The 57,671-nt window shown below is 71.1% G+C and carries 15 protein-coding genes (2 of these 15 only partly in view); 12 read left to right on the forward strand and 3 right to left on the reverse strand.

Annotated elements, in window-relative coordinates; all coding sequences use genetic code 11:
* Positions 1 to 631, forward strand: partial view of a non-ribosomal peptide synthetase gene (locus tag C1701_RS17155; protein ID WP_103056242.1) — the 3' end only. The gene continues 11,708 nt to the left of window position 1, outside the view; the window shows 631 of its 12,339 coding nt (coding positions 11,709-12,339); its start codon lies off the left edge, out of view; its stop codon occupies positions 629 to 631.
* Between the two features lie 19 nt (positions 632 to 650).
* Here the strand turns inward: C1701_RS17155 and C1701_RS17160 are convergent, their stop codons facing one another.
* On the reverse strand, positions 651 to 1,502 hold the full coding sequence (locus C1701_RS17160; RefSeq protein ID WP_103056243.1) for a DUF4097 family beta strand repeat-containing protein: 852 nt from the start codon (positions 1,500 to 1,502) through the stop codon (positions 651 to 653).
* Positions 1,503 to 2,023: 521 nt separating this feature from the next.
* Here C1701_RS17160 and C1701_RS17165 point away from each other — a divergent pair.
* The 4 genes from C1701_RS17165 to C1701_RS17180 all read left to right on the forward strand — a co-directional run bounded on the left by C1701_RS17165 (position 2,024) and on the right by C1701_RS17180 (position 7,141).
* On the forward strand, positions 2,024 to 3,010 hold the full coding sequence (locus C1701_RS17165) for a TauD/TfdA family dioxygenase (RefSeq protein ID WP_337661783.1): 987 nt from the start codon (positions 2,024 to 2,026) through the stop codon (positions 3,008 to 3,010).
* Between the two features lie 176 nt (positions 3,011 to 3,186).
* Positions 3,187 to 3,855: a LuxR C-terminal-related transcriptional regulator gene (locus C1701_RS17170; RefSeq protein ID WP_103056245.1), complete on the forward strand. Its 669-nt coding sequence runs from the start codon at positions 3,187 to 3,189 to the stop codon at positions 3,853 to 3,855.
* Positions 3,856 to 4,145: 290 nt separating this feature from the next.
* Positions 4,146 to 5,405 carry an MFS transporter gene (locus tag C1701_RS17175; protein ID WP_103056246.1) on the forward strand — a complete coding sequence of 420 codons (1,260 nt, stop codon included), beginning with the start codon at positions 4,146 to 4,148 and terminating at the stop codon, positions 5,403 to 5,405.
* Positions 5,406 to 6,466: 1,061 nt separating this feature from the next.
* Positions 6,467 to 7,141 carry an ATP-binding cassette domain-containing protein gene (locus tag C1701_RS17180; RefSeq protein WP_337661784.1) on the forward strand — a complete coding sequence of 225 codons (675 nt, stop codon included), beginning with the start codon at positions 6,467 to 6,469 and terminating at the stop codon, positions 7,139 to 7,141.
* A 43-nt stretch (positions 7,142 to 7,184) separates the two neighbouring features.
* On the opposite strand, the gene C1701_RS17185 is transcribed toward C1701_RS17180, so the two are convergent.
* Together C1701_RS17185 and C1701_RS17190 are read right to left on the reverse strand one after the other, a co-directional pair.
* The gene (locus C1701_RS17185; RefSeq protein WP_103056248.1) at positions 7,185 to 8,093 is read right to left on the reverse strand and encodes a winged helix-turn-helix domain-containing protein; all 909 of its coding nucleotides are present in this window, start codon (positions 8,091 to 8,093) and stop codon (positions 7,185 to 7,187) included.
* Between the two features lie 958 nt (positions 8,094 to 9,051).
* Positions 9,052 to 10,200, reverse strand: coding sequence for an aminotransferase-like domain-containing protein (locus C1701_RS17190; RefSeq protein ID WP_337661785.1), 1,149 nt, complete (start codon positions 10,198 to 10,200; stop codon positions 9,052 to 9,054).
* A 257-nt stretch (positions 10,201 to 10,457) separates the two neighbouring features.
* On the opposite strand from C1701_RS17190, the gene C1701_RS17195 reads away from it, so the two are divergent.
* The 7 genes from C1701_RS17195 to C1701_RS17225 form a co-directional block, all read left to right on the forward strand.
* Positions 10,458 to 10,676: an MbtH family protein gene (locus C1701_RS17195; protein WP_026417948.1), complete on the forward strand. Its 219-nt coding sequence runs from the start codon at positions 10,458 to 10,460 to the stop codon at positions 10,674 to 10,676.
* Positions 10,677 to 11,372: 696 nt separating this feature from the next.
* Positions 11,373 to 38,933 carry a non-ribosomal peptide synthetase gene (locus C1701_RS17200; protein ID WP_103056250.1) on the forward strand — a complete coding sequence of 9,187 codons (27,561 nt, stop codon included), beginning with the start codon at positions 11,373 to 11,375 and terminating at the stop codon, positions 38,931 to 38,933.
* Positions 38,930 to 54,673 (forward strand): non-ribosomal peptide synthetase, encoded by a 15,744-nt coding sequence (locus C1701_RS17205; RefSeq protein WP_103056251.1) that lies wholly within the window; start codon positions 38,930 to 38,932, stop codon positions 54,671 to 54,673. The genes C1701_RS17200 and C1701_RS17205 overlap by 4 nt, the downstream gene beginning before the upstream one ends.
* Positions 54,674 to 54,679: 6 nt before the next feature.
* Positions 54,680 to 55,099, forward strand: coding sequence for an aspartate 1-decarboxylase (panD, locus tag C1701_RS17210; protein ID WP_026417947.1), 420 nt, complete (start codon positions 54,680 to 54,682; stop codon positions 55,097 to 55,099).
* A complete protein-coding gene (locus C1701_RS17215) occupies positions 55,096 to 56,148 on the forward strand; it encodes a pyridoxal-phosphate dependent enzyme (protein ID WP_035275781.1) in 1,053 nt (350 codons plus the stop codon). Before panD ends, C1701_RS17215 begins: the two co-directional genes overlap by 4 nt.
* Positions 56,145 to 57,602, forward strand: coding sequence for an argininosuccinate lyase (locus C1701_RS17220; RefSeq protein WP_103056252.1), 1,458 nt, complete (start codon positions 56,145 to 56,147; stop codon positions 57,600 to 57,602). Before C1701_RS17215 ends, C1701_RS17220 begins: the two co-directional genes overlap by 4 nt.
* Positions 57,592 to 57,671, forward strand: partial view of an ATP-grasp domain-containing protein gene (locus tag C1701_RS17225; RefSeq protein ID WP_103056253.1) — the 5' end (the start) only. 1,150 nt of this gene lie beyond the right edge of the window; only the first 80 of its 1,230 coding nucleotides appear in the window; its start codon is at positions 57,592 to 57,594; its stop codon lies off the right edge, out of view. The genes C1701_RS17220 and C1701_RS17225 overlap by 11 nt, the downstream gene beginning before the upstream one ends.

The following is a 57,671-nucleotide window of genomic DNA, read 5'->3' on the forward strand; positions in this document are numbered from 1 at the left end:
CCTGCTGGACCGGGTACCGGCGGTGTGCCGGGCGACCGTCCGCGACGTCCTCCTCACCGCGGTGGGAGCCGCGCTCAGCCGGTGGTCCGGACAGGACCGCGTGCTGATCGACGTCGAGGGTCATGGCCGGGCAGACCTCTTCGAGGACGTGGACCTGACCCGGACCGTCGGATGGTTCAGCACCGTCCACCCCCTCGAGATCACCGTGGGGTCCGCTCCCGCGTCCTGGCCCCGTGCGGTCCGTGCTGTCCGGCGGAGCCGGGTGGGCGTGCCGGACGGTGGCATCGCCTACTGGGCACTGCGGTACCTGCGGGAGGACGCGGACTCCGACCCGACGTGGCGCACGGCGCCTCAGTCGGAGGTGGTCGTCAACTACCTGGGGCAGAACGAGGCCGGTGGTCGCGTAGGGCGGGGCGAGGGACTGGTCGTCGCCGTGCACGACACCATCGCTCCTGACCGGCACCCCGACGAACAGGGGACGCACGTCCTCGAGGTCGTCGCCGGGGTGGACGACGGTCGGCTGTGGGTGAGGTGGTACCACTCGACCTCACTCCACCGGCGATCCACTGTGGAGCGGCTGGCCGAGTCGCTCCGGGACATCCTGGCGGAGATCGTCGATGGCTGCCGGTGACGAGCGGGCGTGGGCTGGGTCACCCGGCCCATGTCAGTCGCACGTCCTTGCCGACCACCGAGATCAGCCGGTCGCTCGCGGGGTCGTGCTCGACCTCGGACTCCAGCCGGTGGGCCTCGGTGACGACCTGGTAGGTCTCCGGACCGGCCGGCAGGGTCACGCGGACGTTGCCGCTCCCCTCGGAGGTGGCCTCCACCCGCTGGGGCGGCTCGGCGAAGACCAACCTCGCATCACCGCTCCGAGTGCTGGTCGTGACCTCCGACGACCGGATGTCCTCCACGACGAGGTTGCCCGACTCGCTCCGCAGGGTCAGCGGTCCCCGAGCCTCTCGGATCTCCATGTGATTGGTGGTGATGCTCGCGGTGAGGGCGCCCGAGGTGTTGCCCGTCCTGATGTGCCCGGAGCGGGCGGTCAGGTCGAGGTCACCCGAGGTGTCGGAGACGTCGATCGTGCCGTTGTCGAGGCTGGCCGAGACGGGGCCGCTCAACCCGGCCACGGTAACGCTGCGACCCCGGCCCGTCACCTCGACGGCGGTGCCCGCCGGCACCGTGATGGCGTAGCGGCCCGAGCAGTCGGGGGTGAACCCGGTGCAGGTGGTCTCCAGCAGGAGAGTGTCCCCGTCCACCGTCCAGCTCGCGTTCCCGTCACTCGCGGCGCCGCCGAGGTACTGGTCGAAACTGACCGTGTCGATGTCGGACTCGCGCAGTTCGACCGTGCTGCCGTCCGTCGCGATGGTGAGGTGGTTGCCGGTCAGCGCGAACTCGTGGCTGTCGGTGAGGGTCTCCTCACCCGTCTCCAACGAACAGCTGACCGAGACGAGGGCCGCGGTGAGCGCGATGGCCGTCGAAGGCGGAGCCGCTCTCCGATTCATCACCCGTTTCCTTTCGTCGTCGACTTTTCCTCCCCCACCGGCCCGGGAGGGGAACAAGGAATTAGCCTAGCGGCGCGGGCATGGGCGCGGAATCCGGGAAAACCCCGAAACGCGGGTAGAGCCTGCTGTAGTCGCGGGTATCCCGCCTCCTCTACCGTCCCGTCCGGTCCCGTCCCCGGGCTCGGTCGAACCGGTCGCGAGCCTGAGGGGGGAGGGACCGAGATACTGGCAGGTCAGAAGGTGTTCTGTCGTCTCGGGGTCGTGCGTCCGGCATCGGCCCGCTTCGGGGGCACGGCCCGGTGGCATGCCTTCGCCGGGGGCCTTCGCGTGTCCAGCGCCCGGGGCGATGACGAGAACGAGGAGCGGTGCCCCCAAAGCCCACCGGCAGAAACGCGGTTCCTGGAACTGGCGCACCACACTCTTTCCCAGGCGCCGGCTCGTACCCGGGAAAACGACGGGAGCGCCCTTCTCCCGGGCGGGATGTCATCACCGTCGACTCGATCGAGAGGAAACGAAGTCAAGTGACAAACGTGACCGAGGCGTTCGAGACCAGCCAGAGCGAACGGGGTCTGCCGTTCATCGTCCGTCCGGCCGGCGGGCCCATGACCCTCGCCGACGCCCTCGAGCACCGCGCCGCCCTCACCCGCGCGTTGCATGAGCACGGCGTGTTGGTGCTCCGCGGCTTCGACGCCGCGGACGTCACCGCGTTCGAGGGCTTCGTCAGCGAGTTCTCCGGCCCGCCACTGGGCTACACCGAGCGGTCCTCCCCGCGCAGCGTCGTCAAGGACCGCGTGTACACCTCGACCGACTACCCGGCGAGCCGGAAGATCTACCTGCACAGCGAGCAGTCCTACAACCTGCGGTTCCCTGGCCGGTTGCACTTCTTCGCCGTGGACGCCGCGGACACCGGGGGCGCCACGACGGTCGCCGACGCCCGTGGCGTCCTGCGTCGGCTCGATCCCCGTCTCGTGGAGCGGTTCCGCCAGCGCGGGTACATGTACGTGCGGAACTTCTACCAGGACGTCGGCCTGACGTGGCAGGAGGGCTTCCAGACCGACGACCGTTCGGTCGTCGACGACTACTGCGCCCGCAACGGGATCGAGACCGACTGGACCACGGGCAGTGAACTGCGTACGCGACAGGTGCGGTCCACCGTCGCCGTGCACCCCGAGACCGGGGACGAGGTGTGGTTCAACCACGCGACCTTCTTCCACGTCTCGACCTTGCCGGGCGGCGCCGGTGAGTACCTGCTGGAGGAGTACGGCGAGCAGGGCCTCCCGAACAACACCTACTACGGCGACGGCAGTCCCATCGAGGCGTCCGTGCTGGACGAACTGCGGGGGGCCTACGAGGCCGAGGAGGTCAACGAGGCCTGGCGGGTCGGGGACCTCATGGTCGTGGACAACCTCCTCGCGTGCCACGGCCGGCAGGCCTACACCGGCACGAGGAAGATCGTCGTGAGCATGGCGCTGCCCCGCTCGTGGGACGAGGTCACCCCCCGGGGGTGACCCCCGGGCCGGCCCCGGGTGGGAGGCAACCGTCCCGCCCGGGGCCGGGACCGCCGCTGCGCGCACCACCGCCACCTCACCGGGACAGGTATCCGGCCCTGGGGTGAACGGGACTCAAGGGCATACTGTCCGTGATCACTCGTATCACCGTCACCCGCGTCCGCAGTGGAGCACCGATGTCCGAGCGTCCCGTCCGAATCGTCCTCGCCGAGGACTCCCTGCTGATTCGGGAGGGGCTGACGGGACTGCTGACCCGCCTCGGTCACGAGGTGGTGGCGGCGGTGGAGAACGTCGAGGGTCTGGTGTCCGCCGTGGCCGCGCATCGACCCGACCTCGTCGTCACCGATGTGCGGATGCCTCCCGGCTTCTCGGACGAGGGACTGCGGGCCGCGGTCAGCCTACGCCGTGACCACCCGGAGTTGGCCGTCCTGGTGCTCTCCCAGTACGTCGCCACCGCCTACACCGTCGAACTGTTCGGCAACGGGGGCACCAGCACCGCGGGCCTGGGTTACCTGCTCAAGGACCGCATTGGTGAAGTCGGGGAGTTCGGGGACGCGATCGGCCGCGTCGCGGGCGGCGGCATGGTGATCGATCCCGAGGTGGTCCGGCAGATGATGTCCGACCGCCGGAAGCAGGAGTCCCTCGGCGCGCTGACGGCTCGGGAACGGGAGGTCCTCGGGTTGATGGCACGCGGTAGCACCAACAGCATGGTCTCCCGGCAACTCCACATCAGCGAGGCCGGCGTGGCCAAGCACGTCGGCAACATCTTCCACAAGCTCGGGCTCTCCTCCGACGACGGCCACCGCAGGGTGCTGGCGGTGCTGACATACCTGCGGGACGCCTGACACGCCCAGTCGGACGACGGTCTCGCGGTGGCCGTCTTTCGCGCACGCTTAACGACCTGGTGCCCCCGGTGGTGGGACGGGATGCTGATCACCGCGTCGCACGGTGCCGCGTCCACCGGCTCCCGCCCGTACCGCGCCTCCTCTCGGGTGGCGTGCCGACACACCCACCGGCCTCGCCTCCACCGGGAGGGGAAGCCCACGGGTGTCTCGCGGCGACGAGCGCGCGGCCAGAGAGACCGCCGTCGCTCTCCGAACCGACGGCACCGGCCAGAGAGCGTGTGGTGCCCAGCGTGGAGACGACCTTTCCGCAGACCCCACTGTCGCGAAACCGGTCCTACACCCTGCTGTGGACCAGCAGGACCCTCTCCGAGCTGGGTTTCCACACCACGTTGATCGCCCTTCCGCTGCTCGCCCTGGCGGTGACCGGGTCGCCGGCCGTCGCCGGGCTGCTCCAGTCGATCAACGCGGTGGCACAACTCGTCACCGGGCTCCCCGCCGGCGCCCTGGTCGACCGGTGGCCCCGCAAGGCGATCATGCTCGTGTGCGAGGCGGCCCGCGCCGTCGTGCTCACCACACTCGTCGTCGCCCTGGTCACGGACACTGTCACGGTGTGGCACCTGTTCGTGGTCACGGCGGTCGTCGGTGCCTGCGCGGCGGTCTTCGACCCCGCGGAGGAAGCCACTCTCCCGGCGATCGTGCCCGCCGCCCAGTTGCCGACGGCCATCGCCCTCAACACGGCGAGAAGCCACGTCGGACAGCTCAGCGGTACCTCCTTGGGCGGCATCCTGTTCGGCGTCCGCAAGGTCTTCCCCTTCCTGCTCGACGCCCTCACGCACCTGGTCGCATTCCTCCTGCTCCTCTTCGTCCGCGTACCGCCGAGAGACCCCGCGCCACGTCCGAAGGGGGGGCTGCTCGCGGAGGTCCGGGAGGGCGTGGCCTGGGTCCTGCGGCAGCGGTTCATCCGGACGATTTCGCTGTATGTGATCGGGTTGAACTTCCTGTTCCAGGTGCTGTACATCACGGCGATCGTCAGCCTCGGCCTGGTGGGAACCTCGTCCACCCAGATCGGGTTCATGGCGGCGATGTTCGGCGCCGGTGGTTTGCTCGGGGCGATGTGCGCCCCCTGGCTGTACCGGAAGCTGAACCACACGGTGGCCATCGCGGGAGTCTTCTGGGCGCTGGCGGCCCTCACCCCGTTCATGGCGTTTCAGGACAACGGCTACCTGATGGGAGGCCTGCTGGCGGGGATGGCCTTCCTCGCGCCGACCGCGAACACCATCGTGGGCACCTATCAGCTCCTCCTGACCCCGGACGAGTTCCGCGGTCGGATGAGCAGCGTGATGAACCTGTGCGGCGGGCTGTCGGTCGCCGGCGGCGCCGGTCTCGCCGGCCTGCTGCTCGAGTGGGTGCCCTCGGCCTGGGTCTTCACCGGATGCGCCGTGGCGCTGGCGGCACTGGCCATCGCCGTCACGAGTAGCGGGATCCTGCGGCGGCTGCCAGGAGCGGGGAGCACGGGGGAGGCCGAGGGACAGCGGAAGGTGCCCTCCTGAGCGAGGGGGAGCGCCCCGGCGCCCACGTGGTCCGCCCGGTCGGCCGGGCTTCAACGGAATCCGAGGGCCTCCCCGCCACCGTGCCGCCGGACGTTCCCACGAGGACGACACCAGGTGGACGCGTTCGGGCGGCGGCACGCCCGCCGCCGGAGCATCGGGAGGACACCGCCGTTCCCTACGGCGAGTCCCGGTACCGGCCCGGCCGGCCCGCGTCAGTCCGGCGCGGGACCACCTTGCCGGCGGCGGACGGCACCACCAGGGGCCCGCACCAGCGCGCCGTTGCTCCAGCGGTCGTCATCGTCCCCGACCGGGTCATCGGTGGCAGGGGTGAGCCGGGGCGCCCTGGTCGACGGGTGGCGGTGGGAACGTCATCGCTGGGGAAACAGCTCCGCCGGGTCCAACCGCGGCGGCGCCCGGGAGCGACTGCCATCCCCAGGTCGGAGTTCGGCGGGAGATTCCGGTGCCGGGGGAATTCGGTTCCTTGGCCCTTCGCTCGTACCGCCGGGAGCACGCGACTGTGGCGAACAACGGTGGCTGACGGAAGGAACCAGCGAATCCCGGTGACGGCCCGGGAAATTCGGTGCCGGAGCGGCGCTGGAATAGTCCGTTCAGGTGGTCCCGGTCGGCCGTCGGGAGAAGTGCTGGGAACCCCCGCGACGACCGTTCGTACGTTCGTGTGAGAGCGCCGCCCCTGGGCCACGGTGTTCGCCCAGCGCTCGCCGGACGGCGGTGCCAGCGGGCCAGGGTTGGCCATTCACCCATCTGGCAGGCCATCCTGAACGGGACCCGGATGCGGTATCGGCTCGTCCCTCGAACCTGATGTTCCGCTCGTCGCTCGAGTCGGAATTCCGGTCAGCGGGGAAAGGAATGGGTATGCGCGCGCTGGTTCGCGTCACCGGAGGTAGAGTAAATGTTACCCAGTGTTGGGGATCTGGCACCGTGTTCGCCGGCGGCCACGCCGAATACCGTGGCGCAATAGGTGGCGGGCAATAGTCCAGTCGCGTCGTCGCAGGGGCGTCGCCAGGGGGGAATGGAGCGGGGTTGGCGAGGTGGGAGGGCGTGTGGCCAGTAAACTGAGCAACGGCGGAGATCTGCCGGGCTACGCACTGGAAATGGATGGTGTCACCAAGATCTACCCGGGCCCGGCTGGTGTGACCCGCGCTCTGGACGGGATCACTCTCGGCCTCGCCCGAAGCACCTTCAGCGCGCTGCTGGGTCCGAGGGGGGCCGGCAAGAGCAGTCTGTTGCGCTGTGCGTCCGGCATGGACCAGCCCACTCTCGGATCGGTCTGGAGGCCAGCCGGGTCCTCCTGCTCGGTCACCACCGCGCTGCCCGGTGCTCTCCCGGACACGGCGTTCACGTTGTCGGCCGGGGACGGAGCATCCGGAGTGCGGGCCTCCTGCTCCCGGCGGGACGCCGGCCTGGAGATCGTCCTGCCTCCCGCCCGACGGGGCTTCGGCGACTCGTCCACTAACGGGATGCGCTTCGAGGCCGTACCGGACCTCGTCCTCGCCGACGAACCCAACAGCTGGATGCCCGAGTCGGACGTGCCTCGGCTCCTCACCGGGTTGCGCCGTCTCGCGGACCTGCACGGCCGCACCGTCCTGGTGGCGACCTCCCGACCCGCTGTCGCCGCCCGGGCGGACCTGGCCTTCATGTTGAGTCGGGGGTGCCTGGTGGACGCGATGTTCGCGCCGACCCCGGAGGCGCTGGAGCGGTGGGTCAGCCACGCGTGATGTCGGGAGGTGCTCAGGCAGTGGTCGCCGGGGTGTGCCCGCCTCACCCGAGTTCGGTCCGCACGTCACACTGCTCGTTGATCCGGTACTCTCGCCCACTTCGCACGGCCAGACCGAGCGGGGTCAGGCTGTGCAGCGCGGTGTTCGTCTGGCGGTAGGTGGTGATCATCCCGGCCTCCCGCAGGATCGCGGTGTGTTGGCTGGCGGCCGCGGCCGAGATCCCGATCCGCCGGCTCAGCTCGCTGGTCGTCCGGCTCTCGGAGAGGGCGATCAGGATGGCTGCCCTGGTGCGGCCAACCAGCGCCGCCAATGATCGTTCTCCGCCCTCCATTGTCGGGGTCAGCGCGGAGGGAACCGCCCACTCCACTGGAGCGGGGTACGCGAGCACCAACGGCCCGCCGGGTTTCGTCGGCGGCACGAGCACCGTCGAACGGCCTGCGAGGAACACCGACGGCGCCAGGGTGATACCGCGTCCGCCCAGCATGATCTTCTCCTTCCTGATGCCGGGGATCTCCAACACGGGCGCCGTCCACCGCACATCCCGGTGCAACGTGCCCAACAGCCGTTCCACGCCCTCGTTGATCACCATGTGCGCGCGTGAGTTCGTTTCGGTCTCCGCCAGGGCGGCGACCCTCGGCCAGTACGGCGCCACCGCCGTCTCATGGAACTCGCGGAGGCCCTCCGAGAGCTGCTGGCGCCGGGAGGACGCCCCTCGGCTCCTGACCAGCACCAGTAGATCGGGCACCGGGCGCACTGATCGGGCGAGCGCGACAAGGGCGCTGCTCCGAGCACGCAGATTCCGGAGGGTCCGGTCGCGCCATCCGCCGAACGCCGCGTCCGGGCGGTGATCGGCCACGGCGGCGAGCGCGAACAGCGATTCCAGGAGCGGGTCCGGCCGAGCCAGTACCGTCACCCTGGTCAGATCAGTTCCGTCGAAGTGAATGCTCCGCATGGTCCCCCCTTGCCCCGAGTGGGCTCGCCGTCGTTTCCGTCGAATCGGGTTCGCCTGTCCTCGTGGTCGCCGTCGGTCCAGTCGGGTTTCGGTCTTCGTTGTCCAGGGCAGCCCGAGGTGAAGCGCGGCCCTGGCAAACCGTCAGGCCGACCGAGGGTGTGAAACGGAAAAGGTCCGCGGATGACCAACCCACGTCCGGCCGCGTGCAGCCTATACCCGGAGCTGAACATCAAAGGTGAGAACTAATGCTCGGGTTGGCCGGGGCGGGCGGGTGCTGAACCAGGACCCGTAGCCTGGAAGGCGGAGATGACGTTCAGCTTCTCCGCTGATCCGAGTACTGCTATTGGCACAGTCACGAGCGAGGGGAGTACCGGCGCGTGGTGAGGACGGACCAGCACGTCATGGCAAGTGCACTGCGACGCTTGCTCCTCGCGATTTAGGGTGGGCTTAAGGCCGTGTCCAGTCTGGTGTGGAGCACGATGTATCGACCAGGTCCGACGTTCACCCTCCGGGTTACGCCGCCGCGGAAACAGGGTGTTGTCGGGAGGTGCCCGAGCCACATTGATTCTACTGGAATAGGGGGGAGCCAATGGCATTGGCGTGGTCGCGTCGTTCGAATGGCGGCGACGATTCGACGGGGCCTCCTCGCGCGCCCGGTCCGTGGGCCGAATGACGCCGACTAGCTGACGAGCACGACGAGTGCCGCGCCCGCCGCCACGTAGGGGCCGGGCCGGCGGCGCGGCGGCGGTCCTCGGCGCCCGCTCCGGCGCGCGAGGCCAGCGGCCCGGACCCGCTCGGTCACCAGGCCGGGGGCTCCGCTGCGGGATCGACGGTTCGGTCATCCTCCGTGCTCGGCCAGCCCGTCAGGTGGGGGATCGGAGGAACTGGGTTCAGGTTGGCGTGGTCGCCGACGTCCCATCACGAGCGGGCTCACGGCCCGGATCCCGTGCCGGTGGTATCAGGATCGGCGCAGGACGTCGGCGAGCCTGGTCATGCCGGTCACGATTGCATCGGTGGTGTTGGCGGTGAAGGACAGCCGCATCGTCTCCGGCGCGGTGGCGGTCACGTGGAAGGGCTGGCCTGGTACGAATGCCACCTTCTCGGCGAGCGCGTCGGGGAGGAGTCGTCCGGCGTCCACGCCCTCGGGGAGGCGAGCCCAGATGAACATGCCGCCTTCGGGGCGCGTCCAGGCGCTGCCGTCGGGCAGGGTCGTGGGAAGTGCCCCCAGCATGGCGTCCCTGCGGTCGCGGAACGCGACGCGGAGCCGTGTGACCTGCGCGTCCAATGCGCCCGTGCTCAGGTAGTGCGCGGCGGCGGCCTGGTCCACCGTCGAGGTCTGGAGGTCCAGGGACTGTTTGACGACGACGAGTGACGGCAGCAGCGAGGCGGGAGCGCGCACCCATCCGATCCGCAGACCAGGGGCGCCGATCTTGGAGAAACTGCCGAGGTAGAGGGTGTGCTGCTCGGCGGCGGGGTGGGCCGCGAGTGGGTCGAGGTCGGAGCCCGCGTAGCGGAGCTCGGCGTACGGCTCATCCTCGACGATCCAGAACCCGTGCCTCCTGGCGATCTCGACTACCTCCCGGCGGCGTCTGGCGGGCAGCGTCCGTCCTGTGGGATTGGCGAAGGTCGGGACGAGGTACAGCATCGTCGGCCCCTCCCGGCCCGCGACGGCGGCGAGCGCATCAGGAAGGATGCCCTGCTCGTCACCAGGAACTGGGACGACCTTCGCTCCCGTGAGGTGGAAGCACTGGAGTGCGGCGAGATAGGTCGGTTCCTCGACGAGGACCACCGCCCGGGTGTCCAGCAGCGTCGTCGCGACCAGCGTCAACGCCTGTTGGGAGCCCGTCGTGATCAGCAGCGAACGCCCGGTGGTGGCCAGACCTCGACCGCTGAGGCGCTCCGCGACGAGCTCGCGCAGGGCCGCGTTCCCCTCCGTCGAGGAGTACTGGAGGTTTCGGCCGGCGTCATCGCCCGACAACGCGGTGTCGAAAGCCGCGCGAATACCCGGCACGTCCAGGAGTGCCGGGTCGGGAAATCCACCCGCGAACGAGATGACGTCGGGTCGGTCCGCGAGTTCGAGGAGATCCCGCACCGGTGAAGTGGCCATGGATGCCGCGTGGATGGGCGGGGGCGGCGCTTTCACTATTCGCTCCACGGCGGCGGGGGCCACCGCTCCCTTTCCGTTCCACATCGCTCGACACTAACAGACCCGACGCTCCGGTAAATCGGTTCACCGCATTGCTCACCTGCGGGTACATCCTCGTTTCAACACGATTTCAACCCCAGTCCATACCGTCGCATGTACGTTGCGTCGACACGTCGCACACGAGTCGCGCAACGCCGTGAATGGAGCACTGTTCACCGATGTCCAACCCTTTCGAGAACGACGACTGGTCCTACCTGGTTCTGGTGAACGAGGAGGAGCAGTACTCCCTGTGGCCGGAACCCATCGAGGTGCCGGCGGGCTGGACCGTGGTGCACGGCCCTGGCACCCGGGATGAGATGACCGAGTTCATCGAGCGTTCCTGGCAGGACATGAGGCCGAAAAGCCTGCGGGACGCCATGGCCGAGGGCGCCGGGTGAGGCAGACCGGGTGAGGGCGGTTCCTGGCCGCCGCGGCTTCCCGCGCGGTGGCCGCGACGATCCCGACCGGTGTCGCGCTCCGTGGCGGCGCCTGGTCGACGGGACGCGGCCGGGGCGGAACCGGAGGTGGTTCCGGAGGTGGTTCCGGAGGGAGGCGCGACGCGAGACCGACCAGGTCGTTCCTTTCCGCGGGTTCCGGTGACGAACCGCCCTGGATGACCGAACGCCGCGGCCGAATTCGAGGTGTTCGGACTCGTTTCCCGGTCCACCACTCGACTGGGCCGTGTTCCGCGCGACCACTGGTCGCACCGTTGTCCGGACATTTCACCCACACCACCCCTTTCGGTATTGCGGGGGCGGGTCCGTCACCAGGCTTGAATGCGGACTCCCGTTCACGGAAGTGGACTCCACCTCGGGACCGAACGCGCCCCCTGATCCTTCCGATGAACATGCCGGAGCACCACGGAAGTGCGTTGTTCCGACCCTGGATCCGCCCGAGACCCGGGTGCCACAGGCGCACCGGGCGCGACAGGTCGCCAGTGGCGATCGACGGTTTCGGTTGGCGCCTTGGCGGGCTGCCGACCGAGCGTCGACGAGGACCGGTGCCGTCACGTTCTCGCCGGCCCCACCCCGTGCTCCACGGCTTGGTGTCCTCGCGGCCGAGCCGACCCAGAAGTGACGTAGGAGGCAACGCAAGTGTCCGAGGTTCGGTACGTCAGGCAGCCCATCAGCGTTGGGCAGCGCGGGATCTGGCTGAGCCACCGGGTTGCCCCGTCGAACCCTCGCTTCGTGGTCGGCACGGTGGTGGACCTCGTCGGTCCGCTCGACGTCTCCGCGTTGGAGCGGAGCGTCGCCCGGGCCGTCGAGGACGCGGAGGCGGCCCGCTCGCGGTTCGACGTCGACGGTGACGAGGTGTGGCAGGTCATCACTCCTCGGGGGAAGGACGTCCTGCGGGTACGGGACTTCTCCCGAGCGGACGACCCTCGGGCGAGGGCGGACTCCTGGGTGCGGGCCAACATGCGGGAGCCGCGTGACCCCGCGGCCGACGGCCTGGTGACGCACACCCTGGTACGACTGTCCGACGACTCCCACCTGCTTCACCTGGCCGCCCACCACCTGGTGATGGATGACGCCGGGCTCGGGGCTCACCTGGCCCGGATCGCTCGCGTGTACGGCGCGTTCGTCGGCGGCGAGGAGCCACCGGCGGTGGACACGGTGCCCCTGGCGGAGATCAACGCCTCGGCGACCGCGTACCTGGCCTCTGCCGACTACCACAGGGACCGGGAGTACTGGCGCACATCCCTCGCTGGCCTCACAGGTCCGACGTCGCTGGCCGGGTTGGTGCCCGCGCCCGCCGCCCCGGAGCGGGGCGCCGCCCGACCGCTCGACGCCGACCAGGCGTGGCAGTTGCGCGCGCTGTCCGAAGCGGAGGGGATCTCCGTGCGGGCGCTGCTGGTGGCCGCCGTGGTCTCCTACGTCTACCGCCTGACGGGCAACCGGGACGTCGTGCTGTCGGTTCCGCTGCCGTGCAGGGAGGACCCCGCCGTCGCGCGCACCCCGGCCATGGTGGCCAACGAACTGCCGTTACGTGTCGTGGTGTCACCGGAGACCACGTTCACCGGGCTCGCCCGGAGGGTGGCGGCCGCGCTGGAGGAGGTCACACGACACGGGCGTTTCCCGTTGGAGCACCTGCACCAGGAAATGGGCCTGGGTGGGAGTGGGTCGTCGCTGACGGGCGTGGCGGTGAACCTCGTTCCCGCCGCGACACCGAGGTTCGCGGGCCTGACCGCGGTGGGGAGTCCGCTGTCGTCCGGGCCGGTGCGGGAGCTGGAGATCAGCATCGAGACAGCCGAGGTCAGCACCGGCGGTGAACCGGTCGTGGTGTTCTCCGGGAACCCCGACGTGCACGGCGCCGACGAGGTCGAGGAGCACCACGAGCGGTGGACCCAGGCCCTGGCCGTCCTGACGGCCGCGCCGTCCGCGCGGATCGACGCGCTCGCGTCGGTCCTGCGTTTCCGGCCGCCGGCGCGGCACGAGGACGGGATCGCCGGGGAGTGGGCTCATGACGCTGCGACCGTGCCAGACGTGTTCGCCTCGCTGGTGCGCCGCACTCCGACCGCCGGTGCGGTGACCTTCGAGGGCCGCACCCTCACGTACGCCGAGCTCGACGCGAGGGCCAACCGCCTCGCCCGGTTGCTGACGGAGCGCGGCTGCGGTGTGGGCGAGCCCGTGGCCGTCCTCCTCCCCCGTTCGCTGGACCTGATCGTCGCGGTGCTGGCCGTGGTGAAGGCTGGCGGCGCCTACCTCCCGCTCGAACCATCCCAGCCCACCGCGCGGATCCGACGTGTCCTGGCCAGCGCATCCCCCGCTCTTGTCATCACTGACAGGCCGGCCCCGGGGCTCCCGGTGGACGTGCTCGCCCTCGGCACACCGGAGACCGCGTCGGCGTTGGCCACGCGGGCCGACACCGAACCGAGTCCCGCCGGTCTCACCGACCGCCACCCCGTGTACGTGATCCACACCTCGGGATCGACGGGGGAACCGAAGGGGGTGGTGGTCGAGCACCGCAATCTCGTGGCGTTGTGCCGCGCGGTCCGGGACGGGCACGGTGTCCTCGAAGACGACGTCTGGTCCCTGTTCCACTCCCCCGCCTTCGACTTCTCCGTCTTCGAGATCTGGGGTGCCCTGTTGAGCGGGGGACGCCTGGTCGTGGTCCCGGATGAGGTGACCCAGTCGGCACCGCGGTTCCGGGACCTGCTGGTCGCCGAGGGCGTGACCGTGTTGGCGCAGACACCCTCGGCGTTGGACCGGCTCGTCAGGCAGGAGGAGCAGGCTTCGGTGCTGCGGGAAGCGTCCTCGTTGCGACAGGTGATCGCCTGCGGAGAAGCGCTCCCCGTCGAGTTGGCCGCGCGGTTCGCCGAGCAGGTGGACGCGCCGTTGTTCAACCTGTACGGACCGACGGAGACGACCGTCATGGTGACGGGCCGCCGCGCCGACGGCGAAGGCGGTGTCGGCGGCCTGGTACCGATCGGCACCGCCCTCGACGGGGTCCAGGTGTACGTGCTGGACGACCACCTGCGGCGGACGCCCACCGGTGTCGTGGGCGAGTTGTACGTGGCGGGCGCACACGTCGCTCGGGGATACATCCACCGTCCTGGGCTGACCGCGTCGCGGTTCATCGCCGACCCGTTCGACTCCGGGCGACGGATGTACCGGACCGGTGACCTCGCCCGGTGGAACACCGTCGGCGAGTTGGAGTTCGTCGGACGCGCGGACGAGCAGGTGAAGCTGCGCGGTCACCGCATCGAACCCGCGGAGGTCGAGGCCGCACTGCTCGCCCAGCCCTGGGTGCGCCAGGCCGTCGTCGTCGCGCGGGAGGACCGGCGTGGGGACCCGCGCCTGGTGGGGTACGTGGTACCGGCCCAGGACGTGGCGGGAGGCGTTTCCGAGGACGACACCGTCGACCGGTGGCGGCAGGCGTTCGACGCGCTTCCCGCTCGGTCGTCCTCGGCGGCCTTCGGCGAGGACTTCACCGGGTGGGACAGCACCTACACCCGGCGGGCCATCCCGCTGACCGAGATGCGCGAGTGGCGCGCCGCCGCGGTGGCCCGCGTTCGGGAGGGCGCGCCGCGCCGAGTCCTGGAGATCGGGGTGGGATCGGGCCTGCTGTTGTCCGAGCTGGCGGATACCTGTGAGGAGTACTGGGGAACCGACCTGTCCCAGGAGGTGATCGACCAGCTCGAGGAGCGGGTCGTCCGGGCCGGACTGGCGGGCCGGGTTCAGCTGCGGTGTCGTCCCGCCCATGATCTCGGCGGTCTGCCGACCGACCACTTCGACACGGTCGTCCTCAACTCGGTCGTGCAGTACTTCCCTGGTACGGGGTACCTGGACCGGGTGCTGGATTCGGTGCTGGACCTGGTGGTGCCGGGCGGCCGCATCGTGATCGGGGACGTGCGCAACGCGTCGACTCTCCACGCCCTCCACACCGCCGTCGAACGGGCCCAGGGGCGGGGCGGGCCGGGTCTGCCGGTCGGTGCCGCGCGGGCCGCGATGCTCGAGAAGGAACTCGTGCTCGCACCGGGCTGGTTCACGGCCTTCGCCGACCGTGACGGACGAATCGGTGCCGTCGACATCCGCCTGAAGCGGGGTGCGCACCACAACGAGCTGACCCGGCACCGCTACGAGGTGGTGCTGCACAAGGCTGGAGTGGAGGCGCTGCGGCTGGAGACGGCAACTCGTCTGGAGTGGGGGGTGGACCTGGCTGGTTGGGAGGACCTGCCCACCGCGCCGGAGGCCCCGGTTCGGGTGGCTGGAGTCCCGAACGCCCGGCTGCGTGGCGAGTCCGAGGATCCCGGCGACGACGCGATCGACCCGGAGGACGTGGCACGCTGGGCCGCCGAGCGCGGTCTTCGCGCGCTGCTGACGTGGTCGGAGTCGGATGCGTTCCACTTCGACGCGGTCCTGGTCCCCGACTCCGACGACCACCGCCCGGTGGCGGGCCTCTGCCTCGCGGGTGATGCCACCACGAGCGATCCCACCTGGGCGGAGGCCGTGCGTCGGCACGTGGACTCGACGAGGACCGCGCTGGCCGAGACGCTGCCGGCGTACATGGTGCCCGCCGTCATCGTGGCGGTCCCGGCCATTCCGTTGAACGCGAACGTGAAGGTGGACCGCGCCGCGCTGCCCGCGCCGGCGTTCGGCTCGAGCGGGGGGCAGGCTCCCCGCACGCCGCACGAACGGCTCCTGTGCGACCTCTTCGCGGAGGTGACCGGAGCACCTGACGTGGCCGTCGGCGACGACTTCTTCGCGCTGGGCGGGCATTCCCTGCTCGCGACACGGCTGGTGAACCGGATTCGTGCCCTCCTCGACAGGGAGGTCCCGATCGCGGCGCTGTTCGACCGTCCCACGGTCCGCGAGTTGGCCGAGTTGATCGCGGGTGGTGGGAGGGCGCGGCCCGCGCTGGTCCCGATGCCCCGCCCGGACCGGGTGCCGATGTCGTTCGCGCAACGGCGGATGTGGTTCCTGCACGAGCTGCGGAACCAGTCACCCAGCTACAACATGCCGTTGGCACTGCGGTTGACCGGTGACCTCGACGCGGACGCGATGCGCGACGCGCTGGGGGACGTGGTCGCTCGTCACGAAGCGCTGCGCACCGTGTTCGCGGTCGACGACGGCGGCCCGAGCCAGCTCGTGCTGGCCGCGTCCGAGGTCGCTCCCCCGTGGGCGGTACTCGAGGTGGAGGAGCCGGAGCTGCCGGAAAGGGTCGCCGAAGCGGCTCGCCGGAGCTTCGACCTGTCCGCGGAACCACCGGTACGCGCCGTGCTCTTCCGGGTCAGCGCCACGGACCACCTGCTGTTGTTGTCGCTGCACCACATCGCTGGTGACGGCTGGTCGATGGGACCGCTGGCCCGCGATCTCTCAGTCGCCTACGCGGCCCGCCGAGCCGGCGTCGAGCCGGCGTGGGAACCGCTTCCGGTGCAGTACGCGGACTACACGCTCTGGCAGCGCGAGTTGCTCGGTGAGCGGTCCGATCCGGACAGCCTGGCCGCTCGGCAGCTGGAGTACTGGACGGATCAGCTGGCGGATCTACCGGAGCTGGTGAGCGTCCCCGCCGACCGGCCGAGGCCCGCCGTGGCCCTCGGTCGGGGTGGGCAGGTCGGCACCCTGTTGCCCGCCGAGCTCCACCGCGCGCTGGCACGATTGGCGCGGGATACCGGCGCGACCGTCAGCATGGTGTCGCAGGCCGCCACGGCGGCCCTGCTGAGCAGGCTTGGGGCCGGTGCGGACGTGCCGCTGGGCGTGCCGGTCGCCGGTCGCACGGATCAGGCGCTCGACGACGTGGTCGGCTTCTTCGTCAACACCCTGGTGCTGCGGGTGGACACCGGGGGCGACCCGTCCTTCGCGACGCTCGTCGACCGTGTGCGGCGAACCGCACTGGCCGCCCACGCTCACCAGGACGTGCCGTTCGAGCACGTCGTCGACGCGATCAACCCGCGGCGGTCCCGGTCGCGCAACCCGTTGTTCCAGGTCGCCGTCGTGTCGCAGAACCTGCCGGGTGCGGGTTTCGACCTGGCGGGGGTGACGACGGAGGCCCGGTGGGTGGGGACGGACACGTCACGCACCGACCTGGCGTTGAACTTGACCGAGCGATACGACTCCTACGGGGAGCCCTCGGGAATCGACGTCATCGCGGAGTACGACACCGACCTGTTCGACGAACACACCGTCCGGGCCCTGCTCGACAGGTGGGAACGGCTGCTGCGGGAGGTGTCGGCGCGCCCCGACCGTCCGGTCGGCGGCGTCGACCTGCTCGACGCGGCGGAACGGGAACTGGTGCTGGTCGAGTGGAACGAGCGCGGTCCGGTGCCGGCTCCGGTGTCCCTGCCCGACCTGTTCGCGGCACGGGTGGCCCGGGACGCCAATGCCCTGGCGGTGGTGGCTGATGATGTGGAGCTGTCCTACGGTGAGCTGGACGCGCGAGCCAACCGGCTGGCGCACTGGCTGGTAGACAAGGGCGCGGCTCCGGAGACCGTGATCGGTGTCCGGATGTCGAAGTCCCGCGACTCGGTCGTGGCCACGCTGGCGGTCATGAAGACGGGCGCGGCCTACCTGCCGCTGGACCCGAACTACCCGGCCGAACGACTCGGGTTCATGCTGGCTGACGCCCGGCCCTTGCTGGTCCTCGACGAGGACTCCGTGCGTCAGAACCTCGATGGATGGCCGTCGGACGCCCCCGAGCGGGTGGTGCGTCCCGACGGCTCCGCCTACGTCATCTACACGTCGGGCTCGGCGGGCAGGGCCAAGGGCGTCGTCGTGACCCACCGGGGTCTGGCGGCGTTGGCGGCGGCCCAGATCAGCCGGTTCGCGATCGACGAGGGCAGTCGTGTCCTCCAGTTCACCTCGATGAGCTTCGACGTGTCAGTGGCTGACCTGTGCATGGCACTGGCGGCGGGTGCGACGCTCGTGCTGCCGGGACAGGACCGCCTGGTGGGCGGAGCCCTGCTGGACGTCCTCCTCCGCCACCGGGTCACGCACGTCCAGCTGCCGATGTCCGTGCTGCAGACCATCCCCACCGACAGCCCTGGTTCCGACCTTCCTGACCTCGTGACCGCCGTCGTCGGCGGCGAGGTGTCCTCGTCCGAGGGGGTGGCCCGCTGGTCGGCGTCCCACCGCCTGGTGAACGCCTACGGTCCGACCGAGACCACGGTGTGCGCGACGATCAGCGACCCGTTGGACGGGACCGAGGCACCCATCGGGACCCCTATCGCCGGTACGCGCGTGTACGTGCTCGACGACCGGCTCCGGCCCGTGCCCGTGGGCGCGGCCGGAGAGCTGTACGTCGCGGGTGAGGGCGTGGCCAGAGGCTACCTGGGGATGCCCACGCTCACCGCTGAGCGGTTCGTGGCAGACCCGTTCGGGTCTGCCGGTTCGAGGATGTACCGCACGGGTGACCTGGTCAGGTGGTCGTCGGAGGGCCTGCTGCACTTCGTGGGACGCGCCGACGAGCAGGTCAAGGTCCGCGGCTTCCGAGTGGAACCGGGCGAGGTGGAGGCCGTGCTGCGGCAGCAGCCGGCCGTGGCCGACGCGGTGGTCGTGGCCCGGGAGGAACGGCCGGGCGACCGACGTCTGGTCGGGTACGTGGTCCCAGCCGGGGACGACCACGACCATGCCGCGCTGTTGGGGGCGCTGGCCCGGCGGCTGCCGGACTACCTGGTCCCGTCCGCTCTCGTGACCGTCCCCGAGATCCCGGTGACACCGAACGGCAAGGTCGACCGCAGGGCGCTACCGGCGCCCCGCTACGGCTTCGCGACGACCGGTCGGGCGCCCCGCACCCCGCACGAGGAAATCCTGTGCGGCCTGTTCGCCCAGGTGCTGGGGGTCGAGGCTGTCGACGCCGGCGCGGACTTCTTCGCGATGGGAGGTCATTCCCTGCTCGCCACCCGGCTGGTGGCGGAGGTCCAGCGGGTGTTCGCGGTGGACCTGCCCGTTGGGGAGCTGTTCGACGCTCCCACCGTGGCCCTCCTCTCCGCGCGGCTCACCCGCGGCGGTGCCGCACGGGTACCGCTGACGGCGACGGAGAGACCACGGCTCGTCCCGCTGTCCTTCGCTCAGCAACGGCTGTGGTTCCTGCACGAACTCGACGGTGCGTCCGCCACCTACACCGTCCCGTTCGCGTTGGAGTTCTCCGGGGACGTCGACACCGACGCCCTGCACGCCGCGGTACTCGACGTGGTCGACCGGCACGAAGCGCTGCGCACGACCTTCACCGAGGTGGACGGGACACGGTGGCAGCAGGTCCGGGACACCTCGGACCTGCCCTCGGCACCCCGCGAGCACCTGGTGAGCGAGGAGCGGCTCGAACCGCTGTTGCGGGAGCTGGCGTCGGAGACCTTCGACCTCGCCGAGGAGATCCCCCTCCGGTGGTGGGTGGTGCGTACCGACGGCGGGGCGTGCCTCCTGGTGCTGTTGGCGCACCACATCGCGGTGGATGGCTGGTCGATGCGGCCGCTGACCCGCGACATCGCCTCCGCCTACGTGGCGCGCCGCGGCGGCGGGACCCCCGAGTGGGAACCGTTGCCCGTCCAGTACGCGGACTTCACGGTCTGGCAACGCGGCGTGCTTGGCTCCGGGACGTCCCCGGGGAGCGCCGCGTCAGACCAACTGGCGTACTGGCGGGACGCGCTGGCCGGGGTTCCCGAGGAAATTCCCCTGCCCGCTGACCGACCCCGCCCAGCGGCTCCCTCCAACGGCGGAGGACGAGTGCTGTTCGAGGTCCCCTCTGAGCTCAGCACCCGGCTGGCCGCCCTCGCTCGCGATGCGGGCGCCACGATGCACATGCTCGCCCACGCGGCCGTCGCGATGCTGTTGTCCCGGCTCGGCGCCGGCACCGACATCCCGTTGGGCGCCCCCGTCGCCGGGAGGACGGACCACGCGGTGGAGGACCTGGTCGGGTTCTTCGTGAACTCCGTGGTGTTGCGGGCTGACCTGACCGGCGACCCAAGCTTCACCGAGGTCCTCGGTCGGACGCGGGCCACCGCGCTCGCCGCCTACCGGAACCAGGACGTCCCCTTCGACTGGGTGGTCGACGAGGTCAACCCGGCCCGCTCAACCGCGCGACACCCGCTGTTCCAGGTGATGGTGGAATTCGACCCCGCTGACCAGTACCAGCTCGCCGGGGCGTTCGACGCGGTCGCGGGGTTGGGCGTCACCGCCCGCACCATCGACACCGGCATGGTTCCCTTCGACCTGTCCGTGGTGTTCGCCCAGGATGGGGGCGGGCGGCTGACCTACGCCGTCGAGTACGCGTCGGACCGGTTCGACCGAGCGACCGCCGAACGTCTCGGCCTTCGGCTGCTCCGGTTGCTGCACACGGTCGCGGAGCGGCCGGATCTCCCGTTGAGCGGTGTCGACCTGCTGGATCCGGGCGAGCTGCGCCGGATGCTGGTCGAGTGGAACGACACCGCCACCCAGGTCGAACCGGTCAGCGTCATCGACCTGTTCCACCGCCAGGTGGCCCGCGGGCCGAACTCCGTCGCCGCGGTGCGCGGGAGCGAGTCGCTCACCTACGCCGAACTCGATCGCAGGGCCAACCGCCTGGCTGGACTGCTGGTGGAGGCGGGGGTGGCACCGGGAGCGCGGGTGGCGATCCTGCAGGAACGCTCACTCGACCTGTTGGTGTCGACGGTGGCCGTGCTCAAGGCCGGTGCCGCCTACGTCCCGTTGGACCCGACGCAGCCCGAGGCGAGGTCGCGGTGGACCGCGGAGGACGCCGACGTCGTGCTGCTGCTCACCGACCGTGCTTCGACCGCCGTGGCGCCGGCCGGCATCGGTACCGTGCGGATCACCGACGAGGGGGTGACGGACGGGTACCCGGACATCCGGCCTGAGGTCACCACCCACCCCGAACAGGCGGTGTACGTCATGTACACCTCGGGGTCGACGGGAACCCCGAAGGGCGTGCTCAACACGCACCGCAACGTCGTGCACCTGGCGACCAACTCGTACTGGGGCCGGGGGAACCACGACGCGGTGCTGATGCACTCCCCGTTCGCGTTCGACGCGTCGACCTTCGAGATCTGGGTTCCGCTGCTCACCGGCGGCACCGTGGTCGTCGCCTCCCCCGGCAGGCTCGGCGCCGCCGAGTTCGCTGACGCGATCACCGAGGGCGGCGTGACCGGACTGTTCGTCAGCGCGGGTCTGTTCCGCACGCTGGCCGACGAGGACCCGGGGTGCTTCGCCGGGGTCCGGGAACTGTGGGCGGGCGGTGACGTGGTGTCCCAGGCGGCGGTGAGCCGCGTCCTGGAGGCCTGCCAGGGGATCGTCGTCGCCAACGAGTACGGGCCGACGGAGACCACGGTGTTCTCGTCGGTGAATCCGATGTCCCGAGGTGACGAGGTCCCCTCGACGGTCCCCATCGGACGACCGTTGTGGAACACGGGGCTGTACGTGCTGGACGAACGGTTGCGGCCGGTACCGCCCGGGGTCACCGGGGAGCTGTACATCGCCGGGGCTGGTGTCGCACGCGGGTACTGGCGACGTGCCGGGCTCACCGCCGCGAGGTTCCTCGCCTGTCCGTTCGGTTCCCCGGGCGACCGCATGTACCGGACGGGAGACCTGGTGCGGTGGACCGAGTCAGGTGAGCTGGTCTTCCTCGGCAGGATCGACGAACAGGTCAAGATCCGCGGTTTCCGCATCGAACCGGGTGAGGTCGAGTCGCTGCTGGTCGCGGAACCCGGTGTCGCCGAGGCGGCGGTCACCGTGCGGGAGGAGCCGCCGGGTGACAGGCACCTCGTCGCCTACGTCGTCCCGGACGGCACGGGACCGTGCGAGCCGGACGTGTTGCGATCCGCGCTGGCCAGGGTCGCGCCGGACTACCTGGTCCCGTCAGTGGTGGTGGTCCTACGGGAGTTGCCGCTGACCCGGAACGGGAAACTGGACCGCGCCGCGCTGCCCGCTCCGGACCGAGGTGTCCCGACACGGGGTGCGGCACCGGCGGGAACCCCTCGTGAACGAGCGCTCTGCGAGTTGTTCGGCCAGGTCCTCGGGGTCAGCGACGTGGGCGTGGACGACAACTTCTTCGCGATCGGTGGTCATTCGCTGATGGCGGCCCGCTTGGCCAGCAGGGTCCGGGCCGAACTCGGGGTCGAACTGCGAATTCGGGTGATCTTCGACTTCCCCACCCCTGCCGGCATCGCCGCGCGGCTCGACGCGTCCGGCCCGGCCCGGCCGGCGCTGGGCCCTCTGCCCCGTCCGGAGATCGTGCCGCTGTCGTTCGCGCAGCGGCGCATGTGGTTCCTGCACCGGCTGGAGGGCAGGTCCGCCACCTACAACATGCCGTTGGCGTTGCGGCTGAGCGGCCGGTTGGACCGCGTGGCGCTCCAAGCCGCCGTCGCGGACGTCGTGGGACGTCACGAGGCCTTGCGCACGGTGTACCCGGACAGGTCGGGTGAACCCCACCAGGTCGTCCTCGAGCCGGACGCGGCCGTGGTGGACTGGCGGGTCGAGGCGGTGCCGACGGCCCGGCTGGACGAGGTGTTGTCCCGGTACGCGCGTGAGGTCTTCGACCTGTCGCGCGAGGTACCCGTGCGCGCCAGGTTGTTGGAGACCGGCGGCGACGAGCACGTGCTCCTCCTGGTCGTCCATCACATCGCCGCCGACGGATGGTCGATGGCGCCGTTGCTGGAGGACCTGAGCTCCGCCTACGACGCGAGGCGACGCGGCGCACGACCGGGCTGGGCCGAGCTGCCCGTCCAGTACGCCGACTACACGATGTGGCAGCGGAACCTGCTGGGTGTTCCCGACGCTCCGAGCGAGTTCCTGGAGCGGCAGGTGGACTACTGGACGGCCCAGCTGGAGGGTGTTCCGGGCCGGTTGCGGTTGCCCTCGGACCGCCCGGCGCCGGCGACGGCGTCCTACCGCGGTTCGTTCGTCTCCGCCGAGTTCGACGGTGAGGTGCAACGTGAGCTCGCCGCGTTGGCGAGCGCGACCGGTGCCACGGTGTTCATGGTGTTGCAGGCCAGCCTCGCGGCCCTGCTGACCAGGTTGGGGGCGGGCACCGACGTGCCCATCGGGTCACCGATCGCCGGCCGCGCCGACGAAGCGCTCGACCCCCTGGTCGGGTTCTTCGTCAACACCCTGGTGCTGCGGACCGACACCTCGGGCGACCCGGGCTTCTCCGAGCTCGTCGCGCGTGTCCGCAACCGGGCATTGGCCGCCTACGCGCACCAGGACGTGCCGTTCGAGTACCTGGTGGAGCGGATCAACCCGGACCGCTCCGCCGGTCACCACCCGTTGTTCCAGGTCGCGTTGGCGCTGCAGAACGCCCCGACCGGCTCCGTGTCGCTGCCGGACCTCACGGCGCGCGGGGTGTGGGCGCACACCGGGACCTCCCGGTTCGACCTGTTGTTCTCGCTGACCGAACGAGCGGGTGGCGCGGGGATCGAGGTCATGCTCGAGTACTCGACCGACCTGTTCGACGAGTCCGGGGCGCGCGACCTGGTCGACCGGTGGGAGCGGTTGCTGCGGGGCGTGCTGGCCGACCCCGGACGCTCCATCGGATCGGTACCACTGCTTTCCCAGCAGGAGTGGGCCGAGGAGACGGGGAACCCCGGGCTGGCGGGACCAACCGTGCCGACGCCCGTTGTGGACGACCTCGCCGAACTCTTCGCCGCCCAGGTCAGGAGAACGCCGGGCTCGGTCGCCCTGGTGGACGACGAGATCAGCCTGACGTACGCCGAGGTGGACGCCAGGGCGAACAGGCTGGCGCACTGGCTGCGTGCGCACGGGGCCGGGCCGGAACGGTTCGTCGGCGTGCTGTTGCCCCGGTCGGTCGACCTCGTGGTCGCGGTTCTCGCGGTGCTGAAGTCCGGATCGGCCTACGTTCCGCTGGACCCCGACTACCCGGAGGACCGACTGGAGCTGATCCGCCGCGACACCGGCCTCGTCGCGGTCGTGGACGCGGATTCCGTGCGCTGGTCCCTCGACCAGTCACTTCCCGCCACCGACCCTCCCCGTGGCACGACACGCGCCAACGCGGCCTACGTGATCCACACCTCCGGTTCGACCGGTACGCCGAAGGGGGTCGTCGTCCCTCACGGCAACGTCCTGCGCCTGCTCGCCTCCGCCGGTCAGCTCTTCGACGTCGGACCGGACGACGTGTGGACCCTGTTCCACTCCACGTCCTTCGACTTCTCGGTGTGGGAGATGTGGGGAGCCCTCGCCTCCGGTGGTCGACTGGTCGTCGTCCCCTTCGAGGTCAGCCGCACTCCGACGAGATTCCTGCGCCTGCTCACCGAACACCAGGTGACGGTGCTCAGCCAAACCCCGTCGGCGTTCTACCAGCTGGCCGACACCGTGGTGGACTCGGCCGAACTCCCGCCGCTCCGGCTGCGCACCGTGGTCTTCGGTGGTGAGGCACTCGACGTCGACCGCCTCGCGGCCTGGCGCGAACGGTTCGGCACCGGAGGCCCGGATCTGGTCAACATGTACGGCATCACCGAGGTCACCGTCCACGTGAGCCACCTGGTACTCGGCGACGTGGCGGAGCGCGGCCCGGGGTTCAGCCCGTTGGGTGGACCGCTGCCCGGCCTCCGGGCCCTCGTGCTGGACGAGGGTCTCCGCCCAGTACCTCGAGGAGTCGCCGGCGAGCTGTACGTGGCGGGAGAACAGGTGGCCAGGGGTTACCTGGGCAGGCCCGGCCTGACGTCGAGCCGGTTCGTCGCCGACCCGTTCGTCGGGAACGGGGCCCGCATGTACCGGACCGGCGATCTGGTGCGCCGGGATCGCGGCGGCAGTCTGGAATTCGTCGGACGCGTCGACGACCAGGTCAAGATCCGGGGCTTCCGCATCGAGCCAGGGGAGATCGAGACGACGCTCCGCCAGCACCCGGGCGTCCGGCACGCCGCTGTCGTCGCGCGGGAGGACCAGGCCGACGACCGCCGTCTCGTCGCCTACGTCGTTCCCGCGGAGCGGCCCGGCGGTGATGGCGCCGAACACGTCACGGAGTGGCGCGAGACCTACGACTCGGTTTACACGCGGCCGAACGACCTCGCTTTCGGCGAGGACTTCACGGGATGGGACAGCTCGTACACGGGCCAGCCGATCCCCTTGGAGGAGATGCGGCGGTGGCGGGAGGACATCGTCTCGCTGATCCGGTCCTACCGGCCGGCGCGGGTGTTGGAGATCGGGGTGGGCTCGGGCCTGCTGCTCTCCCAGTTGGCCGACGACTGCGAGGTGTACTGGGGCACGGACTTCTCCGGAGCGGTCATCGACCGGTTGCGTGGCCAGGTCGCCACGGCGGGACTGGCCGAGCGGGTGGTGCTGCGGTGCCAGGCCGCCGACGTGGTCGACGGGTTACCGGCGGGCTTCTTCGACACCGTGGTGATCAATTCGGTGGTCCAGTACTTCCCGAGCGGGGACTACCTGGAGCGGGTGGTCGACGCCGCGCTGGCCCTGGTGGCGCCGGGTGGGCGTGTCCTGATCGGTGACGTCCGCAACGCCGACACCCTCCGCGCGCTGCACACCGGCATCCACCTGGCGAGGCACCCCGGGGGGAGGAAGCCGAGACCGGCTCCGCTGCGCGTCGCCGTGGACCGCGCCGTGCTCCTGGAGAAGGAGCTGGTGGTGGCGCCCCGCTTCTTCGGCCGGTTCGCCGACCGCGTGGACGGGCTGGAGATCAGGTTGAAGCGGGGTGACTACCACAACGAGCTGACCCGGCACCGCTACGAGGTGGTGATGCACCGGAAGCCCTCGGAGGTGGTGTCACTCGAGGACGCGCCCGCCCTTGTCTGGGGGCGGGACGTGGTGTCCCTCGCCGGACTTCCCGGCACGCTGGAGCACCCGCTCCGCATCACGGGTCTGCCGAACGCGAGGATCGCGGGCGAGGCGTTCGACCACCACGGGCGCCCGCTCGTCGTCGACGGCGTCGACCCCGAGGACGTCGCCAGCTGGGGTGAGCGGCGAGGGCTCCTGGTGGTCACCACCTGGCACCCCCGGTCACCGGAACTCTTCGACGCGGTGCTGCTGCCACCGACGTTGGCTGGGACGGCGCTGGCCGGAACGCACCGGACCGAACCGGACACCCGGCCGGCCGTGAACGAACCGACGACGGCCCGGGCCGTGACGGGACTGCCCAAGACCCTGCGGGAGTTCGCTACGCGTCACCTGCCCGCCCACCTGGTGCCCTCGGCCGTCGTTGTCCTCGGCGCCATGCCGCTCACACCGAGCGGGAAACTCGACCACCGTGCCCTGCCCGCTCCGGCGTTCGTCTCGGAGGGGCTCCGCGCGCCACGCACCCCGAGGGAGGCAGTGCTCTGCGAACTGTTCGCGGACGTCCTCGGTTCGACCTCGGTCGGCGTCGATGACGACTTCTTCGCCCTGGGGGGCCACTCGCTGTTGGCGACCCGGTTGGCGAGCCGGATTCGCTCGGTCCTCGGTGTCGAGATGGGTATCCGCGCCCTGTTCGAAACCCCGACGGTGGCTGGCCTCGCGGCCCGGTTGCCGGGTGGACCGGTCCGGGAACCCCTGGTGCGGCAGCCGCGTCCGGATGTGGTTCCGCTGTCCTTCGCGCAGCAACGCCTGTGGTTCCTCTACAAGGTGGAGGGCCCCTCGGCCACCTACAACATGCCCGTCACGCTGCGGCTCACCGGGCGTCTGGACGAGGAGGCGCTGACGGCGGCCGTCCACGACGTGGTGGGCCGGCACGAGGCGCTGCGCACCGTGTTCCCCGAAACCAACGGCACACCACACCAGCACGTGCTCGCCCTCGACGAGGTCGACCTGGGCTGGGAGACGAGGACGGCCACCGAGCGGGCCCTGCCACGGCTGTTGGCCGAGGTCGCCCGGCACGGCTTCGACCTCGCCACCGACGCCCCGATCCGGGTGTGGCGGTTCGACCTGGCCTCGGACGACCGAGTGCTCGTGCTCGCCATGCACCACATCGCCGGCGACGGCTGGTCGATGGCTCCGCTCGTCCGCGACCTGGTGGCGGCGTACACGGCGAGGCTTGACGGGCACGAACCCGGCTGGGAGCCGCTGCCGGTGCAGTACGCCGACTACACGGTGTGGCAGCACCGGGTGCTCGGCACGCTGGAGGCCCCGGAGAGCGTCCTCTCCAGCCAGGTCCGGTACTGGACCGACCAGCTCGCCGGGCTCCCGGAGACCCTGCCGCTCCCGACGGACCGGCCCCGCCCGCCGGTAGCGTCACACCGCGGCGGTTTCCTGGAGTTCGCTCTGCCCGCGCCGTTGCACGAAGGCATGCTGGCGCTGTCCGGCCAGCACGGTGCCACGGTGTTCATGCTGCTCCAGGCGGGTATGGCCGCGCTGTTGACCCGCCTGGGCGCGGGCACCGACATCCCCCTCGGGGCACCGATCGCGGGCCGGACCGACCAGGCGCTTGATGACCTCGTCGGGTTCTTCGTCAACACCCTGGTGCTGCGGACCGACACCTCCGGTGATCCCACCTTCGCGGAACTGGTCGAACAGGTCCGGGAACGGAGCCTGTCGGCGTACGCGAACCAGGACGTGCCCTTCGAAACCCTCGTCGAGGTGCTCAATCCTCGGCGCTCCCAAGCACACCACCCGCTGTTCCAGGTCGCGTTGGCCCTGCAGAACGCGTCAGCGCCGACACTGGAGCTGCCGGGCCTGGTCGTCACGCCGTGGACCGCGCACACCGGAACGGCGCGGTTCGACCTCCTGTTCTCCCTGACCGAGCGTGTCCGCCCCGAGGACGGGCGGTCGGACGGCGCGACGGGATTCGTCGAGTACGCGACGGACCTGTTCGACCGGCACACCGTCGAACTCCTGGTCGAGCACTGGTTGCGTCTGCTCGAACAGTTCGTCGCCGACCCGCACCGCCCGATCAGCCACGCGGAGCTCGTGGGGACCGAGGGTTCCGCGTCCGCCCCCGCCGTCCGGCGGGAGGTGCGACCCGGGCAGCTCCTCCCCGACCTGTTCGTGGCGCAGGCGTCGCGCACCCCGGACGCGGTGGCGGTGACCGACGGTTCCTCGGAGTTGACCTACGCGGAGCTCGACGCGCGGTCGAACCGGCTGGCCCACTGGTTGACCAGCAAGGAGGTGGGGCCGGAGGACCTGGTCGGCGTACTGGTGCCCCGGTCGGTCGAGACCGTCGTGACGATCCTGGGAGTGCTCAAGAGCGGTGCGGCGTACCTGCCGCTCGACCCGGACTACCCGGCCGACCGCCTGGCGTTCATGCTGGCCGACGCCCGCCCCACCCAGGTGCTCGCCACCACTTCCCTGGCGGAACGGCTCGGCGCCCTCCACGAGGGCACCGCCCTGCTGGACACCCTGGGTGGGGAACTGGCCGTCATGCCGTCGACCGCACCCACCGACGACGAGCGTCGGCAGCCCCTCCTGCCGGACCACCCGGCCTACGTGATGTACACATCGGGGTCCACCGGAACGCCCAAGGGCGTGGTCGTCCCGCACCGCGGGCTTCGTGACCTCGTCAGCTTCGCCATCGCGGACCTGGGGCCCCGTCGTCTCGGGAGGATGCTCGCGACCACGTCGCTGAACTTCGACGTCTCGGTCTTCGAAATGTTCCCGCCGCTGGCGTGCGGCGGGACGGTCGAGGTCGTCAACGACCTGCTGGGACTGCTCGACCGGGACGTTGACGCGCCCACCGGACTGCTCAGCGCCGTTCCCTCGGCGTTCACCCAGTTCTTCGAGGCGGCGGCACATCCGCCCACCGTGGACACCGTGGTGTTCGGCGGCGAGGCGATCCCGGTGAATCTCGTCGAGATGTTGCACGACGTGTCACCGGGCTGTCGGGTCGTCAACATCTACGGCCCCACCGAGGCGACGGTGTTCGTCACGCGGTGGTACTCCGACGAGCGGGTCGCGGCCGTTCCCCCCATCGGCGAGCCGACGGCATCGACCGTCGTGCGGGTGCTGGACGACAGGTTGCGTCCGGTGCCGGCCGGGGTCAGCGGCGAACTCTACGTCGGCGGAGGCCAGCTCGCGCGGGGCTACCTGCGGCGACCAGGTCTCACCGCGGGTCGGTTCGTGGCCAATCCCTTCGGGCCGGCCGGCTCCCGGATGTACCGGACCGGCGATGTCGTGCGGTGGAACGCGGCGGGCGAACTGGAATTCCTCGGCCGGTCCGACGACCAGGTCAAGGTCCGCGGCTACCGGATCGAACCGGGTGAGGTCGAAGCCGCCCTGCGGTCACATCCGGAGGTGGCGCACTCGGTGGTGGTCGTCCGGGAGGACCAGCCTGGTGACCGCCGCCTGGTCGGGTACGTCGTGCCCGGGGACGGGGATGGGGGCGAGGACGTCGCGGGGAAACTCAGCGAGTGGCGGGAGACCTACGACTCCCTGTACACCGACTCGCGCATCGACGTCTTCGGGGAGGACTTCACCGGGTGGGACAGCTCCTACTCCGGGGCGCCGATCCCCCTACCGGAGATGCGGGAATGGCGCGACGCCATCGTCTCCCTCATCCGATCCCACCACCCACGCCGCATCCTGGAGGTCGGCGTCGGCACGGGTCTCCTGCTCTCCCGCCTCGCCCCCGACTGCGACGAGTACTGGGGCACCGACTTCTCCGGCGCCGTCATCGAACGCCTCACCGCCGAGGTCACCTCGGCCGGTCTCCACGACCGGGTCGTCCTCCGCCACCAGGCCGCCGACGTGGTGGACGGCCTGCCCACCGACCACTTCGACACCATCGTGCTCAACTCGGTCGCGCAGTACTTCCCGGGAGGCGCGTACCTGGAGCGGGTGCTGGACGGCCTGCTGGACGTCCTGGCGCCGGGCGGTCGCGTCATCGTGGGTGATGTCAGGAACCTCCGGACGGTCGAGGCACTGCACACGGCGGTGCAACGACGTCGGCACGGGGTGGTGGGCTCCGGGCTGGCCGCCGCGGTGCGGCACGCCGTGCACCGGGAACGGGAACTGCTCGTCGCCCCGGAGTTCTTCGCGGGTCTGGCGGCCAGGGACCGAAGGGTGGGGGCCGTCGACCTGCGGCTCAAGCGGGGCGGCCACCACAACGAGCTGACCAGGCACCGGTACGAGGTCGTGTTGCACAAGGAGCCGGCCAGGGCGCTGGACCTGGGGGCCGCCCCGGTGTCGGAGTGGGGCTCCGCCATCGGCTCCCTGGACGAACTGGTCGCGCGCGTGGAGGACCCCGTCCGCGTCACCGGCCTGCCCAACGCCCGACTCGCCGGGGAGTCCAGGGAACAGGTGGGTTCCCTGGTCGACCCGGAGGACGTCGTCGCCTGGGCCGCCGAACGGGGGCTGTCGGCGTACCCGACGTGGTCGTCGGAGTCCCCGGACCTCTTCGACGTCGTCCTGGTCCCGGCCTCGCTCGACCAGACGGTGGTGACCGGCTCGTACCTCGCCTCGGCCGCCTCGGCCGGCGAGGTCGTCAACGTGCCCTTCGCGGCGCTGGCGACGGACGAGTTGCTCGCATCCGTCCGCGCGCACGCGGCGGGACGACTGCCGGAGTACATGGTGCCCTCCGCGCTCGTCGCGATTCCCGAGATTCCCCTGAGCCCGAACGGGAAGCTCGACCGGCGGGCCCTTCCCGCTCCGGTGACGGCCTCCGCGGTGAGCACCGGCAGGCTCTCCTCGGTCGAGGAGGTGCTGTGCGGCCTGTTCGGCGAGGTCCTGGGGGTCACCGACGTCGGGGTGGATGACGACTTCTTCCTGTTGGGCGGTCATTCCCTCCTGGCGACCCGCCTGGTGAGCCGGGTCAGGGCGGTGTTGGGCGTCGAACTGCCGATCCGGGTGCTCTTCGACGCCTCGTCGGTACGGCGGCTGGTCAGCGGGTTGGGCTGGGACGGCGGCGTGCGGACGGAGTTGGGCGCGCGGGAACGACCGGAGGTCGTACCCCTGTCCTTCGCCCAACGCAGGCTGTGGTTCCTGTGGCGCTTCGAGGGCGCCTCCGCGACCTACAACATGCCGATGGCGCTGCGGCTGTCCGGCGAAGTGGACCTCCAGGCGCTGGGGGACGCCGTTCGCGACGTCGTCGGACGGCACGAGGCCCTCCGCACGATCTTCCCCGAGGTGGACGGTGAACCACGTCAGCTCGTCGTCTCCCCGGAGGCGGCTGTCGTCGACTGGGCCACGCTCGACGTCACCGAGGACCAGCTTCCGACGGTGACCGGGGCGCTGGCCCGCCAGCCGTTCGACCTGGGCCGCGACCTCCCGGTGCGCGGGCGTGCCCTCACCGTCGGTCCGGGCGAGCACGTGCTGATGCTGGTGACGCACCACATCGCCGGCGACGGGTGGTCAGTGGCGCCGCTGGTCCGTGATCTGGTCGCCGCCTACACGGCACGCCGCTCCGACACCGCGCCCGCGTGGTCGCCGCTCCCGGTGCAGTACGCCGACTACACGCTGTGGCAGCGGGACCTCCTCGGTGAGGTGGACGACCCGGGCAGCCTGTTCTCCCGCCAGGTCGACTACTGGCGGGACCAGCTGGCGGGACTGGGCGGGGTCGTCAGCCTGCCCACCGACCGGCCCCGCCCCGCGGTGGCGTCGTTCCTCGGCGACACCGTCGAGTTCGACCTCGGCACCGAGATCAGCGGGCGGGTCGCGGACGTCGCCCGCCAGACCGGCGCGACCGTGTTCATGGTCCTCCAGGCGAGTCTGGCCGCCCTGCTGTCCCGTTGGGGCGCCGGAACGGACATCCCGCTGGGCAGCGGGGTCGCCGGCCGCACGGACGAGGCACTGGAGGATCTGGTCGGGTTCTTCGTCAACACCGTGGTACTGCGAGCGGACGTGTCAGGTGACCCTTCCTTCCGCGAACTGGTGCGCCGGGTACGGGAGCGGAGCCTGGGTGCCTTCGCGCACCAGGACGTCCCGTTCGACCACCTGGTGGAGGTACTGAACCCGGACCGTTCGCCGGCGTACCACCCGATGTTCCAGGTCGCGATGGTGCTCCAGAACACGCCGGAGGCGAACCTGACCGTGCCCGGCGCGACCGTGAGCCCGTTGTCGACGAGCACGGGAACGGCCCGCTTCGACCTGCTGGTCTCCCTCACGGAGGACTCGGCTGACGGCGGGAACCTCACGGGCTTCGTCGAGTACGCCACCGATCTGTTCGACCGGACGACCATCACGGGGTTCCTCGCACGGTGGACGCGGGTCCTCGAGCAGGTCACCGGTGATCTCGACGTGCCGGTCCAGCGGCTGGACCTCGTCGGTGACGTCGAACGCGGTCGAGTCCTGCTGGAGTGGAACGACTCCGGTCGGGATGTCCGCCACCTCCCGTTGGGAGAGTTGATCGGAGAGCACGTCGACCGCGACGGCTCGGCGATCGCCGTTGCCTCGGCGGAGGTCCACCTCACCTACGCGGAATTGGACGCCCGCGCCAACCGGTTGGCGCGATGGCTGGGTGAGCAGGGCGTGGGCGCCGGCTCGGTGGTCGGGCTGCGGCTGCCGCGCTCCGTCGACCTGGTGGTGGCCGTGCTCGCGGTGTCCAGGTCGGGGGCCGCGTTCCTGCCGTTGGACCCCACCTACCCGCGGGACCGGTTGGACCTCATGGTCGCCGACGCGCGGCCGGTGCTCGTCGTCGACGAGGCGGTCCTGGCCCGTGACCGGTCCCACCTGCCGGCCAGTCGACCGGAGGTCGTGGTGGATCCGGCCGGCGCCGCCTACGTCATCTACACGTCGGGCTCGTCGGGTGCTCCCAAGGGCGTGGTGGTCTCCCACCTCGGGCTCTCCGGCCTCGCGCTCGCACACCGCGAGGAGCTGGACATCGGGCCCGGGGGGCGGGTGCTGCAGTTCGCCTCCCCCAGCTTCGACGCCTCGGTGTGGGAGCTGGTCATGGCGCTGGGCACTGGCGCGACGTTGGTCGTGGCCGGGGAGGGGACGCTGGTCGGCGACTCCCTGACCACCGCTCTGGTGGAGGGGCGCGTCAGCCACGCCACCCTGCCGCCCTCGGTCCTGGCGACGCTCTCCCCCGCGGACTTGCCGGAACTGCGCACCGTGGTCGTCGCTGGTGAGGCGATGCCCTCGGACCTGGTCCGGCTGTGGGCGCCGGGTCGCCGACTGATCAACGCCTACGGCCCCACGGAGACGACGGTCTGCGCGACGATGAGCCGCCCGTTGACCGGAGGGTCGGCGCCCATCGGTTCCCCGATGCCCAACACCAGGGCGTACGTGTTGGACGACCGGCTGCGTCCTGTCGCCCCGGGCGACGCCGCGGAGCTCTACGTGGCGGGCGATCCGTTGGCACTCGGTTACCTCGCGCGGGCCGGCGTCACGGCCGGCCGTTTCGTGGCCAACCCCTTCGGGCCGGCCGGTTCCCGGATGTACCGGACCGGCGACGTCGTGCGGTGGAACACGGCGGGCGAACTGGAATTCCTCGGTCGCGCCGACGACCAGGTCAAGCTGCGCGGCCACCGGGTCGAGCCGGGCGAGGTCGAAGCGGCGCTACGCCTGCACCCGCGGGTGGACCAGGCCGTGGTGGGCGTGTTCGGCGACCGCCTCGTCGGGTACGTGGTCCCGGCGGAGGCCGCGGCGGAGGGCTCCGACGCGGAGCTGGTGGAGGAGTGGCGTCAGACCTACGACTCGATCTACTCCCGACCGGCCGAGGGCGCGTTCGGGGAGGACTTCACCGGGTGGGACAGCTCCTACTCCGGGGCGCCGATCCCCCTACCGGAGATGCGGGAATGGCGCGACGCGATCGTCTCCCTCATCCGATCCCACCACCCACGCCGCATCCTGGAGGTCGGCGTCGGCACGGGTCTCCTGCTCTCCCGCCTCGCCCCCGACTGCGACGAGTACTGGGGCACCGACTTCTCCGGCGCCGTCATCGAACGCCTCACCGCCGAGGTCACCTCGGCCGGTCTCCACGACCGGGTCGTCCTCCGCCACCAGGCCGCCGACGTGGTGGACGGCCTGCCCACCGACCACTTCGACACCATCGTGCTCAACTCGGTCGCGCAGTACTTCCCCGATGCCACCTACCTGGTCAGGGTGGTCGAGCGGGCCATCCGGCTGCTGGCACCGGGCGGGAGGGTCGTGCTGGGTGACGTGCGGAACCTGGACACGGCCCGAGCACTGCACTCGGCGGTGCACCTGCGCCGAGCCGGCGTACGGGCGGACAGCGCCGCGCTGGACCGCGCGGTGTCCGCTGACCGGGAACTGATGCTCGCACCGGCCTTCTTCCACCGCTTCGACGGGGCGGACATGGCGGTTGAGGTGCGGCTCAAGCGGGGCGGACACCACAACGAGCTGACCAGGCACCGGTACGAGGTGGTGCTGCACAAGCAGCCGGAGGACGTGCTGCGGTTGGCTGGGGTACCTGAGCTGGCCTGGGAGGACGTGGGCGCCGTGCCCGCGTTGGGCACGGTGGCGATCCCGGTCCGGGTCACCGGGATCCCGAACGCGCGCCTGGTCACCGAACGAGGCGAGCGGGTGCGGGCCGGTGTGGATCCGGAGGAGATCGCCACCTGGGGCGAGCGGCACGGGATCACCGTCCTCACCACCTGGTCGGCGGACCCGGAGTCGTTCGATGCCGTGTTGCACCGCGGGAACGCGGCCGCCGCGACGGTCGGCCTCCACCGAGCGGCCAAGAGCACGGGCGCACCGCTGGCGAACGACCCCTCGGCGCGGTCCGACCGGGGCCGGCTGGGCGGGGAGCTCCGGGACTTCCTCGCCCGGCGCCTCCCCGACGTCATGGTGCCCTCGACGGTCCTGCTGATCGACGCGGTCCCCTTGACCGCCAACGGCAAGGTCGACCGCCGGAAGCTGCCGGTCCCCTCAGAGCCGAGGACAGCCGGTGACGGCGGGACCTGCTCCCCGGTCGAGGCGGTCCTGTGCGACCTGTTCGCCGAGGTCCTCGGGGCGAGTGCCGTCGCGGTGACCGACGACTTCTTCGCGTTGGGCGGGCACTCGCTGTTGGCGACCCGCCTGGTGAGCCGGGTCCGCGCGGTCCTGGGCGTGGAACTCCCCGTCCGGGCGCTGTTCGAAGCGCCCACGGTGCGGGGCCTCGCCGGGCGGTTGGGCTCGGCGGGGGCGGCACGCCCGCCGCTGCGCCCAGTTGCTCGTCCGGACGTCGTACCCCTGTCCTTCGCGCAACAGCGACTCTGGTTCGTGCACAGGATGGACGGCGGTTCACCGGCCTACAACATGCCGATGGCGCTCCGGTTGTCGGGTGAGCTGGACCGGCACGCCCTGCGCTCAGCTCTCGGTGACGTCATCGATCGGCACGAGGCGCTTCGCACGGTCTTCCCCGAGGTTGATGGGGCCCCGCACCAACTGGTGCTCCCGGCGGGAACGACCCGTCCGCACTGGACGGAGCGGGACGTGTCGGAGGGCGAGCTCGCCGAGGTGGTCTCACGGGAAGCGGAGCGGTGCGTCGACCTGGCCACCGAGCCGCCGGTGCGCGCGGCGCTGTTCAGGTTGGCCGAGGACGAACACGTACTGGTCCTGGTAGTCCACCACATCGCGGGTGACGGCTGGTCGATGGCGCCGATGACCGAGAACCTGGCCGACGCCTACACGGCGCGTCGTGCCGGTCGCGCCCCGTCCTGGACGCCACTGGCGGTGCAGTACGTGGACTACACGCTCTGGCAGCGGGAGCTGCTGGGGGACCCGGGGAGCCCGGACAGCCTCTACTCGAAGCAGATCGACTACTGGCGTTCCGAACTGGCGGATTTGCCTGATCTCACCACCCTGCCCCCCGACCGGCCTCGTCCGGCCACCGCCTCGTTCCGAGGATCCCGCCGGTACTTCGAGTTCGACGTTGACCACCACCGGGCGTTGGGCTCGCTGGCGGAGCGGTGTGGCGCGACGCTGTTCATGGTGGTGCAGGCGAGTCTCGCCGCACTGTTGTCCCGGTCTGGCGCGGGCACCGATATCCCACTGGGCAGTGGTGTCGCCGGCCGGTCGGACGTGGCGCTGGACGACGCGGTCGGGTTCTTCGTCAACACGCTGGTGCTCCGCGCGGACCTGTCCGGTGACCCTTCCTTCCGCGAACTGGTCGGCCGGGTACGGGAACGGAGCCTGGGCGCGTTCGCACACCAGGATGTGCCGTTCGAACACGTCGTGGAGGTGCTGAACCCGGAGCGCTCCCCAGCCCACCACCCGTTGTTCCAGGTGGCGGTGGTGTTGCAGAACGCCCCCGCGTCGGATGTGGGTTTCACCGGGCTCAGGTTGACGGCGGAGACGGCGGAGACCGGGACCTCCCGGTTCGACCTGTTCGTCTCGTTGACCGAACGACCAGGTGTCGACGGCACTGGCGGGTCGGGGATCGAGGGGTTCGTGGAGTACGCGACCGACCTGTACGACGAGGCCACCATCGTCGCCCTGGTGGACCGGTGGAGTCGTCTGCTCACAGGGGTCCTGGCCGACCCGGACATCCCGGTCAGCGAGGTGGAGCTGACCAGTTCGGGGGACCGGACGAGACTGTTGACGGAGTGGAACCGCCCCGAACTGGGCGTGGAACCCGTCGTGCTCACCGATCTGATCGGCGTTCACGTCGAGCGGACCCCCGATGCCGTCGCGATCTCGAGCGGCGGGTCGAGAGTGCTGTCCTACCGCGAGCTGGACGCGCGGACCAATCGGGTGGCTCGATGGTTGCGGGAGCGCGGTGTGCGGCGGGGTGACCTCGTGGGCCTGCGGCTCCCCCGGTCCTGGGAATCGGTGGTGGCGGCCGTCGCGGTGGTCAAGGCGGGAGCGGCGTTCCTCCCGATGGACCCGGCCTACCCGGAGGACCGGTTGGCGTTCATGGTCGCCGACGCCCGTCCGGTGCTCGTCCTCGACCACCTGCCCTCCGAGGAGGAGGTGGCGGCCTGGCCGGATTCGGCACCCGGGCACTCCCCTCACCCTGATGACGCGGCCTACGTCATCTACACCTCGGGGTCGTCGGGAACCCCGAAGGGCGTCGTGGTCTCGCACCGCGGCTTCGCCAGCCTGGTCACGGCGCACCGCGACGGGCTGGGGGTCGGGCCCGGCCACCGCGTGCTCCAGTTCGCCTCACCCAGCTTCGACGCCTCGGTGTGGGAGCTGGTCATGGCGCTGGCTTCCGGTGCGACACTGGTCGTGGCCCGCGACGAACAGCTCAGCGGCGAGGAGCTGTCCCGTGTCCTCACCTCGAACCGGATCACGCACCTGACGGTTCCACCGTCGGTGTTGGCGACGGTTCCCGAAGGGGCCATGCCGGACCTGGCGGTGATCGTCGTGGCGGGTGAGGCGCTGCCGACCGATCTGGCCCAGCGGTGGGCACTGGGACGCCTGCTGGTCAACGCCTACGGACCGACGGAGACGACGGTCTGCGCCACCGTGAGCGGCCCGCTGGGCGGTAGGACGGCACCCATCGGTTCCCCGTTCGCGGGGAACTCCGTCCACGTCCTCGACGAGCGGCTGCGCCTGGTCCCCCCGGGTGTTCCTGGTGAGCTGTACGTGGCCGGCGATCTGCTGGCACGAGGTTACCTGCACCGCCCCGGATTGACCGCCAGCCGATTCGTGGCCCACCCCTTCGGGGGGGCCGGTGGCCGCATGTACCGCACGGGCGACGTGGTGCGGTGGACCTCGGCCGGGGAGCTGGAGTTCCTGGGGCGAGCCGACGACCAGGTCAAGCTCCGCGGGTTCCGGGTCGAACCGGGCGAGGTCGAGGCCGCCCTGCGCACCCACCCGCACGTGGGGCAGGCCGTCGTCGTGATCCGCGAGGACCGCCCGGGAGATCCGAGACTGGCCGGGTACGTCACGCCAGCCGACGCGGTGGACCTGGAAAGCGGGCGACTCGGCGACGCGGTCGAGGAGTGGCGGGAGACCTACGACTCCGTCTACTCCGCGCAGGGCGACCCCGCCCTCGGCGAGGACTTCGCGGGCTGGGACGACTCCTACACGGGTAAGACCATTCCGCTGGACCAGATGCGGGAGTGGCGGTCCGCCGCCGTGGACCGGATCCTCGGGCTGCGGCCCCGCCGGGTCCTGGAGATCGGGGTCGGTTCCGGCCTGGTCCTGGCCGAGGTGGCCCCGCACTGCGAGGAGTACTGGGGCACCGACTTCTCCGCTCCCGCGGTGCACCGGTTGTCGGAGCGAGTCGCCGACGCCGGGCTCGACGACCGGGTGGTGTTGCGGTGCCAGGCAGCGGACGACACCGAGGGGCTTCCCACCGGGTTCTTCGACACCATCGTCCTGAACTCGGTGGTCCAGTACTTCCCCGACGAGGACTACCTCCGTCACGTGCTCGACGGCGCCTTCGAGTTGCTGGCACCCGGTGGACGGATCGTCGTGGGCGACGTGCGGAACCTCGCCACGCTGCGTGCCCTGCGCACCGCGATCCACACCACGAGGACCGGGCTACCCGCGTCGGCACCGGAGGTCCCGGTGGCGGTGGAGCAGGCGGTGATGGGCGAGAAGGAGTTGGTGATCGCGCCGGAGTTCTTCGCCCGGTTCGCGGACCGCGCCGCGGTGGACATCCGTCTCAAACGCGGTGCGCACCACAACGAACTGACCAGGCACCGGTACGAGGTGGTGCTGCACGGTCAGCCGGTGGACGCCGTGGACCTGGCTGCGGCCCCCGAGGTGGTGTGGGGGCGGGACGTGACCGACCTGGCTGACCTCCCACGTGCGCACGGGGGCCCGCTGCGGATCACAGGCATGCCCAACGTGCGGCTGCTCGGGGAGTCCGGCCAGACCTCGCGGTCCGCGATGGACCCGGAACTGGTGGCCGTCCGGGCCGAACGGTCGGGGCTGACACCGCTGCTCACGTGGAACACGACGCGCCCGGACCACTTCGACGTCGTCCTGCTCCCCGGCGAGGCTTCCGCCTACACGGGGGTGCACGTTCCCGCCCTCGACGTACCCCTGGTCAACGACCCCGCCAGGGCGCGGCGGATCGCTCGGGTCGCCGGTGAGCTACGCGGTTACCTGGCCGACCGGCTACCCGAACACCTGATCCCGGCCTCGGTCCAGATGCTCCCGACGATCCCGTTGACGCCCAACGGGAAGGTCGACAGAGGGCGACTGCCCGCGCCGAGGAGCACGACCGCCACGGGTGGCCGACCGCCGGAGACCGAGGAGGAGAAGGTGCTCTGCGGTCTGATGTCAGAGGTGCTGGGGCTCGACGTGGTCGGCGTCGACGACGACTTCTTCGTCCTGGGTGGCCACTCGTTGTTGGCCACGACCCTGATCAGCAGGATTCGGACCGTACTGGGCCGAGAGCTGGCCATTCAGGCACTGTTCTCGGCCCCGACCGCCGCGGGCATGGCCGCGCGGCTCGCGGATCCGCCCCGTCGTAGGCCGGCGCTCCGGCCCCGCCCGAGGCCGGAGGAGGCCCAGTGATCCCCCTGTCCTACGCACAGCGCAGGCTGTGGTTCCTCGACCGGTTGGAAGGGCCCTCTGCCGGCTACAACATGCCGCTCGCCCTGCGGCTCTCCGGCCACATCGCCCCGGACGCACTGCGCGCCGCGCTGTGCGACGTGGTCGACCGCCACGAGGCGCTGCGCACGGTGTTCCCGGAGGTCGACGGGGAACCACGGCAACGCATCCTCCCCCCGGGGACCATCCCGTCCTGGGCCACCCGACGGGTGGAGCCGACCGAACTGGTGGCGGCGGCGGAGGAGGCGGGGCGGCATCACTTCGACCTCGCCGACGAGATCCCGATCCGCGCCACCCTCTTCGAGGTCGGCGAGGACGAGCACCTGCTGCTCCTGCTGGTGCACCACATCGCCGCCGACGGCTGGTCGCTTGGTCCGCTCACCGGGGACCTGCTCACCGCGTACCAGGCCAGACTGCGGGGCCGGGCACCCGAACTCCCGGCCCTGCCAGTGCAGTACGCGGACTACACGCTGTGGCAACGGGAACTCCTCGGCGACGAGGACGACCCGGGGAGCGTCTACTCCGAACAGGTCCGGTACTGGGTCGACCGGCTCGCCGGGGCCCCGGCCGTGCTGGAACTCCCGACCGACCGGCCCCGTCCGGCGACGGCGACGCACCAGGGCGCGACGCTGTCGTTCGCCCTCGACGCCGCGCTGCACCACGGGCTCGCCACGCTGGCACGGGAGTCCGGGGCCACGGTGTTCATGGTGTTGCAGGCCAGCATGGCCGCCCTGCTCACCCGCCTCGGTGCGGGGACGGACATCGTCCTCGGCGCGCCGATCGCTGGCCGCACCGACGACGCACTGCGCGAGCTGGTCGGGTTCTTCGTCAACACCCTCGTGCTGCGCACCGACACCTCCGGCGACCCGTCGTTCCGGGAGCTGGTCGGCCAGGTCCGGGCCCGCGCGGTGGAGGCGTTCGAGCACCAGGACGTGCCCTTCGAGCAGCTCGTCGAGGTGCTCAACCCGGTGCGGTCCATGGCGCACCACCCCGTGTTCCAGGTGACGTTGGCGCTGCAGAACCTGCCGGTGACGAGCGCCGAGTTGCCTGGGGTGAACATCACGGCGGCACCGCTCTCCACGGCGACCGCGCGGGTGGACCTCGCCATCAACCTGGCCGAGACGACGGACGACGCGGGACGACCGGCCGGGCTGACCGGGTCGGTGGAGTTCGCCACCGACCTGTTCGACGAGGCCGGGGTGCGTGGTGTGCTGACCCGGTGGCGGCGACTGCTCGACGCGCTGCTCACCGACCCCGACCTGTCGATCGCTGATCCGGTGCTGCTCGACCAGGCCGAGCTGGCCGAGATCCGTGCCGTCAACGAGACCACCGATGACCGGCGGGGCACGGTGTCGGACATGGTGGCTGAGCGGGCCGAGCGCGACCCGTCAGCGCCGGCGCTGGTGCGGGGTGCGACGACCCTGTCCTACGGGGAGCTGGAACGGGACGCCAACCGCCTCGCCCGGTGGTTGGTCGGGCGGGGTGTTGGCCCGGAGACCGTGGTCGGTGTGCTGCTCCCCAGGTCGGTGGAGTCGGTGGTCGTGACCTTGGCCTTGCTCAGGGCGGGAGCGGCCCACCTTCCTCTCGACCCAAGGCACCCGTCGCCACGCATCAGGTACGTGCTCGAGGACGCCCGTCCCGCGCTGGTGCTCTCCGACGCGGCCTCGGCGGGGGACCTGGCGGATGACCCCCGCGTTGTCCTGCTCGACGACGACCAGGTCGCGGAGGAACGCCGCCGGTGCCCGGATGGTCCGCCCCCGGCGACGGCCGTGGCGGCGAACGCCGCCTACGTGATCTACACCTCCGGCTCCACCGGCGCCCCCAAGGGGGTGGTGGTGACGGGTGGGGGGCTCGCGTCCCTGGCCAGGACGCAGGCCGAACGGTTCGGAGTGGGGGTGGGCAGTCGCCTGCTGCAGGCGGTGTCGCCCGGGTTCGACGTCGCTTTCGGAGACGTGTGCACGGCGTTGGCAGCCGGCGCGACCCTCGTGCTACCAGACGCCGACCAGGTCGCGGGCGAGGAACTGGCGGAGGTGCTCACCGCCCAACGGATCAGCCACGTCCAGCTGCCCGTCTCCACGGTGGAGACCGTCCCCGTCGACGTGGTCCCCCCGGGGATGACGCTGGTGATGGGTGGCGAGACCGCCTCCGCCGACCTGGTCGCCCGGTGGTCGAGGGGTCGGCGCGTCCACAACGCCTACGGGCCCACCGAGACGACGGTGTGCGCGACCACCGGTGAGCCCGACGGCGGCTGGCCCGTACCGATCGGAACGCCGATCGCCAACATGCGCGCCCACGTGCTCGACCACCGGTTGCGTGCTGTCCCTCCCGGCGTCACCGGTGAGCTGTACCTGGCGGGCGACGGCGTCGCCCGTGGCTATCTGGGGCGCCCTGGGCTGACCGGTCAACGGTTCGTGCCGGAACCCGCCGGGCCTCCCGGATCTCGGATGTACCGCACCGGTGACCTGGCTCGCCGCCTCCCCGGAGGCGGCCTGCGGTTCGTGGGGCGGGCCGACGACCAGGTCAAGATCCGGGGTTTCCGCGTGGAACCCGCCGAGACCGAGACCCTGCTGGCGGGGCTGCCCGGTGTACTTCGGGCGGCGGTGGTGGTGCGGCGGGACCGGCCGGCGGATCCGAGGCTGGTCGCCTACGTGACCGGCGCGGTGAACCCCGACGAACTGCGACGACTCGCCGCGGAGCGGGTTCCCGACCACCTGGTGCCCGCCGACGTGGTCGTCCTCGACAGCCTCCCGCTCGGTCCGACGGGAAAGCTCGACCAGTCGGCCCTGCCCGCACCCGTCCGGGTCGCTGGGGGCGGCGCTCGACGCCCACCGTCCACGCCTCAGGAGGAAGTGCTCAGCGGGCTCTTCGGTGAGGTGCTCGGTGTCGACGGGGTGGGGGTGGACGACGACTTCTTCGCCCTGGGGGGACATTCGCTGCTGGCCACCCGGCTGGCGAGTCGCGTTCGTTCGGTCACCGGTGTCGAACTGCCGATCCGGGCGCTGTTCGCCTCGCCCACCCCCGCGGCGCTGGCCCGTCACCTGCTCGCGGGTGGGGCGGCGCGGCCGAGGTTGCTCGCCACCGAACGCCCCGACCCGGTGCCCTTGTCCTTCGCCCAACGCAGGCTGTGGTTCCTGACCAAGCTCGAGGGACCCTCCTCGACTTACAACAGTCCGTTGGCGCTCACCCTTCGGGGGGAAGTCGACCGGGAGGCCCTGTCGCGCGCGTGGGCCGACGTCATCGGTCGGCATGAGAGCCTTCGCACCGTGTTCCCCGACCGGGACGGGGAGCCCTACCAGCGGATCCTGACCGCCGAGGAGGCCCAGATCCCGCTCACCGCCGTGGAGGTGCGCGGGGAGGAGTTGAACGACGCCGTCCACGAAGTCCTCGGACACCCGTTCGACCTGGTCAGTGAGCCCCCACTACGCGCGTGGCTGTTCACGGTCGGGCCCTCCGGCGAGGAGAGGGCATTCGAGCACGTACTGGTCGTGGTGATGCACCACATCGCCGGGGACGGCTCGTCCCTCGCCCCGCTGCTGCGGGACCTCGACACCGCCTACCGCGCCCGGCGTCGGGGAGCCGCGCCGGGGTGGGCCCCGCTACCCGCGCAGTACGCGGACTACGCGCTGTGGCAGCGGACCCTGCTGGGTGAGGTCACCGATGAGGGCAGCCTGGCCGCCCGGCAGTTGCGGTACTGGAGGGAGACCCTCGACGGGGCGCCCGCCCAGCTGGACCTGCCCGTCGACCGGCCGCGTCCGGCCACGGCCAGCTACCGGGGTGGAGCGGTCACCGTGCCGCTCGACGCCGAGGTCCACCAGGCGCTCCGGACGGTCGCGGCCGATCACCAGAGCACGCTGTTCATGGTGCTCCACGCGGCCTTCTCCGCCCTGCTCACCCGGCTGGGAGCGGGCACGGACATCCCGTTGGGGACCCCGCTCGCCGGACGCACGGACGACGCCGTGGACGACCTCGTCGGATTCTTCGTGAACACCCTCGTCCTACGGGTCGACACGTCGGGGGACCCGACGTTCAGCGAGTTGCTTGGTAGGGTGCGCACGGCCGACCTCGATGCCTACGCGCACCAGGACCTGCCGTTCGAGTACCTGGTCGAGGCGCTGAACCCGACCCGTTCGCTGGGCGGGAACGCCCTGTTCCAGGTGATGTTCGCGCTCCAGAACGTGGAGGCGCCGGTCATGCGGCTCGGCGACCTGGACGCGTCCCTGTACGGGTTGGAGGCCCGCACCTCCAAGTTCGACCTGTTCGTGACGGTCATGGACGGGAGCGTCACCGGGAAGGGCACGCCCGACCAGGAAGGGTTGGTCGTCCTCCTCGAGTACGCGGCTGACCTGTTCGACGCCGACACGGTGCGACGGATCGGCGAGTGGTACAGCCGGTTCCTGCGGGTCGTCGCCGACGCCCCGTCCACGCGTGTCGGTGCCGTGGAGTTCCTGAGCCTCGACGAACGCGATGGACTGGTCCTGGGCCGCAACCCCCACACCGACCCGGTGGCCGGGCACGAGCCCTGGCCGCACGAACACGTCGAACGCCAGGCGGCCAGGACGCCGAACGCCGTCGCGGTCATCGCCGAGGGGCGTACGACGACCTACCGGTACCTGAACGAGCGGGCCAATCGCCTCGCACGCCTGCTGGTGGCGCGGGGGGTTGGAGCGGACGACGTCGTCGCTCTCGCCCTGCCACGATCGGCCGACATGGTCGCCGCGATGCTGGCGGTGATGAAGGCGGGCGGCACCTATCTCCCGCTGGACCTCAGCCACCCGGTCGACCGGCTCTCGTTCCTCGTCGAGGACGCCAGCCCGGTCGTCGTCGTGACCACGGAGGAGGGGCTCCGTGGTCTGCCCTCCTCCGCACGGGGCACCCAGCCCGTCGTGCTGGGTGCGGAGGAGACGGAGCGGGAACTCGCCGCGCGGCCGGCGACCAACCTGTCCGGTCAGGACCGAGCGGCCGCGATCGACGCCAGGCACGCCGTGTACATCATCTACACCTCCGGATCGACCGGGAAACCCAAGGGTGTGCTGATCACCTACGGCGGTTTCGCGAACTTCCTCACCGGGTTCGGGGAACGTTTCCGCCTCGGGGCACGGGACCGGGTCGTGGCCGCGGCGACGGTCGCTTTCGACATCGTCGCCGTCGACGTCCACCTCCCGCTCATGCATGGCGCGTGCGTCGTCATCGCCACGACCGACGCGGCCAGGAACCCGGTCGCCCTGTCGGAGTTGCTGGCCGACAGCGGGGCCACCACCTTCCAGGCGACCCCCTCGCTCTACCGCACGATGCTCGCCAACGCACCCGACGGGCTCCGGGGTGTCCGGCTGTTGGTGGGCGGGGAGGCGTTGTCCGCGGATCTCGCCCGCCGCATGCGCGAGGTGGGTCGGGAGGTCGTGAACCTCTACGGGCCCACCGAGACCACCGTGTGGAGCACCCTGGGGCCCGTGGCGAGCTTCGACCGTCCACCCCAGGTCGGTACCCAGATCCCCGGCGTGCGCATGTACGTCCTCGACCCCGCGTTGCGGCTGGTTCCCCCAGGGGTGGTCGGTGAGTTGTACATCGCCGGTGCCGGCCTGGGCCGGGGGTACCTGGGGCGGCGCGGGCTCACGGCCGAACGGTTCGTGGCCGACCCGTTCTCCGGGCCGGGTGCCAGGATGTACCGCACCAGCGATCTCGTTCGCTGGCTGCCCGGCGGGGGCCTGGAGTTCGTCGGACGCGCCGATGACCAGGTCAAGGTCCGTGGGTTCCGGGTCGAGCTCGGTGAGATCGAGGCGGCCCTGACCAGCCAGCCCGGGGTCCGGGAGGCGACCGCCCTGGTTCGCGCGCACGGCGACGACCACAAGCTCGTCGGCTACGTCGTACCGGACCACGAGTGGTCGGCCGGGCGTGACGAGGTGGAGGAGGGCCGCCAGGTCCAGTCCTGGCAGCAGCTCTACGACGCGCTCTACCGGGACCAGATCGCCGACGGCGCCTTCTGGGAAGGCTTCGCCGTCTGGCGCAGCAGTTACGACGGAACGCCCCTGGCGGTCGAGGACATGCTGGCCTGGCGGGCGGCCGCGGTCGACCGGGTGCGCTCGCTGGCGCCCAGGCGCGTCCTGGAGATCGGTGTCGGGAACGGCCTGCTGCTCTCCCAACTCGCCTCCGCGTGCGAGAGCTACTGGGGCACCGACTTCTCCGCATCGGCCGTGGCGGACCTCCAGCGCCGGGTGGCTGGCGACCCGGATCTGGCCGACGTGGTGCGACTCCTCGTCCGGGACGCCACCGACGGCACGGGCCTCCCCCCGGCGTACTTCGACGTCGTGGTGATCAACTCGGTGGCGCAGTACTTCCCGCACGCCCAGTACCTGGTCGATGTCCTCAACACCGCTCTCGGTCTGCTGGCCCCGGGCGGGTCCGTCCTCCTCGGTGACGTCCGGGATCTCCGGCTGCTGCGTGCCCTCCAGACCGGGGTGGCACTCCACGAGGCGGCGGAGGACGCCACCGCGGGCGAGGTGCGGGCCGCGGTGGAGCGGCGGGTGGCGGCGGAGGAGGAACTCCTCGTGGCTCCTGGCTTCTTCACCGAGTTCGCTCGGACCTCGCCCAGGATCACCGGGGTCGACATCCGCCTGAAGCGCGGCCGGTTCGACAACGAACTGTCCCGCTACCGCTACGAGGTCCTGTTGAGCACGGGGCCGGTGACCGAGGTCGAGGACCTTCCCCGTCTGGAGTGGGAGGCCGTCACCGACCTCACCGCCGTCCTGGACACGCACCAGCACGGCGTGGTCGTCCTGGGAGCGCCCAACCGCCGAGTCCTCGGTGAGCTCGACGCGCTGCGGGAACTGAGGTCGGGTTCCGGTGTCCGGCGCGCCGCTCGAGCAACGCGGGTACGGAACACCGGGGTCGACCCAGAGGACCTGCACCAGATGGCGGCGGACCGAGGGATGCGTGCGGTGACGACCTGGTCGGCCGAGCGGCTGGACAGCCTCGACGTGGCCTTCCTGCCCCTCGGTGGTCCGGAACCCGTCGCCCTGTACGCCCTGGCCGGGGCCGGGGCGACCACGGCCGAACCGATCACGACGCACACCAACAGCCCCGCGCGTACCCGCCGGCTCAAGGAGCTCAACGACGTCCTGCGCACCAGGTTGCGGTCCTGGCTACCCGACTACATGGTGCCCGCCGCCTTCGTGGTGCTCGACGAGCTTCCGTTGACCACGAACGGGAAGCTCGACCGGCTGGCCCTACCCCGGCCCGACTTCGGTCTGCTGGCCACCGGGCGAGAGCCCAGCACCGAGGCCGAGCGTGTGTTGTGCCGCCTGTTCGCCGAGGTGCTCGACATCCCCCGAGTAGGTGTGGATGACGACTTCTTCGCGTTGGGTGGCCATTCCCTGCTGGCGACCCGACTCGTCAGCCGTGTCCGCGCGGTCACCGGACGGGAGGTGCCGATCCGCCGGATCTTCGAACGCGGCACCCCCGCCGCGCTGGCGGAACACGTCGACGACGGTGCACCCGCCCGGCCACCGCTCCGCCCCCTCGACCGGGGGGAGGTCGTACCGCTGTCATTCGCGCAGCGCAGGTTGTGGTTCCTCTACCGGCTCGAAGGGCCTTCCCCCACCTACACGATGCCGATGGCGCTGCGCCTGAGCGGGCCGCTGGACCCGGAGGCGCTGCGAGCCGCGATCGAGGACCTCGCCGCACGGCACGAGACGCTGCGCACGGTCTTCCCGGAGGCCGACGGCGAAGCGAGGCAGCACGTCCTCCCGACCAGTTCGACGAACATCCCGTGGCGGGTCCAGGAGGTGGAGGAGACCGACCTGGACCGTGTCCTGACCGAGGCCGCGCGTGTACCGTTCGACCTCGCCTGCGAACCACCGCTCCGCGCGGCCCTCTACCTGCTGGGACCGGACGAGGCGGTCCTGTTGGTGCTGCTGCACCACATCGCCGGAGACGGTTGGTCCCTGGGGCCGCTGTCCGCCGACGTCGTCGCGGCCTACTCGGCCCGGCGGCAGGGGCGGTCCCCGGACTGGGACCCACTTCCCGTGCAGTACTCCGACTACACGTTGTGGCAGCGGGAGCTGCTCGGGGACGAGGACGACCCGTCAAGCCGGTTCGCCGAGCAGGTCGCGTACTGGACGGCCCAGTTGGCTGGGATACCCGACCAGCTGGACCTGCCCACCGACCGTCCGCGACCGGCCACCGCCTCCTACCGGGGCGACCACCTGGCATTCGTCCTCGACGCCGAGCTGCACCGAGGACTGGCCGCGCTCGCCCAGCGGGCCGGGGCGACGGTGTTCATGGTCCTCCAAGCGGCGTTGGCGACGCTGTTCACCCGGCTCGGCGCCGGTCACGACATCCCGCTGGGCAGCGGTATCGCCGGACGCACCGACGAGGCGCTGGACGACCTCGTCGGGTTCTTCGTCAACACGCTGGTGCTGCGCACCGACACCAGCGGCGACCCCACCTTCGCCATGCTGCTCGACCGTGTCCGGGAGACGGCGCTGGCCGCCTACGCGCACCAGGACGTGCCCTTCGAGCACCTGGTGGAGGTTCTCAACCCGCGGCGGACGACGGCGCACCACCCGCTGTTCCAGGTCGCCCTCACCCTGCAGAACGCACCCGCCGCCCGTTTCGGGTTGCCGGACCTCGACGTGCGCCCGCACCTGGCGGCCACTGGAACCGCCAGGTACGACCTGCTGTTCTCCCTGACCGAAGGCCACGACGATGCGGGGGTACCGCGCGGTCTCGGCGGGGTGGTGGAGTTCGCCACCGACCTGTTCGAGACGGAGACCGTCCAGCTGCTGGTGCGTCGGTGGGAGCGGGTGTTGCGGGCGGTGGTGACCGATCCCGGGCTTCCGATCGGGGCGGTGGAGATCCTGACCCCCGACGAGCACCGTGCGGTGGTGGCACTGGGCGAGGGCGCTCCGCTGTCGCCCAGTCCCCCGCTGGTCACGGACCTCCTCGCCGACCAGGCGTGTCGGACCCCGGAGGCGACCGCCGTGGTCGGCGACGGGGTCGGGATGAGCTACGGCGAGCTGGACGCGCGGGCTTCGCGGCTGGCCCGGGTGCTGGCCGGCCACGGCGCCGGCCCGGAAAGGGTGGTCGCGGTCCTGCTGCCCCGCTCGGCGGAGCTGCTGGTCACGCTGCTGGCCGTCCTCCGCACGGGTGCCGCCTACCTGCCGTTGAATCCGTCCGACCCCGAGGAGCGGCGGAGGGAGACGATGGTCGACGCGGGTGTGGTGGCCCTGGTCGGCCAGGATCCTCCCACGGCGGGGGACGCGCCGTGGCTGGTCATCGACCTCGACGACATCACGTGGGCAGAGGGCGGGGGTGAGCGGCACCGCCAGGAGATCCGCGCCGACCAGGCGGCATATGTGATCACCACGTCGGGGTCGACGGGGACACCCAAGGGCGTCGTCGTCGAACACCGCAACCTGGCCGCGCAACTCGACTGGCTCCGGAGGGCGCATCCGGTCGGACCCGGTGACGTGGTCCTGCAGCGCACGTCACCCGCGTTCGACGCCTCCGTCTGGGAGATGTGGCTGCCCCTGGTCTCGGGAGCCGCCGTGTGCGTCGCCACGGACGAGGACGTGCACGACCCGCGGCGCCTCGTGGCACTGATGGTGCGACACAGGGTGACCGTCGCGCAGTTCGTCCCCTCGCTGCTGGCCGCGCTACCCGCCCCGACCGAAGGGCACAGCCTGACCCGACTCCACTCGGGCGGGGAGCCGCTACCGGCGGCGGTGGCGAAGGCGACCAGCACGGCCTGGAACTGTCGCGTCGTCAACTTCTACGGCCCGACGGAGACGACGGTCCAGGTCGCCTCCGCCGACGCGACCGGAGCGGCGCGGGGGAACATCGTGCCGATCGGTGGGCCCGTGGATGGCACCACCCTGATCGTGCTGGACGATCGGCTGCGGCCGGTGCCCCCCGGAGTCCCCGGTGAGTTGTACGTCGGGGGAGCGCAGGTCTCCCGGGGATACCTGGGCAGACCGGCGCTGACGGCCTCCCGCTTCGTCGCGGGCCCGGACGGGTCCAGGGTCTACCGGACCGGAGACCTCGTCCGATGGAACCCGGACGGCGAACTGGACTTCCTGGGCAGGACCGACGCGCAGGTCAAGATTCGAGGGCACCGGGTCGAGCCCGGCGAGGCGGAAGCCGTGCTGACCGCGCACCCCCACGTCTCCCGAGCGGTGGTCGTCGCCCGGGAGGACATCACCGGAGAGCGCAACCTGGTCGGATACCTGGTCATCGACACCTCCAGGGATCAGGAACGGGGTGCGCCCGAAGGGGCGGACGCCGAGGTCGAGCAGATCGCCGAGTGGCGAACGGTGCACGACTCCGTCTCCTCGGGCTCCGACGCGGGAACGTTCGGGGAGGACTTCGTCGGCTGGACCAGTTCCTACTCCGGCCGGCCCATCCCGCTCGCCGAGATGCGGGAGTGGCGGGCCTCGGCCGTCGAACGAATCCGGCAGGAGCACCCCCGCCGGGTGTTGGAAGTAGGTGTGGGGACCGGGCTGCTGCTCTCCCAGTTGGCCGGTGGCTGCGAGGCGTACTGGGGCACCGACCTGTCCGCTCCCGTCGTGGACCGGCTGCGCGCGCACGTCGAGGCCGCTGGTCTCGGCGACCGCGTGGTGCTGCGCCGGCAGGCCGCCGACGAGTTCGACGGACTGCCGCACGGGTTCTTCGACACGGTCGTCCTGAACTCGGTGGTGCAGTACTTCCCGAGCGGGGCCTACCTGACCAGGGTGCTCGACGGGCTGCTCGACCTCCTCGCCCCCGGGGGCAGGGTCATCGTGGGAGACGTCCGCAACCTGGACACGTACGGGGAACTGGCCGGGGCGGTGTTCCGGCACCGCACCGGTCGGCCGCCTGTCGCCGGCGAGTTGGACCGCGCCCAGCTCCTGGAGAAGGAACTGCTGGTCTCGCCGGCCTACTTCGCTGACTTCACCGACAGGGTCGGAGGTCTGGACATCCGGTTGAAGCGGGGCACGCACCACAACGAACTCACCCGTCACCGCTACGAGGTCGTCCTGCACAAGGAACCGGTGCGGACCCTCGACCTGACCGGTGCTCCGGAGCTGCGGTGGGGCGGGCAGGTGCGGAGCGTGCAGGACCTACCGACCGCCCTGGACGGACCGTTGCGCATCAGTGGCATCCCCAACGCCCGTCTGGCCGAGGAGTTCGGAACCGGCACCACCACCGCCGTGGACCCCGAGGACCTGGTCGGCCGAGGCGGCGAGCTCGGGTTCCTCGTCCTACCCACCTGGTCGGCCGCCGGCCCGAACCTGTTCGACGTCGTGCTGTCCCCCACCTCCCTCGACGCCACGGCCGTCACCGGTCTCCTCCGCCCGGCCAGCGACGGGGCTCCGCTGGTCAACGACCCGGCGGCGGGACGCCGAGTACCCACCGTGCTGGCCTCGGCTCAGGCCGCCCTCGAGCAGCGCCTACCCGCGCCCAGCGTGCCAGCCGCGCTGGTCCCCCTCCGGGAGATCCCGCTGACGGCCAACGGCAAGCTCGATCTCGCGGCGCTTCCCGCTCCCTCGGTCGCGGCGAGCGGTGGGCGTCGGGGTGGATTCCGCACACCGGACCAGGAGGTGCTGTGCGGCCTGTTCGCCGAGGTACTCGCCGTTCCCGTGGTCGGTGTCGATGACGACTTCTTCGCGATGGGCGGGCACTCGCTGCTGGCGACCAGGCTGATCAGCCGGGTTCGGTCCACTCTCGGCGTGGAGCTGCCCATCCGTCTGTTGTTCGACGCTCCCACACCCGCGGGCCTGGCTCGCGCGCTCGACGCTACCCGGGTGACCCGCCCGCCGCTGGTGCCGGCGGAACGCCCGGACTCGGTGCCGCTGTCGTTCGCCCAACGCCGGCTGTGGTTCCTGCACAAGCTCGAGGGGCCGTCCGGGACCTACGCGGTGCCGATCGCCCTCCGCTTCCACGGTGAGCTCGACGCCGACGCCCTCCACGCCGCGGTCCGGGACCTCCTGGTCCGGCACGAGTCGCTGCGCACGGTGTTCCCCGACACCGAGGACGGGGCGAGGCAGTTGATCCTCGACCCGGCTGCGACCGCGACCGACTGGGAGTTCCGCACGGCGACCGAGGAGGAACTGGCGGCGGCGATCGCGGAGGAGGTCGACAGGGGCTTCGAACTCGAACACCAGGTTCCCCTCCGTGCCCGGCTGTTCCGCCTGGGCGCCGAGGACCACGTCCTGCTGTTGGTGACCCACCACATCGCCGGCGACGGCTGGTCGACGGGCAGGTTGGTTGCCGACCTGGGCACGGCCTATGGTGCGCGGCGCGCCGGGTCGCCCCCCGCCTGGCGCCCCCTCCCGGTGCAGTACGCGGACTACGCGCTGTGGCAACGGGACCTCCTGGGTGAGGAGTCCGATCCCGGCAGTCTGGTGAGCGGACAGCTGCGGTACTGGACGGACCGGCTGGCCGGCCTGCCCGCGCTGCTCGACCTGCCCACGGACCGGCCCAGGCCCGCCGTCGCGTCGTATCGGGGAGCGACCTTCGAGTCGACCTTCGGCTCCGACGTCCACGCCGGTGTGGTGGCGTTGGCCCGCGCCTCGGGGGCCACGGTCTTCATGGTGATGCAGGCCGCGCTGTCCGCGTTGCTCAGCAAGCTCGGGGCGGGTCACGACATCCCGATCGGCAGCCCGGTAGCCGGCCGCACGGACGAGGCGCTCGACGAGCTCGTCGGGTTCTTCGTGAACACCCTGGTGTTGCGAACGGACACCAGCGGGGATCCGACGTTCACCGAACTGGTCGACCAGGTACGCACGCGCGGCCTGGAGGCCTACGCCCACCAGGACCTGCCGTTCGAGTACCTCGTCGAGGCGCTCAATCCCGTCCGCTCCCCCGCCCACCACCCGCTGTTCCAGGTCATGCTCGCCCTGCAGAACACCCCCGCGTCCAACGTCACCCTGGCCGGGGTCGATGTCAGCGCGCATCCCGTGGGCACGGGCGGTTCCCGGGTCGACCTCTCGGTCCACCTCTCGGAGTCGCACGACGCGTCAGGGAATCCCGGGGGCATCGCGGTGCTCGTCGAGTACGCCACGGACCTCTTCGACCGCGACACGGTGCGGGAGTTGGTGGGGCAGTGGGACAGGCTGTTGCGCGCCGTGCTCACCGATCCCGATGCCAGGTTGAGTCGTGCGCGCATCGTGGACCTTGTGGCGGACGCGACGGACCCGGTGTCACCCCTCCCGCAGGTGGTGCCACCGGTGGGGCTGCTCGCCCGTTTGGAGGACCAGGTACGTCGCGCACCACGGGCGCGTGCCGTGGTGTGCGGCGACCAACACCTGTCCTATCACCAGCTCGACCGTGCGGCGAACCGGCTCGCGCACTGGTTGCGGATTCGCGGCGCCGCACCCGAGTCCCTGGTCGCCGTGCTGCTACCACGCTCGGTGGACCTGGTGGTGGCCCTGCTGGCGGTGCTGAAGGTTGGCGCCGCGTACCTGCCGCTGGATCCACGTCAACCAGCGCTCCGGCTGGAACAGGTACTCCGTGGCGCACGGCCCGTGGTGACGTTGGACGAGGCGGAGCTGCGGGCGGCGGATCTCGACCGGATGCCCGAGACCCGCCCGGCGGTCGAGGTGCACACCGACACCCTGGCCTACGTGATCCACACCTCCGGGTCGACGGGCCAACCGAAGGGCGTCCAGGTCACGCGGGGCGCCCTGGACACCTTCCTCACCGCGATGGACGGTGTCGCCCGGTTGTCGCCGGCGGACCGGGTGCTGGCGGTCACCACGGTCGGGTTCGACATCTCCGCCCTGGAACTGTTCCTCCCCCTGGCCAACGGCGCGCGGGTGGTGATGGTCCCCGACGTCGAGGCTGGCGACCCCGCCGCTGTCGGGCGGCTGATCGCCCAGGGCGGTGTCACGGTCGTGCAGGCGACTCCCACCCTGTTGTCCGAGCTGCTCATCGACGGTACGGCGGACCTGACCGAGGTGCGTGTCCTGGCTGGCGGGGAGGCGTTACCCGCCGGGCTGGCGGGTGACCTGGCTGGCCGGGCCTCGTCGCTGACGAACGTCTACGGCCCGACCGAGGCCACGATCTGGGCCACCTCCGCTCTCGTGGAGGAACCGGTGGAGGCGGCGCCGCCGATCGGGGCGCCGTTGGCGGGCACCGGTGCCCGCGTCCTGGACGACCGGCTGAGCCCGGTCCCGTCCCGGGTGGCCGGTGAGCTCTACCTCAGCGGTCCCCAGGTGGCGCGGGGGTATTTGGGTCGCCCGGGACTGACCGCCGAACGGTTCGTGGCCGACCCGTTCGGCCCGCCCGGCGGCCGCATGTACCGCACGGGTGATCTGGTCCGACGAAACGCCGGTGGTGCCCTGGAGTTCCTCGGGCGTGTCGACGAGCAGGTCAAACTCCGTGGGTTCCGCGTTGAACCGGCCGAGGTCGAGACCGTCCTCACGGCGCACCCGGCGGTGGAACGGGCGGTCGTGGTCGTCCGCACTGACGACCGGGGCGACCGGCGGTTGGTCGCCTACGTGGTGACCCACCTGGATGCGACGCCGTCCGCCCTGCGTGGGTGGCTCGCCGAGCGGCTGCCCGACTACCTCGTCCCGTCCGCCGTGGTGCTCCTGCCGGCGCTGCCCACGACGCCCAACGGCAAGGTCGACCGTTCGTCGCTGCCGGCTCCCGAGGTGACGGCGACGGTGGGCAGGCCTCCCTCGACCCCGCACGAGGAGGTGCTCAGCTCGCTGTTCGCCGAGGTGCTCGGTGTGCCGGTGGTGCCGGTCGACCGTGGCTTCTTCGAACTGGGTGGGCACTCGCTGCTGGCCACGCGGCTCGTCAACCGGGTGCGGGCGGTGCTCGGACGGGAGCTTCCGGTGCGCGCGGTGTTCGAGGCGCCGTCCGTGGCCGCGCTGGCGCACCGGCTGGGGGTGGGCGACAAGCGGGAAGCGATGGACGTGCTCCTGCCGTTGCGGCCCACCGGTGACCGACCGCCGTTGTTCTGCGTGCACCCGGCGTCGGGTATGAGCTGGCCCTACGCGGCGCTGCTCCCCCACCTCGACTCCGCCATCCCGGTCTACGGACTCCAGGCACCAGGGATGACCGGTCGTCGTCACGAGTCGGCCGAGGAACTCGCCAGGGAGTACGTGGACCGGATCCGCGAGGTGCAGCCGCACGGCCCGTACCACGTGCTGGGCTGGTCCTTCGGCGGGCAGCTCGCGCAGATCATGGCGAGCGAGCTGGCCAGGCGCGGTGAGGGCACCGCGCTCCTCGTCCTGTTGGACGCCTACCCGCCCGATCCAGCCGACACGGGGAAGCCGGACCGGGTGGTCTCCGAGGAGCACCTGGACCTGATGTACCGGGGGATGCTCGAACTGTTCGACATCGAGCATCCCGGCGGCCCGCTGACCCACGAGAACGTGGTGACCGCGTTGCGGGAGCACAACACGGCGCTCGCCGGCCTCGACGAGAGCGAGGTGCGGGCGCTGGTGGAGAACACCCTGCACCACAGCCGGCTCGGCGTCGAGGCTCGACACGAGGTGGTGGCGTGCGACGCGCTGGTCATCACCGCGTCGGACGCGGAGGGCCCGTCGGCCAACGCCACGGCCTGGAAGTCCTTCGTGGAGGGAGAACTCCGCGTCTTCCCGGTCGCCGCTCCGCACACCGGACTGATGCGTCCGGACTCCCTGGCCGAGATCGGTCCCATCCTGGCGGCCGAGATCGACCGGTGCCACCGCACGAACGACCCGTCACGAGGAGAGTGAGGTCCGATGGACCTGGAGATGCTGCAGGCCAAGATCCACCGTGCGACCGTGACGCGAGCGGATCTGCACTACGTGGGTTCGCTGACGCTCGACGCCGACCTCATCGCCGCGGCTGGCATCCTGCCGGGGCAGAAGGTGGACGTCGTCGACATCGACAACGGCGCGCGGTTGTCGACCTACGTCATCGAGGGTCCCGCGGGTAGCGGTACCGTCGGGATCAACGGAGCGGCCGCACGGCTCATCAGCCCTGGTGACCTCGTCATCATCATCGCCTACGCGCGGATGCCCGCGGAGGAAGCACGCCGGTTCGTACCGTCGGTGGTGTTCGTGGACGAACGGAACCGCGTCGTCCGGCAGGGCGTCGACCCGGCCGAGCCGCTTCCGGGAACCGTCCACGGGGCGACACCGGACGGGGGTGCGGCATGACCTCGGACGCGTTCGACGAGATCACCGCCGCCTCGGAACTACCGAGACTGGTCCGGCTCGGCAAGGATCTCTACGGCTGCGTGTTCACCCTGATGAAGCTCGTGCCCGCGCGGCACATCCTGCGCAGGGCCGCGCTCTCGGGCGAACTCGGCCCACGCAGCACGATCGTCGAGACGACCTCGGGCACCTTCGGGCTCGCACTGGCGATGCAGGCCGCGCTCCTCGGGCGGGACCTGATCCTCGTCACTGATCCGGTGGTCGACCCACGTCTGGTCCGGCGCCTGACCGATCTCGGTGCCACCGTGGACATCCGCGAACGGCCCGACCCCATCGGCGGGTTCCAGGCGGCGCGGTTGCGGAGGGTGGCCGAGATCCGTGCCAGCCTCCCGGACACCTTCTGCCCGAACCAGTACGACAACCCCGACAACCCGGGCTCATACGCGCGGGTCGCGGAACAACTGGAGCGCGCGTTCGGTGAGATCGGCTGTGTGGTGGGCCCAGTCGGCTCGGGTGGTTCGATCTGTGGAACGGTCGGGGCGTTGCGGACCACGTCTCCGGCCACCAAGGCCGTCGGGGTCGACACCCACGGGAGTCTGCTGTTCGGCCAGCCCGACGGACCCCGGTCCCTGCGTGGCCTGGGCAACAGCGTCCTCCCCACCAACGTGGACCACCGTGTGTTCGACGAGGTGCACTGGTGCGGAGAGACTGAGGCGTACGCCGCGACCAGGCACCTGCACCGGTCGCACGCGTTGTTCCAGGGGCCGACCAGCGGAGCCGCCTACCACGTGGCCCGATGGTGGAGCGCCCGCAACCCGGGCGAGTTGACCGTGGTGCTGCTGCCCGACGAGGGGTACCGATACCTGGACACGGTGTACGAGGACGGCTGGCTGGCGCGGCGTGGCATCGATCTCGCGACCGCGTCCACCGCACCGGAACGCACCACCGACCCCACCACACCCACCTCGGTGTGGAGCTGGTTCCCCTGGGCACGCCGGTCCTACACCGATGTCCTCGGAGTGTCGAGCACACCGGCTGGGAGTGCGGTATGAGCGACACCGGGAGGTTGCGGGCGGGGTTGTGGCCCCGGACCCGCCGGGTGGTGTTCGGCGGGAGCACCTCGGAGGCGGTCCGGTCCGAACTCCGGTTGAACACCAGCGTCGACCTCGCTCACGTCACGATGCTCGCCGAGCGGGAGATGCTCGACCGAGCCACCGCCGGGGCGCTGCTGCGGGAGATCAGGGAGCTGAGGGATGAGGACTTCGCCTCCCTCCTGGATCGACCAGTGCCCCGAGGCCTGTACCTGATGTACGAGGACGCACTGATCTCCCGGTTGGGTGAGGAGGTCGGCGGAGCCCTGCACACCGCCAGGTCCCGCAACGACATGAAGGCCACGACCACCGCGATGCGGCTGCGGGGCGAGGTGCTCGACCTGCTCGACGAGCTCGCTCGGTTGCGCGCCGTGCTGCTGGCCAGGGCGAGGGCGCACAGCCGAACGGTGATGCCGGTGTACACCCACTTCCAGCCCGCGATGCCGATCACGTACGGCTACTACCTGCTGGGTGTCGCGTTGGCACTCGGCCGGGAGTGCGACGCGGTGGTCCACGCCTCGGACGAGCTTCGCCGCTGTCCGCTGGGAGCCGGGTCGGTCGCGGGCAGCGACCTGGACATCGACCCCGCCCGCACGTCGACGTTGCTCGGCTTCGACAGCCCGCCCCTGCACGCGCTGGACACGATCGCGAGTCGCGATACCGTGCTCCGGACGCTGTCGTCCCTGTGCGGGGCCGCGGTCCTGCTGAGCCGGCTGGCCACGGACCTCCAGTTGTGGAGCACCTCGGAGTTCGGCTTCCTCCACTTTCCCGACCGGCTCGTCGGTGGCAGCTCGGCGATGCCCCAGAAACGCAACGCCTTCCTGCTGGAACACGTGAAGGCGGGCGCGGGAACCGTCATCGGTGCGTGGACGGCTGCCGCCTCCATGACGAAGTCGACACCGTTCACGAACACCATCGAGGTGGGGACCGAGGCGGTGGGCACGGCCTGGCCGGCTCTCGCCTCGGTACGGGACACCGTCCTGTTGTCCCAGGTCTTGGTCAGTGGCGCTCAGCCAGCACCCCCTGCGATGAGCCAGCGGGCACGGAGCGGTTTCGTCACCGCGACCGCGATGGCCAACCAGCTGGTCCTGACCGGGGTCCCGTTCCGGAAGGCGCACCGTGCGGTGGGCACGTCGGTGCGGAAAGCGATCGACCAGGGAGCCGACGAGCTGTCCCACGTCGAGGTCCCGGGATCGACCCCGGCCGCCGCTCCCCGGGTGGAGGACAGCGTGCGCGACCACCGGTACGGAGGCGGCCCCGGAGCCTTCGCCGATGCGTTCACCTCGGCCCGGGACGACCTGTCGCGGCATGCCGCCTGGCGGCGTGACTGGAGAGCTCGGATCAAGGCGGCCGAGGCGGAACTGGCCTCGGCCGTCGAAAGGGTCATGGGGGCGGGATCCGCACATGTCAGTTGAGAAGGGCCGGGCCTTCGCCCTGGTCGAGAGCAACACCACCGGCTCGGGGCGGCTGTTCGCGTCAGCGGC

The sequence above is a fragment of the Actinoalloteichus sp. AHMU CJ021 genome (assembly GCF_002895405.1).
Lineage (GTDB): Bacteria > Actinomycetota > Actinomycetes > Mycobacteriales > Pseudonocardiaceae > Actinoalloteichus_B > Actinoalloteichus_B caeruleus.

Coding starts and splice junctions, on each gene's coding strand:
- C1701_RS17190 (WP_337661785.1), bottom strand. CDS start 10,200: ATGGCCACTTCACCGGTGCGGGATCTCCTCGAACTCGCGGACCGACCC.
- C1701_RS17160 (WP_103056243.1), bottom strand. CDS start 1,502: ATGAATCGGAGAGCGGCTCCGCCTTCGACGGCCATCGCGCTCACCGCG.
- C1701_RS17195 (WP_026417948.1), top strand. CDS start 10,458: ATGTCCAACCCTTTCGAGAACGACGACTGGTCCTACCTGGTTCTGGTG.
- panD (WP_026417947.1), top strand. CDS start 54,680: ATGGACCTGGAGATGCTGCAGGCCAAGATCCACCGTGCGACCGTGACG.
- C1701_RS17220 (WP_103056252.1), top strand. CDS start 56,145: ATGAGCGACACCGGGAGGTTGCGGGCGGGGTTGTGGCCCCGGACCCGC.
- C1701_RS17170 (WP_103056245.1), top strand. CDS start 3,187: ATGTCCGAGCGTCCCGTCCGAATCGTCCTCGCCGAGGACTCCCTGCTG.
- C1701_RS17185 (WP_103056248.1), bottom strand. CDS start 8,093: ATGCGGAGCATTCACTTCGACGGAACTGATCTGACCAGGGTGACGGTA.
- C1701_RS17215 (WP_035275781.1), top strand. CDS start 55,096: ATGACCTCGGACGCGTTCGACGAGATCACCGCCGCCTCGGAACTACCG.